Below are 57,671 nucleotides of genomic sequence, written 5' to 3' on the forward strand. Positions count from 1 at the left end.
GAAGATCGGCGGCCAGATGGCGACGCCTTCCGGCAAGCAGGCGAGTGCTGGCGAACTGACCCCGGAAGGAGCCCGGTTCTACATCGGCAACTACAACAATCCCGCGTCGGCCGACATGCCCAACTGGATCGACGTTCCCGATTACGACCATTTGGCCCCGGAACTGGCCGAACGCAGTTTCGTCGTCACCGGCGCCACCCGGAACACGCAGATCCGGTTCCTCGCCGGCAATACGCTGGGAACGGTGAGTTCCCCCAACCGGATCGGCTTCGACAACGTCCTGATCGCCGTCCTGAAATAGTATTCCAAAACATCCCGACATGAAAACAAGCAAGAAAATATACGGAATGTGCCTCGCCCTGACGGCGTGCGCGGCAGTCCTTGTCTCCTGCAGCGAAGAGAACGACGCCTTTCTGAACATCGATCCGCAGCAGACCATCGCCCTGCCGGCTGCAGGCGGTTCCACGACCGTGGCATTGGAAACCAACGTCGGCGACTGGACCTTCCGGTTCGAGTACGGGGAGTGGCTCACCGCAAAGGTCGTCGACAACACGATCGTCATCGCCGCTGCCCCCAACGACAACCTGAACAGCCGCGGCGCCATGCTGGCGGTCACCTCCTCGTCCCATCCGGAGGTCAACAAGCGTATCGGCATCCGGCAGGACGCCCTCTCCCTTACGCTGGAACCCGGTCAGCTCGCGATGTTCCCGACCGAAGGCCAAACGGCGACCGTCGCCGTGAATGCGAATATCAGCAGCGACGACTGGGAAATCGCCGGCGACCCCGCCGCCGACTGGATCACGGCCGAAAAGACAGCCGGCGGAATCGCAATCACAGTAACGGCCAATCCCGAAATGCTACCCCGCTCGGGAACGGTAACGATCAGTTCCGAAAAGTTCCCCACGCTGGCGGCGGCGCTGCCCGTCAAGCAGTTCGGGACCGACAAGACCATCCGGGAGGTCATTCTCTACGAAACCTTCGACTGGCTGCTGGTTCCCGGCGCAGACAATATCTGGACCACCTCGGGCGAACAGCGCGTCGACAACTGGATCGCCAAGTACGGCGACCGCGCACAGGGATGGGGTTATACGATGGTGACCACCTCCAAGGGAAACAAGGAACCGCTGTCGTTCAGCCGCAACGGATTCGTGAAAATGGGTATCACGAACTACTCCGGGGACCTGATCACGCCGAAACTCGAAGCCATCGAAGGCGAACGGACCGTCGAAGTGATGTTCAAGGCCTGCGGTTATGTGGAGAACGGCGGAAGCACGTCGTACAGCGGCCGGAAAGACCCGATTCAGAACGGCAAGCATGTCGATGTGCCGAACGTGATGCAAATCGCCCTGATCGGCCCGGGAACGCTCAGCCACACCGAGTTCGAAATCGACAACTACCCCTACTCCTCGGGGACGTCCGACCATGCTCCCGGCTACATCTGGCAGAACGATACACAGGCGTCGCAGCGGAAATTCACGATAACGGGCGCAACGGCCGAAACCCGCGTACAGTTCATCGCCGGACCGCAACTTGGTGCCTCGGAGGAAAAGATCACCTACCGGCAGGGATTGGATGACATCCTGATCGTCATCCGGGAAGAATAAACCGATCATCAATACGGGTCCGGGAGGTCGGCCGCACTCGCTGCCGGTTCCCGGGCCCACAAAACCACCGAAAAATGAAAATCAAAAATCACTGGATACTGGTCCTGACTGCCCTGACAGCACCCTTGCTGCAACAGTGCGGTTCGGACGACGAGAACGGCAGAGACCCTGTCCCGACCGAATACAGCAACCCCGTCATCCGGGCCAATGTGCCCGACCCGACGGTGATCGAGGAAGACGGCTATTTCTACCTCTACTGCACCGAAGGAAGCCCGAAGAACATCCCGATCTACCGCTCCGCCAATCTCGTGGACTGGGACCTCGTGAGCACGGCCTTTTCCGACGCCACACGTCCCTCGTTCTTCCCCGGCGGCACGCTTTGGGCGCCGTGTATCAACCGCATCGACGGTCAGTACGTCATGTACTACGCCCTGTCGGAATGGGGCGGCTACGAAACGTGCGGTATCGGGTGCGCCGTCTCCGACCAACCTTCGGGTCCGTTCACCGACATGGGTGCCATGCTCCGGAGCAACATCATCGGGGTCCGCAACTCGATCGACCCCTGCTACATAGAGGACGAGGGCCGGAAATATATGTTCTTCGGCAGCTTCTTCGGCATCTACGGCGTCGAGCTGACCGACGACGGACTGAAAGTCAGGGAGGGCAGCCAGCCCAGACAGATTGCAGGCACGGCCTATGAAGGAACCTACATCCTCAAACGGAACGGCTATTACTACCTGTTCGCATCCATCGGACGGTGCTGCGACGGCCTGAACAGCACCTACACGGCAGTCGTGGGACGCGCCGAGTCGCTCTGGGGCCCCTACATGAACAAGGCCGGAGAGCGAATGATGGACAATGCCCACGAAATCTTCATCACCAAGAACGACACGTTCTTCGGCGTCGGCCACGATTCGGAGATCGTGCAGGACAAAGCCGGGAACGACTGGATCCTGTACCACGGCTACGAGGTGATGCAGCCCACGGGACGCCGCCTGCTGCTGGACCGGGTCGAGTGGGAGGACGGCTGGCCCCGAGTGAAGGGCGCATCGCCGTCGATCACGGCCGAACGGCCCGTATTCTGAAAACATTCATACCATCGGCACAGATGAGACATCCGAACATACTGCTGCTGCTGTTTTGCAGCGCGCTTCCGCTGTTCGCAGGGGCGCAGCACCGGGCCGACCAACAATCGCTGTCGGACGACAAGTCCTTCTCGATGATCCTGCTGGGCGATCCGCAGGGATATGTCAAATATGCCGTCAACCAGCCGATCCTCGAACTTTGCACCGCATGGATCGCCGACAACGTCGACAACCTGCACATCCGGGCCGTGCTGTGTACGGGTGATCTTGTGGAGCAGAACGAGAACGCCGTTCCCGACCGCAGGATGCTCGACCAAACGAGCCGGGAGATGTGGCAGGCCAGTTCGCGGGCGTTCGAACGCCTCGACGACCGGGTTCCGTACATCGTCTCGTGCGGCAACCACGACTACGGGTACAAGCGGTCGGAAAACGGCATCACGAACTTTCCCGACTACTTCCCGGTCGAACGCAACTCCGTCTGGCGCGGATGCTGTGTCGCCGCCTTCCCCAACCGCAACCACCGGGCATCGCTCGAAAATGCAGCGTTCGAGTTCCGCGACCCCAACTGGGGCGGGCTGCTCATCGTCACAACGGAATTCCATCCCCGCGACGAGGTGCTCGACTGGGCCGGAAAGCTGATCGCCGGCAAGGAATATGCCGGCCACCGGGTGATCTTCATGACCCATGGTTACCTGACCGCTGGTCAGGAGGCCCGCCATATCGCCGAAGACCGTTATGACATCACTCCCGGAAATGCCGGGGCCGAAATATGGCGGAAGCTGGTCAAACCTTCGGCCAACATCGATCTGGTGATCTGCGGCCATACGGCCAACGGCAACGGCGAATTCGCCGACAACGTCTCCTACCGCGCCGACCGCAACGACGCAGGCAGAAAGGTTCACCAGATGATGTTCAACGTCCAGACCCTCGGCGGAGGCTGGGAGGGCAACGGCGGCGACGGCTGGCTGCGCATCCTCGAATTCCTGCCCGACGGAAAGACCATCCGGGTTAGGACCTATTCCCCGCTGTTCGGCATCTCCCCGTCGACAAGGCATCTGGCCCACCGCACGGAGCCGTTCGACCGGTTCGACATCGTGCTGGAATAACCCCGACATACACTCAAACCAACGAAAAACATCCATGAAAAGAACAATCATCACCCTCTTCCTCCTGCTGCAGGCGGCATGCCTGTTTTCCCAGATCCCGCGTCCGGAATACCCCCGTCCGCAATTCGAACGGGCAGACTGGATCAACCTGAACGGCGAATGGACTTACACGTTCGATTTCGGCGCAAGCGGTCTGGAACGCGGATATGCCGACTCGAAGGGATTCGACGGCAAAATCATCGTACCGTTCGCCCCGGAAAGCAAGCTCTCGGGCGTCGGTCACACGGACTTCATCAACTGCATCTGGTACCAGCGGACCGTCGAGATTCCTTCCGCATGGTCCGCACGCCGGGTAATGCTCAACTTCGGAGCCGTATATTACACCTCCGAAGTGTACATCGACGGCCGTTTCGTGGGCCGCCATTTCGGGGGCAGCTCGTCGTTCTCCTACGACATCAGTGCATTCGTGAAACCGGGCGGCTGCCACAGTCTGGTCGTCCTCGCATCGAGCGACCTGCGCAGCGGCAAGCAAACTGCCGGAAAGCAATCACTGCAATACGCGTCGCACAGTTGCGACTACACCCGCACGACGGGCATCTGGCAAACGGTATGGATGGAGGCGGTGGCGCCCGAAGCCCTCGCAAGCGTTCAGGTAACGACCGACATCGACCAGCAGCAGTTGGTCGTCGTCCCGCAGTTCCTCCGGGAGAGTCCGAACTCGCTCCGGGTAACCCTTCGGGACGGCAATAAGGTCATCGGCACACAGCAGGTCCGGGCGTCGAACAACAGCGTCGTCGTCATCCCGGTCAAAAAGGCCAAACTCTGGAGTCCCGAAACCCCGTTCCTCTACGATCTGACCTACGAGGTGATCGCTCCCGACGGGAAGGTGCTCGACGCAGTAAAATCCTACGCCGGAATGCGCAAGGTCCATATCGAAGGCAACAAAGTATACCTCAACAACGAACCCTATTACCAGCGGTTGGTGCTCGATCAGGGCTACTACCCCGACGGCATCTGGACTGCACCGTCGGACGATGCCCTGCGCCGCGACATCGAACTGGGGCTGGCCGCCGGATTCAACGGCGCACGCCTGCACCAGAAGGTTTTCGAAGAGCGTTACTATTACTGGGCCGACAAGCTCGGCTACATCACCTGGGGCGAAAGCCCCAGTTGGGGAATGGACGCCAACGATGTGGAAACGGCACGCAACTTTCTCACCGAATGGGCCGAGTGTGTGGTCCGCGACCGGAACCACCCCTCGTTGCTGACTTGGACACCGATGAACGAGGAGTGGTGGCCCGACAACACGCAGTACCCGCGCTTCGCCGCCGATGTTTACGACCTGACCAAGCATCTCGACCCGACGCGTCCCGTCAACACCGCCAGCGGCGGTTCCGTCGTCAAGACCGACATCTGGGCCGTCCACAACTACGAGCAGGACCCCGCCAAACTGAAGGAGAAGATCTACAACGAGGGCACGTTCTTCCATCCCCGCCTGCGGACCACCAAGGATCAGACGCGCAACATCGGGTTCAACGATGTGAAAGCGACCGCGAACTTCGCTTGGCCGCAGTACGACGGTTCGCGCCCCTACCTGCTCGACGAATTCGGCGGCATCAAGTGGGTGAAGGATCAGGAGAAGCAGGCCAGCGACTCCCGGACCGAGTCGTGGGGTTACGGACAGGCGCCCCACACGCTCGAAGAGTTCTACACCCGGCTCGAAGGACAGGTGGATGCTCTTCTCGAGCTGTCGGGGCAGGTCTGGGGCTATTGCTACACCCAGCTCACAGACGTGGAACAGGAGCAGAACGGCATCTATTTCTACGACCGCTCGGCCAAATTCGATATGGACCGGATCAAAGCGATTTTCAGCAAACGGCCGGAAAATGCCGGACGCTAAAAAGATCACCCTCCAAAAACAAACGGGACGTACTTAAGGTACGTCCCGTTTGCATGTTGAAGCGATGTGCGGCATCTGCGCCGCAATCACCGTAATCAGAATCCGCTCTCGATGTTCCAGACAAACGCCCTCGACCCCTGCATCTTGGTCGCGGCGTCCAATGCGCGGAAAGCGTCCATCAGCGGGGCGACCTTCTCGTCGTCGACGATGGCCAGAATCGAAGCGTTCATCGAGGGCCATGCGTGGGTGCCATAGTGGGGTTCGCCGTCGACCGATCCGCGGCCCTCGGTCAGCGCCCATTTGGTGAAGCCGCGGATGCCCTGCTCTTCGAGGATGGCGTTCACCCGGTCGGTCAGCGCTTGATTGTATGACAAAAATACTGCTTTCATGGTTGTTTTTCCTTATTAATGTGTACTTGCCTGATGCTGGGCCGAGAGCTGGGCCAGTTTCTCCTTCTCCTTGCGCTGCGAACGGTTCACGAGGATCGAGTAGAGCACCGGAACGATGAACAGCGTGAGGATCGTCGAGAACGTCAGACCGCCGATCACGGCGATACCCATCGGCTGCCAAGTCTCCGAACCGGCTCCCGTGCCGATAGCCAGCGGAAGCATACCCAGAATGGTTGTGAACGAGGTCATCAGCACCGGACGCAGACGGCTCTTGCCGCCGGCGATCACCGCGTCGAAGACGCCCGAACCGCGCTCGACCAAAAGGTTCATGTAGTCCACCATCACGATACCGTTCTTCGTCACGATACCCACGAGCATGATGGCCCCGATCAGGGCGATGAGCGACAGCGGCGTGGAGGTCATCCACAGCGCGAGGAACACGCCCGTGAAGGCGAACGGAATGGTGAACATGATGATGAACGGGAACTTGAGCGACTCGAACTGCGTGGCCATTACGATATACACCAGAATGACGATCAGGATGAGCAGCGTCCCCAAGTCGCCGAAAGCGTCGCCCTGATCCTCGACCGTACCGCCGACCTCGAGGTCCACGCCGTCGGGCGTGGGATATTCAGCGATCAGCTTGTCGACCTCGGCCACCACGTCGCCCAGCGCCACGCCGGCGCCGAGGGTCGACTGCACCGAAATGACACGCTGGCGGTTCTCGCGCTCGATCATCGGCGCGGCGTACTCCTCCTCGACGGTGCCCACCTCCTTGAGCTTCACGGGGCGGCCCTGCGCGTTGTAGAGCGTGATGTTCTCCACATCCTCGATGCGGTTGCGGAACGGCTCGGCATAACGCACGATGATGTCGTACTCGTCGCCGTCCTCGCGGTATTTCGAGGCCACGAGGCCGTCGATGCGGTTGCGCACGGCCTGCGACGCCGTGGCGCTGCTGATGCCGTAATAGGACAGGCGGTCGCGGTCGAAGACGACGTTGTACTCGGGACGCAGGTCGTCGCGCGAGAGTTTCACGTCGCGCACACCCTCCAGATGACGCATCTTCTCCTTGAGGTCGTTGGCGATGGCGTTCGTCACGTCCATGTCATAGCCGAAGACTTTGACGTTGACCGTCGCCGAACCGCTCATGCTGCCCGACATGCCGCCCGGGGTCACCGTGTACTGGCGCACCTCGGGAATGTTGTCGAGGTCCTCGCGCAGCAGGTCGGAGACGACATAGATCGAGCGGTCGCGCTCCTCCACGTCGGTCAGGCGCATGTTGTAGTTGATGATGTGCGAACCGGTGGTCTGCATCGCCGCAAAGGCGTTGTCCGACGAGTTGGCGCCGGCCGAGGCCGATACGAGCACGATCTCGGGATATTTCGCATACATGATGCTGTCGATCTGCCGGGCGATGCGCGCCGTATAGTCGACGCCGATGTTCTGCTCCAGCTCGATCATGGCCGAGATACGGCTGTTGTCCGAAGGCGGGAAGAACTCGGTCGGGACGCGCGTCAGCAGCCCCAGCGACACCACGAAGATCGACATCATCGAGAAGAAGGTGATCCGGCGGTGGCGCACCACCCAGTTGAGCGAACGGGCATAGGCTGCGTCGAGCCATGCGAGGGCCCGGTCGATGGGTTTGTAGATCACGCCGAGGCCCTTGTAGTCGTGTTCGCCGCCATCGAGCTTCAGCAGGTAGGCCGACATCATCGGGGTCAGCGAAATGGCCGCCGCCGTCGAGACGCAGACCACGATGGTCACGATCCAGCCCAGCTCGCGGAACAGGATACCCGCCATGCCCGGAACCATCGTCAGCGGCAGGAACACCGCGACGACCACCAATGTCGTGGCGATAACCGACAACCACACCTCGTTGGTGGCGTAAATGGCCGCCTCCTTGGGATTCGAACCCCGCTCGATGTGGGTCGTGATATTCTCCAGCACCACGATGGCATCGTCGACCACCATACCGATGGCGATGGAGAGCGACGAGAGCGAGATGATGTTGAGCGTGGAGCCCGTAGCGAAGAGGTAGATGAACGAACAGATCAGCGACACGGGGATGGTCATACAGATAATCAGCGTCGCACGCCATCGCCCGAGGAAGATCATCACCACCAGCACCACGAAGATGAAGGCGTAGAGGATGGTCTCCGAGAGCGACCCGATGGCGTCGGTAATCTCCTGCGAGCCCTCGAAGATCAGCTCCATCTTGACGTCTTTCGGGAGGGTCTTCTGAATCTCCGGCAGACGCGACTGGATTTCGTGGACGATGTTCACGGTGTTGGCGCCCGACTGCTTCTGGAACATCACGCGCACACCGCGCTGGCCGTTGACACGCTCGTCCATCGTAGCCTTTTCGAGCGTATCGCGGATTTCGGCCACATCGGAGAGTTTCACCGTGCGGCCCCCGGCATTCGACACCACGACCTTGCGCAGCTCGTCCGAGAGTTTGAACTCGCCGTCGGCCTTGATGTTGAAGGTGTTGTTGCCGATGTCGATCGTGCCGCTGGGGATGTTGACGTTCTCCGAGGCGATGATCTGGCCCAGTTGCTCGACCGTGAGGTTGTAAGCCTCGAGCTTGGCGGGGTCGACGTTGACCTGCACCTCGCGCTCGGGAGCTCCGACCACCGACACGGCACCCACGCCGTCGACGCGGTTGAGCACGTTGACCAGCTTGTCGTCGAGAATCTTGTTCAGGGCCGGATAGCTCTCCTCGGCCGTGACGGCGATCATCATCACGGGAATCATCGAGGTCGAGAACTTGAAGATCGTCGGGTAGTCGATGTCGTCCGGCAGCATCGACTGCACGCGCGACACCACGTCGCGGATCTCGTTGGCCCCCTCGTTGAGGTCGGAGCCGTATTCGAACTCGACGGTAATCATCGAGACATTATCCTGCGACTTGGAAGTCAGCTTCTTGAGGTTGCTCACCGTGTTGAGGTTGTCCTCCAGCACACGGGTGATGTTGGTCTCGATGTCGGCGGCGTTGGCGCCCGGGTACATCGTGATGACCGAAATCTGGGGTATCTCGATCTCGGGATACTGGTCCACGGCCAGATTCATCAGCGAGAAGAGTCCCATGACCATCACGCCGACGAACAGCAGGATCGTCGAAATCGGTTTGCGGACCGCGCTTTCGTAAATTTTCATTGGAAAGGGGTTGTTTTAGTCTTTTTTAACATCCACGGCAGCTCCGTCGAAGAGTTTCGACAGCGCCGTAACGGCCACCTGCTCGCCCGGCTCGACGCCCGACAGGATGTCCACGCGGTCGCCGACCTGACGGCCCACCTTGATCGAACGGCGCTCGGCGACCGAGTCGCCCTCGATGACGTAGAGGTAGCGCTCGGCCGAGCCCACCTGCTTCTGCACGGCGACGTCGGGAACCATCACGCCCTCCTTGCTGCCCATGTCGAACGTCGTGCGGGCGTACATGCCCGGACGCAGCGTGCGCTTGGCGTTGGGAACCTTGACCTCGACCTTGAAGGTGCGGGTCGTGGGGTCCAGCGCCGGGTAGATCAGCGACACCGTGCCCGTGAACTCCTCGTCGGGGAAGATGTCGACGGTCAGTTTCACCGGCATACCCACCTTCACATTGGAGAAATACTGCTCCGAGATGTTGGCGATGACCTTCAGCGGATCGATCTGCATGATGTGCAGGATCGGCTGCTGGGCGAACAGGTCGCCCGACTCGTAGTTGCGGGCCGTCACTACGCCCGAAATCGGCGAACGCACCTCGATGTTCTTCTTCAGGTTGGCCACCACCTCGCGCTGGACGTCCAGTTGGGCCTTGGCCTGCTCGATCTGCTGGGCCGAGATACCGCCGGCTTCGTAGACGGGCAGCAGGCGGTTGTAGTCGTCCTCGACGGTCTTCAACTGCACCAACTGCTGGGTGTACTGCGTGGGGTCGAGCGTGACGATCAACTGGCCCTCGCGCACCGGATCGCCCACCTCGACATAGATTTTGTCGATGTGCACGCCCGAAGCCGCCGGAGTGATGTCGTTCTCCTTATAGGGTTCGATCTCGGAGGTGAACTCTTCGGTGAGACGCACCGTGGCCGCCGTGGCCCGGGCGGTTTTGGTCAGCACGCCCTTCTCTTCGGTGACGGCAGCGGTTTTCTTTCCGGTGCAACCGGCCAGCAAAGCGACTGCAAATCCTAAAATTACGATTCTTTTCATAGGTTTTATCTTGTTTTTCATTACTTACTGGTTTTCGCGTCCCACGATGCGGTCGTACTCGGCCTTGGCCGAAAGGTAGTCGTAGATCGCCTGCGAGAAATTGAGCTGGGCCTGCGTCTGCGACAACTGGGCGCTGTTCAGTTCGAGGATCGTGCCCGCACCCGCGCGGTAACGGGTGTCGGAAATCTTATACGCCTTGCGGGCCTGCTCGACCGTGAGTTCCTGAGCGTACATCGTCTCACGGGCTGTCAGCAGGTCGTTCAGCGCCGAGCGCACCTGCACGTCGATCTGCTGGCGGGCATAGTCGCGCTGCAGCGAGAGCTGCGAGAGCTGGTTCTTCAGTTCGCGCGACTTGTTCATCTTCGTCAGGCCCGAGAAGATCGGCACCGACAGTTGCAGGCCGACCGAGATCGGATGGGTCCAGAAATATTTGGAATCGTCCGTCGTGGTGGCTCCGCCGAAATTGAAGGGCTCCATGTCGTTACCCGTGTAGGAGACCGTTCCGAAGGCTGCGAGCGTCGGCATGCGCCCGGCGTTGGCCGCCTTGAGCGAACGCCGCAGCACCTCCTCCTGCAGTTCGAGCGAACGCAGGTCGGTATTCTCCGATACGTCGGTCGTCAGGTCGTCGGTACCCGCCAGCACGTCGTCGCGCAGGGCGTCCAGTTCGCCGACCACGTCGATCTCCACGTCCTCGGGAATCGAAAGGTACATCTTCAACATCAGCTTGGCCAGCTTGATCGAATTCTCGGTCTGGAGGATCGTGGGCTTCAGGTTGCTCAACTGCACCTGAGCCGTCAGCAGGTCGTACTCCGACATCAGGCCGTTGTCGTACTGCACCTTCGTGTCGTCCACCGTGCGCTGCACCGTGGCCTCCGATTCGCGGAGCACCGCAAGCGACTGCTCGGCCAGCAGGATGTTGTAGAAAGCCTTCTTCACCTCGGCCGTCAGGTCGATGCGCGAGGCGCGTGCAGCCTCGACAGCCGTGGCCATCTGCGCTTCGTTCATCTTCAGCGTGCGGTAGACCGACGGCGCGAACAGCGGCAGCGACAGGTCGCCCTGCACGGCAAAGGTGTTGTCGGCACCGAACGAAAGGCCGCCGCGCATCTCGGATTTCACGATCGAACGCGTGTAGCTGCCCGACGCCGAGAGCTGCGGCAGCAGGTTACCCCACGTCTGGCGCTTCACATAGTCGTAACGCTGCACCTCCATTTCGGCGACCTTGACGGTCGGGTTCTCGCTCAGGGCGAGATCGAGGGCCTCGGGAAGCGTCAGCCGCATCTGCGCCGAAGCGCCTGCGATGCCGGCGGCCCAAAAGCCGAAGATCAGAAAAAGTCGTTTCATCATTATTCGGAAAATTATATTGTCGTTGTCAATTATGCAGACGATCTGCACGGGTATCTATTTTACGGACGGTTACCGTCGCCGCCTACCGCCGTTTGTTTTCGGTCTTGGCCGGTTCGTAGCGCTTCACATAATCGTCGACCAACTGAAGCCCCTTGGCCGTGGAGATGCCGCGGAAGAAATTGCTGACGATCTGCACGAAAGCCTCGCGCTCGGGCATCCCCTCGGGCAGCATCAGATCCTTGCGCACGGTGATGGCCGAGGCCGTGTAGTAAAGCAGCGAGATGGCCAGTTCGAGGTTGAACGTCTCGACGAACAGTCCGTCGGCGATCCCCAGTTCGAGCATCTCCTTCAAATCGCGGCGGCTCTTGGCGGCTCCTTCGCTCGCCATCTTCTGGTAGACGGCCGGATAGAACTTGCGCAGGTTGTTCATCAGGCGCTGGATGACCTCGGCGTTGTCCATGACGCCTCCCAGCACCATGAACATCGCTTCGAGCACGTTGCGGGCATCGGCACACGAAGCCGAACGCTCGAGACGCGTCTTTTCGAAATAGCGGTCCATCGCCAGATAGAGCAGCCCCTCCTTGTCGCCGAACAACTCGTAAAGCGTCCGCTTCGAGACGCCCAACTGCTGCGCGATGTCGTCCATGCGCACCGATTTGATGCCTTGGGTGACGAACATCTGCATAGCCTGTTCAATAATACGTTCTTTCTGGTCCATGATCTGATCCGATTGATACGGATGCAAATATAGGCAAGAAAACTTATGAAACAATAAAAGTTTTTTGTTTTTGATGGTTTTTTAACGAATACGACAAAAAAGGAGCAGTCCCGGACTGTTCCATGCAAGATCCCATACGGAAAATCAGGCTTCTTCGGGCAGATCGAAAGGAACTTCGAAGATCATCCGGCATCCTTCGGTGTAAGCCGGATCGATCCGCAGACTTCCGCCCATCTTGGCGGCGATGAGCCGGCAGACGGGCAGTCCGAGGCCCGTGCCCTGAGCAAAGGTGTCGAGTTTGACGAAACGTTCGAAAACCGCCTCCTGCTCCTCCGCGGGAATGCCCGGGCCGGTGTCGGAAACGGTGAAGAGCATCGTCCGCTCGGGAATCCGGCATGTATAGGTCAGGATGATCTCACCCCTGACGGTGAATTTCGCGGCATTGTGCAGCAAATGCTGGAGCACCTGCACGATTCGCTTGGAGTTGGTATGCAGCACGGGGTCCTCGGCCGAAGGCTCGAAGATCATCGTAACGCCGGCCTTGAGCTGCGAGAGCGCCTTGGCCACGCACTCGTGGCAGCGGTCGTTGATCGAGCAGTAGTCCGTGCGGGGCAGCACCTCGGTCTGGTCGAGGTAGGCGAGGTCGAGCACGTCGTCGACCATCCGCAGCAGGCTGAGGCTGCTGGCCTCGATGATCGAGACATACTCCTCGACCGTCGGGTCGTCGCGGAATTTCGAAACCAAGACCTGCGAGAAGCCCATGATCGAGTTGAGCGGCGTGCGCACCTCGTGCGACATGCTCTGGATGAAGTTGCTCTTCATCTGGCTCGCCTGCTCGGCGCGCTCCTTGGCCGTGCGGAGCTCCTCCCCCACGGCCATCAGGTCGCGGTTCTGCGCCTTCACGACCTCCTCGGAGGCTTTCAGGCGGCGGTTGAGCCGCATCTGGCGCGCAAATCCCAGTCCGCCGAGGGCCAGTACGCCGCCCAGCAGCGCGATGATCAGGTAGGTGTTGCGCAGCCGTTTCTGCTGCAGAGCCAACTGCAGTTCCCGGGTCTCGGTCTGCAGGCGGGCGATCTCGAGGATGCCCGAAAAGTCATCCGTGGCGCTGCGGATCTCCGCACTGCGCACCGAATCGGACTTCTGGATATATTCGCGGTAATTCTCCGCAGCGCGGCGCATGTCGCCCATCAGCCAATAGATGTTGCCCTGCTCGCGCAGCAGCGAATGGTGGACATAGCCCTCGGCGCGCTGCACCGAGTCGGCGAGCGCCTCCCGCACCACCTCCAGCGCCCTGCCGTACTGCCCAGTAGTGCGGTAATACTCGGTTCTCAGGTAGCGCAGCCCCGGAAGATAGGCTATCATCGAGGGGTTGTCGCGGAAGCGCATCTCGGCGGAATCGATATACTTCCGGGCCATGTCGTAATTCTTCCGGTGGAGGTAATAGAGGGTCGTGGCCTTGTCCAGCGTGAACTGCTGGTAGGGATATTTCGAATGCAGGGCCCGCCCTTTGCGCAGGGCCAGCAGGGCCGAATCGGGCATGTCGAGCTCGAGGGCGCACTGGGCCATCGAGGCGTACTGCGTCGGCAGGTTGATGTCCTCGATCCCGTTGCTCTCCAGCACGTCGATCTGGCGCCGGAAATTCTCATAGGCCCGGTCGAACGTGTTTTGCACGAGGTAGAGGTTGGCCAGCAGGCGGTAACAGGTGGCCACGCCCAACTGGTAATTGTCGGCCTCGGCTTCGGCGAGCATCCGGCGGGTCTCGTACACCGCCACGTTGAACTGGTTCTGCTTGGTGTAGTAGGTCACCAGCCGGTTGCCCCAAGCAAAATAATAGAAATAGGCCAGCTCGTCCTGCTTGCCGTGCTCGAGGCAGAACTCCTTCACGCGCTTCACCCCCTCGAGAATACCCTCGCGGTCGTTCCGGAAATAGTAGTGGTCCATCTTGAGGCTGAGGGCGACGGCCTGCATGTGCAGCCATCCGCTCGCCGCGGCGCGCTCGAAAAGGGTGTCGCACATCAGCAGCCCCTCGGGGGTGTTCAACTGCGCCTTGATTTGCCGGCAGTAGACTTTCAGCAGGCTGTCCGCCACGGAATCTCCGCGTCCCGGCTCGGCATGCACCGTCGGGGCACATGCGAAAAAGGCGAGGATAAGGAGGACCAACAGGCGGGAACAGGCGGGACGGGACATGAGGAAATTCGTTTATTTGACAAATATAGCACTAATCCCGCTGAAAATCAAATTTCGGAGCGGCAAGTGAACAAAAAAGGCCGCCGCGGAAACCGCAGCGGCCGTATGGAAAATCGTCCGGATTATTTGGTGACCCGTTCGAGCCAGCGTACCATCGAGAGCATGACGAGCATCGACAGGCCGCAGGCGGCGACGAACACGGCCCATGTAGCCCACATCGGGGTGTGGAGGTAGAGCCATCCGCCGACGAACAGCAGGGCGTTGCCCACGGCCGTGGCTGCCAGCCAGAAGCCCTGCATCAGACCCTGCATGTGGGGAGGCGCCACCTTCGACACGAAGGCGAGGCCCAGCGGCGAGATGAAGAGCTCGGCGACGGTGAGGATGAAGTAGAGCCCCACCATCACCCACGGGGTGACGAGGATCGACTGCACCTCCTCGGCGCGCATGCCGGCCAGCGCGGTTTTTGTCGGCAGGGCCAGCGAGAAGAGCATCAGGAAGACATAGGCCGCCGCCGCGATGCCCATGCCGATGGCGATCTTCATCGGGGTCGAGACCTCGATGTTGCGCTTGCGCAGCCAGCCGAAGAACCACATGATGATCGGCGTGAGGAAGACGACGAAGAAGGGATTGACGCTCTGGAATATCTCCGCGCCCTTGATGGTCGTGAAGCCCAGATCGATGTTGATGACGTCGAGGTTCACATAGTCACGGGCGAAATAGGTCAGCGAATAACCGTTCTGGTGGAACGACACCCAGAAGAAGATCACCACGCCGAAGACAGCGAACAGGGCGTAGATGCGCTGGCGAATCTCCTGTGCGGACATCTTGATCTCCTCGGCCGAAGCTTTGGCGCCCGGGGCGGCCTTCTTCGAAGGATCGGGGAACTGCTTGCGGTTGGCCATGTAGATCGCCAGCGAGATGAGCATCATCACGATGGCCGCGATGAAGGCGTAGTGGAAACCGCGGTTGAAGACGTCGAGGTAGGTGTTGCAGAAAGCCCCGAGGTCGCTCACGGGCGTGCCGTCGAGGTGCGCCGCCGAAGCGTAGGAGTTGAGGTTGGCAAGCCCTTCGCCCACCATGTCCTCGCCTTTGGCCAGATATTCGTGGCACAGCGCGGGGAGTTTGGCGTTGTAGTCGAAATTGTTGACCTTCAGCCACCAGTTACGCACGCCGATGGCGACGAACGGGGCGAAGAAACCACCGATGTTGATGAACATGTAGAAAATCTGGAAACCCGATTCACGCTTGGGGCCGAACTCGGCGTTGTCGTACATCTGCCCCACGAGCGCCTGAAGGTTGCCCTTGAAAAGACCGTTACCGAAGGCGATCACCAGCAGTCCCAGACAGGTGAGCGTCAGATAGAGCCCCAGATTCGGCACGGGCGTCGGCGTCGGGATGGCGATGAGCAGGTACCCCACGCTCATCACGATCAGACCCCACATGATCGTGGCCTTGTAGTTCTTGGTCTTGTCGGCAATGATACCGCCGACCAGCGCCAGCAGGTAGATCGAAGCGTAGAAGCCCGAATAAATATACCCTGCCGTCGCCTCGTCCAAACCGAACTTGGCCGAGATGAACAGGGTCAGGATAGCCATCATGATATAGAAACCGAAGCGTTCGCCCATGTTGGCGAGGGCCGCCGCGATCAATCCTTTGGGTTGTCCTTTCATAAGATTTTTAGAGTATTAGTAAAGTGTTAGTAATAAGGATTCATTCCAGTTCGCTGACAAAGATAAAAAAATTTTCAGTATATTCAGTTTTCAACGATACTTTTATCAGTCGGAAAGTTTTGCCGCACCGCACGGCGATTCGGTTTTGAACTCTTCCGATTTTTTCCTATATTTGTCAATAATCAGAAATTTCAGCCATGGAAAAACCGACCCGAAGGCTGCCCGTCGTCGAACGCGACGCATGGCTGCAGCCCGTCGAAGAACATATCAACCGCCGTCACGCACAATACGAGCGGCAGATGGAGCGGATCGCCGGTTCGTCGGGGTCGATCGTGGACTACGCCAACGGCTACCGCTATTTCGGCTGGCAGCGCGACGAGGCGCTCGACGGCTGGTGGCTGCGCGAGTGGCTGCCGGGGGCGCACGACGTCTACGTCTTCGGCGATTTCAACAACTGGCAGCGCACCGAAATCCGCATGCACCGGGACTCCGCAGGGGTCTGGAGCGCCTTTTTCCCCACGGCGATGTACCGCGACCGGCTGGTCCACGGCTCGCTCTACAAACTCCACGTCCACGGCGACAACGGCTGGCTGGACCGCATTCCGGCCTACGCCACACGCGTGGTGCAGGACGAGACGACCAAAGACTACACGGCGCAGTTCTGGGCCCCCGCCGAGCCGTTCGACTGGCGGGGCGACGCGTTCGACGCCTCGAAAATCGGCAGCCTATTGATATATGAAGCCCATGTGGGCATGGCTCAGGAGCGCGAGGGCGTGGGCACCTACCGCGAATTCACCGAAAAGATACTCCCCACCATCAAGAAAGACGGCTACAACGCCGTGCAACTGATGGCCGTGGCCGAACACCCCTACTACGGCTCGTTCGGCTACCATGTGTCGAGCTTCTTCGCCCCGTCGTCGCGCTGCGGCACCCCCGAGGAGCTGAAGGAGCTGATCCGCCGGGCCCATGAACTCGGACTGGCCGTCATCATGGACTTGGTGCACGCCCACTATGTGAAGAACCTCAACGAGGGGATCAACGAGCTCGACGGCACCGACCACCTCTACTCGCCGGCGGGCGAGGCGGGCTACCAGCCCTACTGGGATTCGAAGCTCTTCGACTACGGCAAGGAGGAGGTGCGGCATTTCCTGCTGTCGAACGTCAAATACTGGCTCGACGAGTTCCATTTCGACGGCTACCGCTTCGACGGCGTGACCTCGATGATCTACCACCACCACGGCTATGTGACATTCGACTCGCGCGACCGCTTCTTCGACCCGGGAGTCAACGAGGAGGCGCTCCTGTACCTCACCCTCGCCAACCGCCTCGCGCACGACTTCCGGCCGTCGGCGGTGACCATCGCCGAGGACGTGAGCGGCATGCCGGGCATGTGCATCCCGATCGCCGACGGCGGCGTCGGCTTCGACTACCGCCTCGGGATGGCCATTCCCGACTTCTGGATCAAGCAACTGAAAGAGGTCCCCGACGAGGAGTGGAACATCTGGGAGATGTGGTCCGTCCTGACCGACCGCCTGCCCGAAGTGAAGACCGTGGCCTATGCCGAATCGCACGATCAGGCGCTGGTGGGCGACAAGACGCTGGCTTTCCGGCTGATGGACAAGGAGATGTATTTCCACATGGACCGCGCTTCGGAGAGCGTCGTGATCGACCGCGGCATGGCCCTGCACAAGATGATCCGCCTGATGACCATCTCCACGGGCGGGCAGGCCTACCTCAACTTCATGGGCAACGAGTTCGGGCATCCCGAGTGGATCGACTTTCCGCGCGAGGGCAACGGATGGAGCTACGCCCACGCCCGGCGGCAGTGGTCGCTGGCCAAAAACGGATTTCTGCGCTATGCGTGGCTGGGGGATTTCGACCGGGCGATGATCCGGCTGGTAAAGAAATACAAGGTGCTCGAAGACGGCTACGCATGGAACCTGCTGATGGACGAGCACAACAAAACGATGGTCTTTTCACACGGCCGCCTGCTGTTCGTATTCAACTGGCACCCCACGGCCTCGATCCCCGACTACGAACTTCCGGTGCAGGGCCCGGGCAAATACGTCCCGGTGCTTTCGACCGACGAACGGCGGTTCGGCGGGCAGGAGCGGCAGTCGATGAAGGCCGAACATTTTTCGTTTCCCGCCAAGGGCGACGACGGGAAGGACTGCGCCCGTATCCGCATTTACAACACCTCGCGCACGGCAACGGTCTACCTGCGGAAAAAGTAGTCGCCCAAACTTATTTTATTCATCATAAAAACTTATTATGCCTATGCTAAATGCAAGCAACAGCAACGAAGTGTCTTTAAAGGAGTTGAGAGAAGGATTCTACAAATGCCGGTCTTTCGAGGTTCTGAACCTGTGGCGGCGATCGTTCCTTCTCTCCGTTTTTCAGTTCCTCTGTTTCACCCTCTACGGAGTACTGGCGTCCAGACTGCTGACCGCCGGTCCCGGAGCGGCCAACCCACTGGTCGTGAACGAAATCGCCTGCGCAATAGCGCTGCTCGGGATGTCGTTCGCCCTCATCTGGATCATGATGGCCAAGGGGTCGAAAGCATGGTATGAGGTTTACGAACGCTACATCTTCGAGATCGAGCGCGAGGAGACCGACGGACTGAGAATCCCGGAGCGCTATCGGCTGGGTGCCTTGTGCCGTCCTTGGGAGATGAACAGCAACCTGTTTTCGAAGAAAGCGGGCCGCTACTCCCCCTCACGGCTCAACATTACGATCGGAACGGTGCTGATGACAGCGTGGTTCGTCATCTTCCTCCTCCACTATATCGCCGGCATCGTCTGCTATATCGACGGCACAGCCAACCTTTGGCAGTCGGCGATCCTCGCGCTCATCCCGGCCGCTTTCCTCGCCATCGCCGTATCGGCGCTGTACAACAAGTGGGGACGCAGCCGGTCGCTGACGGAGACTATCTGAAACACAACACCTTAAAAAAGGAGCGAATCTTACGATTCGCTCCTTTTTTTGTCTCCGGCCCGGCCTACTTCGCCAGTTCGCGCACGAAGGCCAGCGCCTTCTCGTAGTCGGGTTCGTTGGTGATCTCGGGCACATACTCCACATAGCGCACCACGTCGTCCTTGTCCACGACCACCACACCGCGGGCCAGCAGGCGCAGTTCGTCGATCACGAAGCCGTATTTGATGCCGAAATCCAGCTCCTTGTAGTCCGAGAAGACATGCACGCGGTCGATGCCTTCGGCGGCGCAGAAACGCTTCTGCGCAAAGGGCAGGTCCACCGACAGCGCCACGACGACCACGTCGTCGCCCAGCTTCGACGCCTCGCGGTTGAAACGGATGTTCTGCAACGAGCAGACCGGGGTGTCCACCGACGGAAAGACGCTGAAAATGCGCACCTTGCCGCGGAAAACGTCCGACGAAACGGGCTGCAGTCCCGCATCGATAACCGTAAATACGGGGGCCATCTCGCCCACCTTGCAGCGATTGCCGACAAGCGTCACGGGCTTGCCGCCGAAAGTTACTTTGTGATCCATAATGCGTTTGTTTTTGAATGAATTTTACAATTCCGATGCCACCCCGGCTAAGAGCCGGGATTTAGGAACGATGCACCATACAGCGCGAATCCGCTCCTGTCAACTTTTAGCCTTGATCCGCGCCACGGCCTCGGCCACCCCGCGGTAGAGCTCCGGCAGGTCGACACCCGCGATGCGGCGGTTCTCGACGACGATCCGTCCGCCGACCACGACCGTCTCGACATCCGACGCCTTGCCGCAGTAAACCACATTCGACACGACGTTGTGAACGGGCTGCAAATGGGGTTTCTGCATATCCACGACGATCACGTCGGCCAGCGCACCCTCGCGGATCACCCCCAGCTCACCGTCGGCACAGCCCATCGCCCGGGCGCCGTTGGCCGTCGCCAGCCGCAGGGTCTCGTAAGCCGGAAGCGCCACGGGATCGCCCGTCGCGGATTTTTGCAGGAAAGCCGCCGTGCGGAGCTCCTCGAACATGTCGAGGTCGTTGTTCGAGCAGGTTCCGTCGGTGCCGATCGTCACGAGCGCACCCGCGGCCCGCAACTTCTCGACGGGAGCCACGCCGCTCGATATCTTCATGTTGCTCTGCGGATTGTGCGACACGGTGACGCCCCGCGCGGCGAGGGTCTCGATGTCGCTGTCGGTCACATGGACGCAGTGGGCGCCGATCGTCTTCGGGCCCAGCAGTCCCAACTGGTCAAGGTGTTCGACGGAGGTCTGTCCGTATTTCTCGCGCACGATGCGCACCTCGTCCTGCGTCTCCGAAATGTGGGTCATCAGGTGCAGGCCGTGTTTGTCGGCCAGCTCCTTGCCGCGCAGGAGGTTTTCGGGCGAGACGGTATAGGGCGAATGGGGCGCCACGGCGATCCGCACCCGGCCGGAACCGGCGGCGGCCAGCCGCACGGCCTCCTCGGCCTGCGGCAGCACCTCGTCGATGTTCGTATCGAAATAGTTGCAGCCCAGCAGGGCCCGGATGCCCAGCCGTTCGGCCACCTCCACGCAGCGGTTCTCGAAATAGTACATGTCGACGAACGAAGTCACGCCGCCCAACAGCATTTCGACGATGCCCAGCGTCATGCCCAGCTTCACGTCGTCCGGGGTCTGGTGCGCCTCGAAAGGCCAGATATAGTCGTGGAGCCACGCCATCAGCGAAATGTCGTCGGCATAGCTGCGCTGCAGGGTCATGGCCGCGTGGCAGTGGGTGTTCACCAGCCCCGGCATGAGGAGTTTGCCCCGGCAGTCGATCTCCCGGAGCCCGGGATGCGCCGCGCGGAACGCCGCAGCATCCGCCTCCGAGGCTGTCACCAGCGCGATGCGGTCGCCGTCTATGCCCACCGCACCCGTAAAGGTCCGGGATTCGTCGCCGGAAGCCGTCATCGGCAGCACCGTCGCGTTTGAAAAGAGTATAGCCATATTTCGGTCCATTATGTCATCCGGCCCTGAATTGCTCCCTTGTTTCAAGTCCCCGCCAAGGCGGGGGTTTGGGGGTGGGTCAAACCTGCAAACGACGCCGGAGGCGGCGAAAACGGCGGTCGACAGCGTTTCAGGATATCAATGACTCGTTACATTCTTACTTGTATTTCACCTTCACCTTATCGGTCTTGATCTTGCCGCGCTGGGGCTTGTCGATGGAGTTGCCCTGCACGGTAATCACGTCGCGGCCGTCCACCGAGTTGGAATAGACCTGAATCACCTTGTTGAAGGCTCCCGGCTCGCTCTTGTGGGGTTCGTACACAATGCGGATCACCCCCGAATCGGCGGGCGCGACGGGGCGCTTCGAGAACGACGCGCCGAGACACGAGCACGAGGTGATGACACGCACGATGACCAGCGGTGCCGTACCGTCGTTGACGAACTTGAATTCGTGCACCAGATCGCCGCCCTTGCGCGGCACGTCGCCGAAATCGTAGGTCGGGTTGTCCATCTTCAGGTGCGCCCCTTTTGCAGGCTTTCCGGCGTGTGCCGCTCCGAAAAGCAGGCAGGCCGAAAGAATTAACAGGATATATCGCATAGCCAAAATTTGTATTTATCCAATATCATACCAAGCGTCCGAAACGCCGGCTCTTAACCGGGCGGGGAACCGGGTAAAAAACGAACACTGCCCAAGACGCCCTTAAAACGGGCTTCTTAAGCCCGCTATTCCATGCGGAAAATATACGTTATCGTGCCGCCCTGCACCGTCGCGCGGCTCTCGGTGAAACGCGCCTTGCGGGCCGCGGCTTTCGCCGCCTCGATCAGCTCGGCGGCATCCGTCGTGGAGCCTTTCGGCTCGTAGGAGGCGCCCGTCACCCGCCCCGCGGCATCGACCGTCACACGGATAACGACCTTGCCGCCCTTCTCGCCGGGATACGACGGTTTGGGCAGGTTGCCCACCAGTCCGCGCCCTTTCAACCCCTGATCCAACTGGTCCAGCCCGTCGGGGTTGAGCCCCGGCCCGGTGCCGCTGGCCTTGTCCTCGCCCTCGGGAGCGCGGGGATTGCCCGCATTGTCGGGTTCGTCCGCCCCGCCCTTGTTCATCTTGAACAGCGCCTTGGGGTTGGGCGTCTGGGTTACCTCGTCCTTGCCGGCGACCTGCGACGTCTGCTCCACGGGAGCGGCGACGTCGTGCACGCGCGGCTCGTTGGCGACCTTCACGGGCGGCTTCGGCGGCTCGGGAACGGGCGGCTCGGTGAAGTCGACGAGGATCGTGTCGCCGGGTTTCTCCACCACCCGCGAAACGTCGAACGACACCAGCACGAACGAGCCGGCCAGCAGCACGCAGTAGACTGCCGCCGCGATCATCGCCCATCGTCGGGGATTTTTATTATCGGGATCGTAATAATACATAACAGAATCTTACCTAAATTATCGACCGCATGTTCGGCTCGGATGCTCCTTCCCACGGCGTTCCGCCGTGTTTACAAATCTGACCCCACCCCAAACCCCTCCCTCGGGAGGGGCTTGTCGCACGCGGCGGCAAGTACGCCCTAATTCGGCGTGGTCGCCAGTATCAACTTATAATTATTGTCCTTGGCGATGTTCATGACCTTGACCACCTCGTCCACCGCAACCGTCTTGTCGCAGTGGAGCGACACCGTGGCGTCCTTCTGGCCGTCGAGGCGCGCCTTCAGCGCCCGCTCCACACCCTCGATGCCCTGCACCTTCTGCAACTCGACGTAGTAGTTGTACGACGGGCCGCTCTGCTGGATCGACACCGTGGTCATCGCCTTGTCCTTCAACTGGTTCGAACTCTTCGGAAGCATCAGTTTCAGGGCGTTGGGGTTGATGAGTGTCGTAGCGATCAGCAGGAACAGCAGCAGCAGGAACATCAGGTCGGTCATCGACGAGGCCGAGAACGATTTATCGACTTTCGATCCGTGTTTGATTGCCATAATGCGTTATTTTTGAACGGGTTGATTCAGGATGTCCATGAATGCGATCGAGTTGGCCTCCATCTGGAACACCAGCTTCTCGATGCGCGCCACGAGGTAGTTGTAGCCGAAATAGGCCGGGATGCCGACGATCAGACCCATCACGGTGGTCACCATCGCCACATACATACCGCTCGACAGCAGTCCCAGATCGACCGTACCGCCCGCGGCGGACATGTCCATGAAGGTCTGCACCATACCCAACACCGTGCCGAGGAAACCGATCATCGGGGCGCCGCCGGCGATCGTGGCCAGAAACGGCAGGCCGTTCTCCAATTTCGAGACCTCGAGGTTGGCGACGTTCTCGATGGCGGTCTGCACGTCGCTCATCGGGCGTCCGATGCGCTCGATACCCTTCTCGATCATGCGTGCGATCGGCGTGTCGGTCTTTTTGCAGAGGTTCACGGCCGTCGATATCTTGCCGTCGGAGATGTAGTCGCGGATGCGGTTCATGAAGTTCATGTCCAGCACCGACGCCCTGCGGATGGCCATGAAGCGCTCCACGAAGATGAAGATCGTCACGCCGCCCAGCGCCAGCAGCGGCCACATCAGCCAGCCGCCTTTGGTAAACAGGGTCCACAAGCCCATGCGGGTCTCCTCACTAACGGCCACCGCCTCGGCGGCCTGCAAAAAAGTTGTCATAGTTTCTAAACGTTTATTTAAAATTTGTTGTCTGTCTCGTTGCTTCGACCGCTCAATTCCCGCGGCGTACCGCCGCGTTTACAAATTGGACCCACCCCCAAACCCCCGCCTTGGCGGGGGCTTGTCGCATCGCGACCGGGATTTTGTCCGAAATTATGCCCGATTTTTAATTTTTCATCCTTAATTACAAATTCACAATTCATTCATCCTCTTTACCTTTAACGTATCCGAACGGCGAAAGCGTATCCGCGGGCTCCTGCCGGCGGTTCTTTTCCGCCTCTTCGGCCGCTTTTTCAGCCGCGCGGGTCGTGCGGCGCGCCATGCGCCGGGCCTTGCGTTTCTTGTTGGTGAAACGCTCCCGGATGCGGTCGCGCAGGTCGCGCAGGTTGTTGAAGTCCTCCTTGAAGTAGACGCCGATGCCGGTCTCCTGCAAGCCCTGATTTTCGTCGAAACGGTCGATGGTCTGCGTAAAGGCTTTCAGTTTGAGCGTCCCGGCGCGGTCGATCAGGTAGGTGATGTAGGCCTCGCCCATGAAGTTGGACATCGAATTGTTGTTCACAGCCGCCTGCTTGTTGTCGATCAGGTAGTTGCCCTCGACCTCGACGAACAGGCGGTTGTTGATCAGGCTCTTCGAAAGCCCGAAGTCCACCTCGTCGCTCGTCAGCTCCGACTTGGGCCGGTAGCGGATCACCACGTTGTAGTCCGACGACGAGAGCCAGTTGCTCACCATGTTCGACACGAACTCCAGTCCCGTGGCCGCCGACACCGAACTGCCGATGTTGGCGTTGGCCTGCGAGGAGTTCTCGGACATGAAACTGTTGAACAGCAGGAGGTAGAGGAACTGCGTGTCGACCGTCTCGGGGGTCGAGAGGGCGTTGGTGACCAGCGTCTGGGTCTCGGGATCGGAGCCGGGCACCCGCACGTCGAAGCCGATCGAGGGGTTCGACAGCCGGTCGCCGAGGTGGATGATACACTCCACGGGCACCGAGCGGTCGCCGCCGAGGTTTTCCGACGTGCCCTGCAGCAACGGTTGCAGCGAGGCCTTGAGCTTGTAGACGGCGTCGATGTCCAGCAGGGCGTTCATCGGCGACCCGGTCCACTGGATCGACGAGCCGCTCTCGATGGTGAAGCGTTTGTTGATGATCTGTTGCAGCGAGAGCATGAAACTGCCCTCGGAGATGGTGTAGTCGCCGTAAATCTCGAAGATGTTCGCCCGGGGGTTGATCGCGAGGTTCAGGGTCCCCTCGCCGCGCCCCTTCACCGTGTTGCCCGCCACGTCGATCTCGACCTCGGCATCGGGCCGTACGTCGAGCGCCATGGTGATGTTCATCTGGTTCGAAGCGTCGGCACGCTGGCGGTGTTTGCGTTCGAAGAGGAGTTTTTTGCGCGCCACGTTGTCGAGCGTGTCGGTCTTCTCAGGCTGGACGAAGACCACGAAATCGGCATTCGAAATATTCGACTTGCTCGACAGCGGCAGCACGAACGACGAATTGCCGTCGGTCGAGGCCGCGATGTCCATCTTAACGGCCCTCTTGTCGCCCGAGATGCGGGCCGAACCCGTGGCGTAGACCTTCCCGTAGAAAGCGTCGTTGTCGTCGGCGTCGGTATCCAGCACGAGCATCTGCTGCGGGGCCACCCGCACGTCGTAGGAGATGTTCGACAGGTGCTGAAGGCTCATGTCGAAGTCGAAGCGCCCGCGGTGACCCTGAGGGTCGAACACCGCGACGTTCGAAGCCTTGAAACGGTTGTTCTTCACCGACAGCACCGCTTCGGGCATCGAGTAGGCAACCTGCGTGAAATCGACCTTGGTCCTGAGCCCCGAAACATGTATCTCGCCCGCGAGTTCGGCTTCGCGGCGCTGTCCCTGCAGGACGAGGTCGGCCGACGCGACGCCCTCGGTCGAGGAGATCACCCCCGTCAGGATCGGGTCGAGCAGCCCCATGTCGAGGCTGTCGATGTCCACCCGGGCGTAGTAGCGCATCTGGTCCGGGGCGTAGAAGCCGCGCACGAGCGTGTCGCGCTTGAGGCGGTCGACCACCGTCACGCCGGCCCGGTTGCGGGCGAAGTCCCAGCGCGACGCCAGACGCATCGGCGGCGCGGGGATGTCGTTGACCTCGACGCTGTCGAAGAGGATGTCGGCCGAAATCTCGCCGCCCCGCAGCACCGACTTCATCTGCGCCGAGCCGTTCGTGCGGCCCTCGATGACGTAACCCATGCGTTCGGCGACCTGCGTGAAGGGCGACAGGTCGAAATTGCGCAGCGAGAGGGTCACCGAATCGGCACGGCTGCGCGAGGCGATGCCGTTGAGCAGCAGCTCCTGTTCGCGGTTCATCACGAAGAACTTGTCGATGACGATCCGCGCCGTGTCGATCAGTATCTTATGGGCGTATATCTGCCACGTCTTGTCGCCGCGGGTGATGTGCGAAGGAAGGATGCGCAGGTCCACCACGCGACCGTTGGGGCCGTGTTCGTCGACCACCGCGGAGCGGAATCCCACGAGTCCCGAAACCCGGCGCATCGTGTCGTTGAAACCCGCCGAGAGCTGCACGCGGCCCTGCCGGGCGCCGCCCGTCAGCGAGAGGCGCGGCAGATGCAGCACCCCGGCATAGAGGTCCTCGGCCGAGGCGTAGACCGCCAGCGAGTCGCCGCGGTTCGAGGCGTTGACCGAGAGGCGCGTGGCCAGCATCCGCCGGCGTTCGATATACTCCGACGAGGCTTTGAGCGAGAGCTGGTCGCTGGCCGGGTTGAACAGCAGTTGGAGCGACGATCCGTCGGCCACCTGCAAACCCGCAGAAACGGCGTCGGCCACGGGGTTGAAATTGCGGATATTGACCGAGAGCAGCGAGAAATCGTTCGCCACGGCGGCCTTGCGCTCCGAAGGCCCCGCTTCGGGCGGGGCTTCGCGCAGCATCGGGAGGTATTTCCACGCGCTGCGGCGCAGGTATTCGAACACCGTGCGGTAGCTGGTCTTCGACCGGAACGTGGCGTCGGCGAAATCCGAGCGCAGTTCCACCAGCTTGCTCCGCTCGGAGTTCTCGCCCGTGACGGTCATGTTCGAAGCCTCGATCTCCTTGTCGTTGTATCTGTAACGGGCGCCGGTCACCTGAATGCGGCCGTTCAGGTCGTCGAGCGAACGCCCTCCGGCGTTGGCCACGATGTGGGCCGACAACTGCGACACCGAGTCGCGGCGGTTGATGTGCAGCCGCGCCAGATCGGCATGCCGCAAATCCATCGTGAAGTCGTAGCGCGGCACCGAGTCGTTGAAATCCACCAGCCCGAAGAAATCGAAATCGAGGTTGGGGTCGCGGGCCGTGACACGGCCGTCGAACTCCCGGTTGCGCAGGCGGCCGTCCAGCCGCAGCGAGTCGTAGACATAGCCGTTGAAGCCCAACTGGGTGACGTTGCCCGCGATATTGGCGTCGGCGACACCCTTGCCGATCACGCCGTCGACATAGGCCGTGAGCGTGGCGTTGCCCAGCAGGTCGCGGCGGTCCAACAGCTCGCCCAGCCGCAGGTTGCGCGTCTCGACATCGCCCCGCACGCTGCTCAGGCCCTTTTTCAGCGGCGACATCCGCAGGTTGCAGGCGATGTCGCCCACCTCGGTGGCGGCGCCCAACTGCATGTCGAACGACGCGAGTTTTCCCTTGAAGCGGGCATTGAGGTCGACGCTGCCCGAGTTGCCGAGTATCCCGACCAGCTTGTCCGAGAGTTTGCGCCCGGCGATGCCGAGAGCCAGCCCGTCGACCGCCTCGGCCGAGGAGTGCAGGCGAGGCACCGAGAGGTCGAACCATGTGTCGCGGATGTCCGGCAAACCCTTCACCACGGCGTCGGCCACGAGCGTCGTGCCCTCGCCGACGTGCATGCTCCGGACCTTGGCCGTGAAATCCGACACCACACCCGCGACCTCGACGTCGATGTTGCTGAAATCCACATGCCAGTCGCGCAGCTTGGGGGCGAACCAAGCGATGTCGTCGGTCGAGACCGACGTGTTGCGCAGCGCGGCCTCGATGCGCACCTGCCCGAGGAAATCCTTGTACTCGGCCCACGAGTTGCCCACGAGCGAGATGTAGGGAATCCGGATGTTCGAACGCGCGGTGACGATCGAGGCGTCCTCGAAACCCAGACACCCCTGCGTCATGTAGAACCGCCCCGCGAGGTGGTCCAGCACGAAGCCGCTGCGCTCACGGGCCGTCAGGGCCGCAATGGTGGTGTAGATGGCCGACCCGTCGATGACGAAGTCGTCCACGCGGGCCGTCAGGCCGTAGAGGTGCATGTGCGAGAAGTCGATGCCGTAGTCGGGGGCGACGCTGTCGATCCGCTCGAGACAGAGGTCCATGTTCTCGATCGAGGCCCGTTTGAGCGAGAGCCTGAAGTTGCCCTTTTTGGGTTTGTCGGGGTCGGATATGCGGCTGACGATCTGCTTGATGTTCATCTCCCCGTCGGGCATCTGCCGCAGGTAGAGCTTGGCGTCGGCGATCTCGCCGCGGCTGAACGCCAGTCCCCCGCCGAAGATGCCGAAACCCGTGACATAGGCATCCAGCTTCCCGACGTAGAGCAGCGTGTCGCGCCCGTAATCCTCGACATAGAAGCCCTTGACCTTGATTTTCGAAAAGATGCCGATGTCCACGCGGTCGATCGACACGGTGGTCTCCAGCTTGCGCGAAACGACCTCCGCGGCCTTGTGGACCACGAAGTTCTGCACGGCGGGAATGTCGAGCAGCAGCGAGAGGAAAACGGGAAGAATTATCAGCAACAAAACCGCCGCCGAGAACACCTTTCCCAATATTTTTATACCTTTGCGCATCGGGACATCGTTATAACCTGCAAATTTAGCGAAAATAGTTAAAAAACAATTATAAATCCGGATGGATATTACAATTCTCGGCATCGAATCTTCGTGCGACGACACCTCGGCGGCCGTGCTGCGCAACAACGTGCTGCTGTCGAACGTCATCGCCTCCCAAGCCGTGCATGTCAAATACGGCGGCGTGATCCCCGAACTGGCCTCACGGGCCCATCAGCAGAACATCATCCCCGTCGTGGACACGGCGCTCCGGGAGGCCGGGATCGACGCTTCGCAACTGGACGCCATCGCCTTCACGCGCGGCCCCGGACTGGTCGGTTCGCTGCTGGTGGGCGTGTCGTTCACCAAGGGGCTTTCGCTGGCCCGCAACATCCCGATGGTCGAGGTCAACCACCTGCAGGGACACATCCTCTCGCACTTCATCGACCTGCCCGACCGCGCACTGCCCCACCCCGCGTTCCCGTTCCTGTGCCTGCTGGTCAGCGGCGGCCACACGCAGATCGTGCGCGTGGACTCCCCCTTGGAAATGGAGATCATCGGCACGACGATCGACGACGCCGCGGGCGAAGCTTTCGACAAGTGCGCCAAGGTGATGGGGCTCCCCTACCCGGGCGGCCCGGTGATCGACCGTCTGGCCAAGGAGGGCGACCCCAAGGCGTTCCGCTTCGCACGTCCCCGCGTCGAGGGCTACGACTATTCGTTCTCGGGGTTGAAAACCTCGTTCCTCTACACGCTGCGCGACGCCGTGGCCGCGGACCCCGATTTCATCGAGCGGCACAAGGCCGACCTCTGCGCCTCGCTGCAATCCACCATCGTCGAGATCCTGCTGGACAAGCTCGTCCGCGCCTCGAAGGAGACCGGCATCCGCGACATCGCCATTGCAGGCGGCGTCTCGGCCAATTCGGGCCTCCGCAACGGCGTCGCCGAAGCGGGCCGCCGCCGGGGTTGGCGAACCTTCATCCCGGAGTTCAAGTTCACGACCGACAACGCCGCGATGATCGCCATGGCGGGGTACTACCGCTACCGCGAGAACGAATTCGCCGCCCTCGACGTCTCGCCCGTGGCGCGGCTCGAGGAGCTCTGACGCTCAAACCACCCGCCGTTTCAGCGCGGATAAACAGTAGTCCGCGTTCATTTGCGAAAGAGCCTTTTTTATCCCCCAAAACGTCCGGATGCGCAGGCATTCGGATTTTTTTGTCTATATTTGCATTACGTCCGCAATAGCGGGCCGCTTGACAGTGTTGGAAATCTGGTAAATTTTATTGACCCTGTTAAGCACATATTCCTGCTGTTACGGCGCGCCTGCGCCGGGACTGGCATGGGATATGATCCTACGTCACAACGGCGCGGGCTATATGTGCTTATTTTGGTCAAGGGTTTACCAGAACCTCCAACGGAAATAATGCAACAGTAGTCCGCGTTCGTTTTCGGGTATCATCGGACGGGCGCGGAGGGAATATGACCGCAAAATCGACACGACGCCATGAGCATGACAAAGGAACCCACCCGCGAACGCAACCTCGAAGACTGGAAACGCCTCGAACAGATCATCGACGAATCGGGGCTTTCGGTCAACGCCTTCGCCCGCCGTATCGGACTGCCGCGGGGCGAGAACCTCTACCAGATCCGGCGCGGCAACAACGGCATCAGCCGCGACTTGGCCCTGCGTATCCACGCCTGTTTTCCGCAATACGGCATCGGCTGGATAATCACCGGGGAGAAGGACACGCCGCCCGTCCTCCACGCGCCCTACCCCGGCTGGCTATGAAAAACCCTCCCGGCCATGGGGTCGGGAGGGTTTTTCGTTTCGTTTCGGCAGTGACTATTTCACACCGAATAGTTTGTCTTTCAAGGAGAATGCTTCATATTCGGCCCGCAGCGAGGCCATCAGGTCCCGCACCGACTGGATCTTATCGGCCCGCCAAGCGTTCGCACCGCAGAAGGCGTAGCCGTTGCGGAGCTTGCCCTTGAAAGCGTTGTAGAGCGCCAGCATGATGCAATAGGGGCTGTGCGTCACGTCGCAGGTCTTGATGCAGTCGAACGGGCAGTTCTTCGGGCGTTTCAGCCCCTCTTTCACCCGGTCGAGGAACGAGTTGTGGATGGCCCGGCCCGGCATGCCGACGGGGCTCTGGATGATCTCGATATCCTCCTCGTGAGCCTCGATGTAGCTCTGCTTGAAAGCCGGATCGGCATCGCACTCCTCGGTGGTGACGAAGCGCGTACCCATCTGGACGCCGTCGGCGCCCAGCTCCATGATGCGATAGATGTCCTCGCCCGTGTAGATGCCGCCGCCGGCGATCACCGGAATGCGGCAGTCGTGCTCACGCTCGAAAGCGCGGACCTCGGCGACGATCTCCGGGACGAGCGTCTCGAGCGAGTAGTGCTCGTCGGTGATCTGGTCGGCCTTGTAACCCAAGTGGCCGCCCGCCTTGGGGCCCTCGACGACGATGGCGTCGGGAATATACTTGTACTCCGCGAACCATTTCTGGCACAGCACCTTCGCGGCGCGTGCCGACGAAACGATCGGGGCCAGCTTGGTCTTGGCCCCCTCGGTCAGGAACGACGGCAGGTTGAGCGGCAGCCCGGCGCCCGAGAAGATGATGTCGGCTTTCTCGGCGATGGCGGTCTTCACCATGTCGGCGAAGTTCGACATGGCGACCATGACGTTGACGCCGATGATGCCGCGCGTGGCTTCGCGGGCCTTGCGGAGCTCCTCTTTCAGCCCCCAGACCGAGGCCGCGCGGTAGTCCTTCGAATAGTTGTTATAGATCACCCCGAGGCCCGCCGACGAGATAACGCCGACGCCGCCCTGATTGGCCACGGCCGAAGCCAGACCCGCGAGGGATACGCCTACGCCCATGCCGCCCTGAACGACGGGCATCGAGGCGCATAAATTTCCGATTTTCAGTGATTTCATTCCGTTTATTGTCAAAATTCGGTTATATAACCGGGGAACAAGGTACGGAAAATCGGGTCGGTTGGTTCCGCACGGGAACATATTTAACGCAGGCTTAACGCAGGACGGGGTCCGGACGGCATCGGTTCGCCCCCGCGCTTCCCATCCGGCGGGGCGCCCCGCCGTCTGCCGCTCACAGAAACCGCACGCCCCGGACCCGCTTTTGGCCCCGGCCCGCGGCCTCGCGTTCGACGATGCCCGTCACCACGTCGGCGGCGTCGTGCCAGCGGTTGGCGCGGAATTTCCGGCGGTAGGTCGTCAGGTGAGCGTACAGCTCGGGCCAGCGGAGGTTCCAGCCCCGGGGCCAGCGCACGAGGTGCAGGGCCGTGGCCGAGTTGGAGAGGATGCGGGCCTCCTTGTTGGCGCTCTGGTGAAACCACTCGATCCTCACGCCCGGCGCCAGCGCCTGCACCGCCCGGGCGAAGCCGCGGCCGCCGTTGTTGCTCTCGATGGCCGCCTGCCGCGTGTCGGAGCGCACGAGCATATCCCCCACCAGCGGTTCGGTCGTCTCCATCGGTTCGCGCGAGTAGACCGCATCGGTGACATAGATCACCCCGTCGGCGTCGACGGCATAGCAGAGCGAGCAGAGGTAGTCGTCGCCCGTGTCGGCCGTATCGGTGTAGTTGGCGCGGCGGACGATCTCGCGGGGCAGGTCGTCGTACTCGGCGAAATTCAGCCCGTACAGCAGTCCTTCGCGGGACGAGGGATGCCCCTGATACATCGCCTCGAACTGCAGAGGGTCCAGCCGCCGCTTGGCGGCCAGCAGCGAAGCGCCGTGCTGCTCCTCCCACAGCGCCTCGCCGGGCTGCCGGGGATCGACCTCCGTAGGCGGGCCGTTTTTCAGGGCCTCGAAATTGAGGTGCAGCCACCTGTCGGCGGACAGACACTCCAACTGCGACCACGCGCGCAGCTCCTCGACCGGTTCGCGGGCCGCGAGGGTGCCGATGAGGTCCTCCTCGTGCCAGCGGGTGAAGACGATCAGTTCACGCGAGGCGTTGTGCATACGAGTCCTCACGACGGAGGTGTACCACTCCCAGCAGTTGCCGCGGATCAGGGGCGAATTGGCCTCAAGCGCGTCTTTATATAAATCGTCCAAAACGAAGCAGTCCACGCGGTTGCCCGTCAGCGACCCCTCGCGCCCGACGGAGAGCAGTCCGCCCCGGCGGCCGATGATCTCGACCTCGTCGGCGGTGCGGATATAGCCCGGAGGTTTGGCCCCCTGCTTGATGGAGGTGTCGGGGAAAAAGGCGGCGTACTCCTGCGATTCGAGGATGCGCTGCACGCGGCGGTTGAACTTCGAGGCCAGCGACCCCGAATAGGAGGCGATGGCGACCCGCAGGTCGGGATCGAGCCCCAGCACATAGGCCGGGAGCAGGGTCGTGGCCCCGACGCTCTTGCCGTGCTGGGGCGGCATGGTGACGATCAGCCGCCGGATGCGTCCTGCGGCAAAGGCCTCCAGCACACGGTAATAGGCCCGGTGGAAGGGTTGCAGTTCGAGAAAGGGATAGACCCCGAGGGCGAAGTCGGCAAAGGCAGGCGGCGCGGCGGCAGGCGGCTTTTCGGAATACGGCACCTCCTCCGGAGACGCCGGCCCGCAGGTCATAAAAACCTCTGCGGAAGGCATTTCCGCAGAGGCAGGTTCGGTTGTTTTAACCATTGTGTAAAATAGTTGGTGAAAGAAAAACCCATGCGCGGCGCCGCGGCGGGCAGGTTTTTTGCGGGTAGCGCTCCGGCGGCAGCGCCGTGCCGGGAAAGGAGGGCCGGAGCGCGGCGGAGCGTCAGAGATACGCCCGCAGCTCGGAGAACGAGAAGTCGTTGAGCACCTCGCCGCCGTCGTCCGTGGTGTGGAACTCCCACCACACGGGCACCAGATCGGCGATCGTGTCCCGGTCGCCTTCGGGCAGGCGCTCGCGCCGCCGGTAGACGATCACCGAGGCCGTCAGCCGGCACTCCGTGTCGCCGAAGGGAAACGTGAGCGAACCCGAAAAGTAACTTCCGCCCCCGACGGCCTCCGCAAGACGCGCGGCCACTTCAAGGTAAAGTTCCGATGAAACCGAATAGATCATTGATTATGAACCGATTTTTTGCAAAAGAATTTGCAGATGAAAATAAATTGTTTAACTTTGCAGCACAAAGATAAGTTCAAATATTGAATCTACAATACAAAAGTACAAATATTTGATATCAATAATTCCAATAAGAAAGCCATGAACGGACGGGTGAAACTGATACGCAAACAACTCGAGATGACGCAAGAACAGCTGGCACAGCGACTTGGCATCGGGAAAGCGGCGCTCTCGATGATCGAGACCGGCAAGGCGGGACTCTCGACCCGCAACCGCAACATACTGGTTCAGGAATTGAACGTCAATCCCGAGTGGCTCGAAACCGGGAAAGGCAACATGTTCAACGCCGAACCCGACCTGACGGCCTACATGCACCGCACGGACAATTCGCTGCCGCTGCAGAGCGTGCCCCTCTACTCGATCGAGGGCACGGCGGGGCTGGTGCCGCTGTTCTCGGACCGGGTGCAGACCAAACCCGTCAATTTCATCCACATCCCCAACCTCCCGAAATGCGACGGGGCCATTTATATCGTCGGGGACTCGATGTACCCGCTGCTGAAAAGCGGCGACATCGTGCTTTACAAACAGTTGCACGACATCGACGACATCTTCTGGGGGGACATGTACCTGCTGTCGATCGACATCGACGGCGAAGAGTATGTGACGGTGAAATACATCCAGAAATCCGACCGCGAGGGCTATGTGAAGCTCGTGAGCCAGAACGTCCACCACGCCGACAAAGAGGTGGAGATCGCACGCATCCGCGCCATCGCGCTCGTAAAGGCAAGTATCAGGATGAACTCCATAAGGTAAGGTACAAGCAAAAGAACGAATAAGTGCCATCGGCACACGACTGAAAAGCAGGAACATGCGTGCAAGCACGGCAATGTTCCTGCTTTTCGGTTGTCCCGCCCGCGGTGTTCGTCCTTTTGCCGCCGCCCGCATGGAAAAGGCGAAGCGGCGCGAAACGAATGTGGAGCGGAGCGAGCCAATTCAACGCGATTTTTTACTGCCGCCGCCGGGATGGAGTCGCCGAAGCGACACGCAATGAAATGAAGCGAAGCGAGGCAATTCCCAAACAACTCCCCCTCTATCCCTCTCCGACCGCCATACTCCCCTCCCGGACAATTATTTCCGATTTTGGTGAACCAATTCCGGATTTTTTCACTATCTTTGCAAGGATGGAATTGGCGAACCAATTTCGAAAATTGAAGCCAAATCCAGCCGGAAAGACCACAATAAACTAAAATTTAGCGACTTATATGAAGACCAATTACGAAATCCGCTATGCGGCACATCCCGAGGATGCGAAAAGCTACGACACGGCGCGCCTGCGCCGCGATTTCCTGATCGAAAAAGTATTCACGGCCGACGAGGTCAACATGGTCTACTCGATGTACGACCGCATGATCGTCGGCGGCGCGATGCCCGTCGCCGAGACACTCAAGCTCGAGGTCATCGACCCGCTGAAGGCTCCGTTCTTCCTGACCCGCCGCGAGATGGGCATTTTCAACGTCGGAGGCCCCGGCGTGGTGAAGGCCGGCGACGCCGTATTCGAACTCGACTACAAGGAGGCCCTCTACCTCGGTTCGGGCGACCGCGAGGTGACGTTCGAAAGCAAGGACGCCAAGAATCCCGCGAAATTCTATTTCAACTCCACGACGGCCCACCGCAACTACCCCGACAAGAAGGTCACGAAGGCCGACGCCGTGGTGGCCCACATGGGTTCGCTCGAGGGTTCGAACGACCGCAACATCAACAAGATGATCGTCAATCAGGTGCTGCCGACCTGCCAGTTGCAGATGGGCATGACCGAGCTGCTGCCCGGCAGCGTGTGGAACACGATGCCCGCGCATGTGCACTCGCGCCGCATGGAGGCCTATTTCTATTTCGAGGTGCCCGAAGAGCACGCCGTATGCCACCTGATGGGCGAGGTCGACGAGACGCGCCATATCTGGATGAAGGGCGATCAGGCCGTGCTGTCGCCCGAATGGTCGATCCACAGCGCCGCCGCGACCCACAACTACACGTTCATCTGGGGCATGGGCGGCGAGAACCTCGACTACGGCGACCAAGATTTTTCGAAAATTACGGATTTAAAGTAACAAATTCAATAAGACAATGGTAAATTTTTCACTGGAAGGTAAGGTAGCGCTCGTGACGGGCGCCTCTTACGGCATCGGATTCGCGCTGGCGACGGCTTTCGCACGTCAGGGCGCAAAGATCGTTTTCAACGACATCAAACAGGAATTGGTAGACAAGGGTCTGGCCGCTTACAAGGCCGAGGGCATCGAGGCCAAAGGCTACGTCTGCGACGTGACCAACGAGGAGCAGGTGAACGCCATGGTGGCGCAGATCGAAAAGGAGGTCGGCGTGGTGGACATCCTCGTCAACAACGCCGGAATCATCAAGCGCATCCCGATGGTCGAAATGACCGCCGCGGAGTTCCGTCAGGTGATCGACATCGACCTCAACGGTCCCTTCATCGTGTCGAAAGCCGTCATCCCCTCGATGATCAAAAAGGGCAAGGGCAAGATCATCAACATCTGCTCGATGATGTCCGAACTGGGCCGCGAGACCGTGTCGGCATACGCCGCAGCCAAGGGCGGCCTGAAGATGCTGACCCGCAACATCGCTTCGGAGTACGGCGAATACAACATCCAGTGCAACGGCATCGGCCCGGGCTACATCGCAACGCCCCAGACCGCGCCGCTGCGCGAGCGTCAGGCCGACGGTTCGCGCCATCCGTTCGACTCGTTCATCGTGGCCAAAACCCCCGCGGCACGCTGGGGAACGCCCGAAGACCTGATGGGTCCCGCCGTATTCCTTGCGTCGGACGCCTCGGATTTCGTCAACGGCCACATTCTCTATGTGGACGGCGGTATTCTGGCCTACATCGGCAAGCAGCCGCAGTAAAAGAACACCCGTATATAAAGAATGCCCCTGCTCGGTGAGCAGGGGCATTTTCGTTTTCGATGCGGAGACTATGCCCACAGCGCCTCGAGACGCTGGGCGACGATCTCGTCCGTGATGTAATCGTCGTATTCCATATAGCGGTCGACCATGCCGTTGGGCGTGAGTTCGATGATGCGGTTGGCGACCGTATTGACAAATTCGTGGTCGTGGGAACTCAGCAGCACATTGCCCTTGAAGTTGATCAGCGAGTTGTTGAACGCCTGAATCGATTCGAGGTCTAGGTGGTTGGTCGGAGAGTCCAGCACGAGCGTATTGGGCTGCTGGATCATCATCTTCGACACCATGCAGCGCACCTTCTCGCCTCCCGAAAGCACGCTGACCTTTTTGTAAATCTCCTCGCCGCTGAAGAGCATCTTGCCCAGATAACCCCGCAGGTACATCTCCGAGGTGTCGGACGAGAACTGCGCCAGCCAGTCGACGATCGAGAGCTGGCTCTCGAAATAGGGGGCGTTATTGAGCGGCAGGTAAGCGTAGTTAATCGTCGTACCCCACTCCACAACGCCCGAATCGGCCTTGTCGTCGCCGACCAGAATGTCGAACAGCGCCGAAACAGCACGCGGGTCGCGTGCGAGGAACGCGATCTTGTCGCCCTTCTCGACCGTGAAGCTGACGTTGCTGAACAGCCGTTCGCCGTTGACGGTCTTGCACAGTTCGTCGACCCCGAGGATCTTCGTGCCGGCCTCGCGTTCGGGCTGGAAGATGATGCCCGGATATTTGCGCATCGAGGGCTTGATCTCCTCGATATTGAGCCGCTCGAGCATCTTCTTGCGCGAGGTCGTCTGCTTCGATTTGGCGACGTTGGCGCTGAACCGCTGGATGAACTCCAACAACTCCTTTTTCTTCTCCTCGGCCTTCTTGTTCTGGTTCTGCTGCTGGCGCAGGGCGAGCTGACTCGACTCGTACCAGAAACTGTAGTTACCCGAGAAAAGGTTGATATCGTTGTAGTCGATGTCGACGGTATGCGTACACACCGAGTCGAGGAAGTGGCGGTCGTGCGAAACGACGAGCACCGTATTTTCGTAATTCGACAGGTAGTTTTCGAGCCATGCGATCGTCGTCCGGTCGAGGTCGTTGGTCGGCTCGTCGAGCAGCAGGTTGTCGGGTTTGCCGAACAGCGCCTGCGCCAGCAGCACGCGCACTTTCTCCTTGGCACTCAGGTCGCTCATCAACTGGTAGTGCAGCGCCTCCTTGACCCCGAGGCTGCTCAGGAGGTTGGCGGCGTCGCTCTCGGCGTTCCAGCCCTGCATCTCCGCAAACTTCTCCTCCAGCTCCCCGGCCCGCAGCCCGTCCTGCTCCGAAAAATCGGGCTTGGCATACAACTCCTCCTTTTCCTTCATCGTGTTCCACAGGGGCTGGTGTCCCATCAGCACCGTGTCGAGGACCGTATATGCGTCGTACTCGAAGTGGTCCTGTTTGAGAACCGACAACCGTTCGCCCGAGCCGAACGCCACGCTGCCCCGCGACGGGGTCACCTCGCCGCTGAGCACTTTGAGGAACGTGGACTTGCCCGCTCCGTTGGCTCCGATCACACCGTAGCAGTTGCCCGGGGTGAATTTGAGGTTGATATCCTTGAAAAGAACCCGTTTTCCGTATTGCACCTCTAAATTTGAAACTGTAATCATCCTTAATAACTGAATTTGACGGCACAAAAGTAGTCCAAAAGAACGAGTATACCGCACCGAAATGAAAAAATCGGCCGGATCGTCGCTTTTCGGCACCAGATACCGGCATCGCATCCGGTCCCGGCATCCCGCATTCGAAGCGTCCGGGCCCGGATCTCGGAAGGCCGGTTTGCGAAAAATTTTAATAACGCATCCGGTTTCAGATACTCCGCCGGACTGGGATTTTCAATAACACCCGGGTGGAAAAGTTTTTATTTGAATTACAAACTGTTAGCATTTCGGGACGGCGCAATTCGACAGTCGGGCGTCAGGGGACCTAAAAAATCGGCCGAAAAAGACCATTTTGACAATTTATTTAATATATTTGCATAATATAGGATGCGGTTGGGCATCGACTGCGAACAAGTTCGCCGCTTTGTCCCCACCTTTCACTATATTATTTATGAAATCGTTGTATTAACCCCTAATCTGAAATCAAAATCATGGAACAAACAAAAGTGCGGGAGTTGCAGGATGTCGTGATACGCTTCTCGGGCGATTCGGGCGACGGAATGCAGCTTACGGGCACGCTCTTTTCCGACACTTCGGCGCTGCTGGGGAACGGCATCTCGACCTTCCCCGACTACCCGGCCGAAATCCGCGCCCCGCAGGGAACCGTGGCGGGCGTCTCGGGATTCCAGGTACATTTCGGCGACCACCGTGAGCTCAACCCCGGCGATTACTGCGACGTGCTGGTGGCCATGAACCCCGCGGCGCTCAAGGCCAACCGCAAGTGGCTCAAGGCCGGTGCCACGGTCATCCTCGACGGAGACTCGCTCACCGAGGAGCATCTCAAAAAGGCGGGGTTCGCAACGCTGGACCCGCTGGAGGAGCTCAAGCTCGACGAGTACAACGTCGTGATCCCCGACATTACGTCCATGACACGCGAGGCGCTCAAAGAGACCGGACTCGACAACAAGGCGGTGGTCAAGTGCAAGAACATGTTCGCACTGGGCATCTGCTTCTGGCTGTTCGACCGTCCGGAAGATTACGCCCTCAAATACCTCGACGGCAAGTTCGCCAAGAAGAACCCCGCCGTGGCCGAGGCCAACAAACTGGCCATCGCCGCAGGTTATAACTACGCGGCCAACACCCACCAGTTCGCCAACAACTACACCGTGGCCCCGGCTCCCCGCGAAAAGGGCACCTACCGCTCGATCAACGGCAACGTCGCCACGGCATGGGGACTGTGCGCCGCCGCCGAGAAGGCCGGACTGCCGCTCTTCTGCGGTTCGTACCCCATCACCCCGGCGACGGTGATCCTCGAGGAGCTGGCCAAGCGCAAGGACCTCGGCGTGAAGACCGTGCAGGCCGAGGACGAGATCGCGGGCATCTGCACCGCCATCGGAGCCGCCTTTGCGGGTAACTTCGCCGTGACGACCACCTCGGGACCGGGCCTGTCGCTCAAGAGCGAGGCGCTGGGTCTGGCCGTGATGACCGAACTGCCGCTCGTGGTGGTGGACGTACAGCGCGGAGGACCCTCGACGGGACTCCCGACCAAGACCGAACAGAGTGACTTGGCGCAGGCGCTCTACGGCCGCAACGGCGAATGCCCGGTGATCGTCGTGGCCGCATCGTCGCCCAGCGACTGCTTCCACTACGCATTCGAGGCCGGACGCCTCGCCATGGAGCACATGACGCCCGTCATCCTGCTCACCGACGGATTCATCGCCAACGGTTCGGAGCCGTGGCGCATCCCGCAGATGAAGGACTACCCCGCCATCCAGCCCCCGATCGTCGACAAAGCTCCCGAAGGCGGATTCATGCCTTATGTGCGCAACGAGAAACTGGCCCGCGGCTGGGCGTTCCCCGGCAAGGTGGGACTGGAGCACCGCGTGGGCGGACTGGAGAAGGACTGCGTGAAGGGCTGTATCTCGCACGACCCGGCCAACCACCAGAAGATGACGCACGCACGCGCCGAGAAGGTGGCCAAAGCCGCCGAGGACATTCCGGCCCAGACCGTTTACGGCGAGGCCGAGGGCGACCTGCTGGTCGTAGGCTGGGGCGGCACGCGCGGCCATCTGCAAAATGCCGTGGACGAGATGCGCAAAGAGGGCAAGAAGGTTTCGCTGTGCCATTTCAACTACATCAACCCGCTGCCGAAGGGCGTGCGCGGGATTTTTGCGAAATTCCGGAAGATCGTCGTCTGCGAGCTGAACGAAGGCCAGTTCGCCAACTACCTGCGCCAGAACTTCCAAGAGTTCCCCTACGACCAGTACAACAAGTGCGAGGGACTGCCCTTCACGGTTGTAGAGCTTAAAAAGAAATTCGAATCCTTACTGAAGTAACCATGGCAGACTACAAATACACCCCTGCGGATTTCAAGAGCGACCAAGAGGTACGCTGGTGCCCCGGATGCGGCGACCACGCCATTCTGAACGCCGTACAGCGCGCGCTGCCCGAGATTGCCGACGCGCTCGACACCCCACACAACCTGTTCACGTTCGTCTCGGGCATCGGCTGCTCGTCGCGTTTCATCTACTACATGAAGACCTACGGATTCCACTCCGTGCACGGACGCGCCAACGCCGTGGCGACGGGCGTCAAGACCGCCAACCCGCGCCTCTCGGTGTGGGTCACCACAGGCGACGGCGACTCGCTGGCCATCGGCGGCAACCACTTCATCCACGCCATCCGCCGCAATGTGGACCTGAACGTCATCCTGTTCAACAACGAGATCTACGGCCTCACCAAAGGCCAGTACTCCCCCACCTCGAAGCTGGGCAAGATCACCAAGACCTCGCCTTACGGCACGGTCGAGAAGCCGTTCAACCCCGGCGAACTGGTGATCGGCGCCAAAGGCACGTTCTTCGCCCGTTCGATCGACATGGAGGTCCAACTTTCGAAGGAATGCATGGTCGCCGCCGCCAAGCACAAGGGCATGTCGGTGATCGAGGTCTTGCAGAACTGCGTGATCTTCAACGACAAGACCCACTACGACTTCGCCGCCGACAAGGCCACGCGCGCCGAGCGCACCGTAACGCTGCGCCACGGCGAGAAGATGCTCTTCGGCGCCAACCGGGAGAAGGGCATCGTGTTCGAGAACATGAAGTTGAAGGTGGTGACCGTGGGTCAGGACGGCTATACGCTGGACGACGTGCTGACGCACGACGCCCACGAACGCGACACGACGCTGCACTCGATGCTGGCAGCCATGAAGTACCCCGACTATCCGGTCGCCGTAGGTGTGATCCGCGAGGTCGAGGACGACTCGGTCTACGACCTCGCGGTGGAGCGTCAGGTCGAGGAGGTGAAAGCCGCGAGCAAGATTCACTGTGTGGACGACCTGCTGCGTTCGGGCTCCACATGGGAGGTGGAATAATCTGTTTTTCCACAGCTGAAACACCTCGGGACGCTGAAAAATATTTTTCAGCGTCTCTTTTTTTGCTCCGGATTTTGCAGAATAAAAAAATCCGATTATCTTTGCAACCGCAATGGGGGATTAGCTCAGTTGGCTAGAGCGCTTGCATGGCATGCAAGAGGTCACGAGTTCGACTCTCGTATTCTCCACAAAAAGAGACCGTCACGATGTGACGGTCTCTTTTTTCGGTTTTGGCGGTCACTCCGTAACCGGGATATTGCCGGCCGCAGATGCCCGCCCACGAAGCACAGGCGCTTGATGTTGCCGAGGTTGACACACCGCCCGGCATACCCGGCCAGCCGCCGGGCTAAAGTTCCCGGGCTCTCGGGGACCGCGTGTGCAACGCCGTGCTGAAAAAGAGCTCGACGTTCGCGGAAAATAAATCGGACGGCCCCGCGGCAGACGGATTATTTTCGTATATTTGGTGTCGTAACGACTCGTTCGGCTCGATGTCGAACCTGATAAATAGAGCTCCAAATACAGGCGTCACTTATCATGATACCGAAGAAAATTCATTGTTGCTGGCTGGGGGGGGGAATTATCCTCCCAAAATACAGGAGTGCATCGAATCTTGGCGGCGGGTGCTGCCCGATTACGAAATCATCGTCTGGGATACGAGCCGATTCGATGTCCGTTCGGTACCGTGGGTCCGGAGAGCTTTCAGGCTCAAGAAATATGCCTTTGCGGCCGACTATATCCGCCACTACGCGCTCTACACCGAAGGCGGTATCTATCTGGACATGGATATCGAGGTCCGCAAACCTTTCGACGAACTGCTCACCGCATCGCAGCTCTTTGCCGTGGTCGAGGTCAACGAAGAGGTGCTTGCCCGCAATATCGAGGACGGTCTGCTGGACCGGGAAGGACACCTGCTGACCAGAAAGCCCCGCTATAATCTGGGATTGGGAATCCAATCGGCAGCTTTCGGCAGCGAAGCCGGGCACCCCTATCTCCGCAAATGCCTCGACTGGTACGAAAGTCACCGCTTCCGGGACAACGACGGCCAATCCTACTACGGCAACGTAATCGCCCCCGACATCATGGCTTGGGCAGCCGTCCCCTACGGATTCCGCTACCGCGACGAGGAACAGTCGCTTGCCGACGGAATGCATGTATATCCCTCGCATTATGTGGCCGGATGGCCGGAACGCGCCTGCGACGGCAACTATGCCATACACCACTGTATCGGAAGCTGGCGGATAAAACGCAAAAAATGGTATTCCCGCTGGTGGAAAGGCATGATGCGCCGGTTCGGACTGCACAAATAACCTGCAAAACCATCCGCCGCAGCTCTTCGGTTGCGGCGGATGGTTCGTAACAGGGATTGCGTTACTCAACCTCGCCGAGACGCACTTCGTCTCGATTGCGGGACTTGGCTCGGGCTCTCGCCGAAATGTTTTTTGAAGACCGTGCTGAAATATTTGGCGTCGGAGAAGCCCGCCAGCACCGCCACCTCGGCCACGGAGTGGTCGGCAGACTGCAACAACTCGTAGGCCCGGCGCAGGCGGATGCCGCGGATGAAGTCGCTGGGCGACTGTCCGGCCAGCGCACGCAGTTTTTCGTACATCAGCGTCCGGCTGACAGCCATCTCGCGGCACAGGTCGTTGATCGAAAAGGCGCTGTCGGAGAGGTTCGCGGCCACGACCTCAATACTGCGGCGCAGGAAATCGTTGTCGATGCCGTTGATGGCCGGGGCGACCTCGGAAGCCTCTCCCGGAGATGCCATGCGCTCGACAACGGCATTGCCCTGCTCGCGGATGATGCGGCGGGTCTGCATCAGGTTGTTGAGCTTCATGTGCAGCACGTCGATGCTGAAAGGCTTGGTGATGTAGTCGTTGGCGCCCGATTCGAAACCGCTCAGGATGCTCTCCTGCCGGGTGCAGGCCGTGAGCAGGATGACGAACAGGTGCGACGTGGCGATGTCGCCCTTGAGACGCGCACAGAGTTCGATGCCGGAGATCCCGCCGCCCATCATGACGTCCGAGATCACGATGTCCACGCTGTGCCCGGCGAGGAAGGCCAGCGCCTCCTCGCCCGACGCCACGGCATAGACCTTATAATCCGACGAGAGCGAATAGGAAAGGTAGCTGCGCATGTCGGCGTTGTCCTCGACGACCAGCACGCGGTCCATGCCCTCGCAAAGCTCCTCGCCGCCACCGGGCTCCCCCTCCGGCACCGGGTCCGGGCCTTTCGGAACGGCCACTGCGGCCTCGGCCGGGGCCTCGACGCAGGGCAGCGTCAGCCGGAAGACGGTGCCCTCGCCCTCGCGGCTGTCGAAGGCCAGCGTACCTTTCATGCGGCCCACCAGCCGGCGGGTGATGACCAGCCCCACCCCGCTGCCGATCTCTCCGGTCTGCACGGCGTTCTGCGAACGGTAGAACTTGCGGAAAATATGCTTGCGGTCGCCTTCGGCGATGCCGATGCCCGTGTCGCAGACTTCGAAAACGAGTTTTTTGCCGCTGCGCGACAGCCGCACGGTGACCCGGCCGCCGCGGGGCGTATACTTCACGGCATTCGACAGAAGGTTGTCGAGCACATGGTTGAATTTGTCGAAATCGACCATGACGACGACCCCGTCCGTTCCGTCCTCCAGACAGAGCGTCACCCCCTTGCGGGCGGCCATCGGTTCGAACTCGTCGCATTTCCGGCGCAGGAGCTTCCCGGGGCAGACTGCCGAAGGCACGACCGCCGAGGCCGCGATCTCCATCTTGTGAATATCCAGCAATCCCTGCACCATCGAGAAGAGTTTTTCGCAGTTCTGCCGGGCCAGATCGAGGCAGTAGGCGCCCTGCTCGCTCAGCGTCTCGCGGCTCAGGTCGCGCAGGGGTGCGATCACGAGCGACAGCGGCGTGCGGATGTCGTGGGCGATGTCGATGAACAGCGAGAGTTTCTCGTCCATGTGCCGGCGCTCCTGCCGGCGCTGCCACCAGCGGGCCGCGGCACAGAGCAATGCCAACAGCGCCAGCAGGTAGACGGCCATCGCCGTGCCCGTGGCCCACCACGGCGGCAGGACCCGGAGTCCGATCGCCCGCTCCACCAGCACGGCGCGGCTCTCCTTGTCGATACACCGCACGCGGAAACGATATTCCCCCGGAGGAATGTTCGTGTACTCCGCCCCGCTGTAACTGCCCGCCGGGAGCCACTTCCCGTCGAAGCCCTCGAGGCGATAGGTATAAAGGTATTTGTCCGAATGGTAGAGGTCCAGCGCCGTGAATCCGAACGAGAAGGTGTTCTGGCGGTGGCGCAGGCGGATGTGCTCCACCCGGTCGATCGGAGCCGTCAGCACGCCGGGGGCCGACTGCGCCGTGACGGGTTCGTAGAAGAGCCTAAACTCCGTGAAGCGGAACTCCACCTTCGGGGAGGCCGGGCGGATGACCTGCGGGTCGAAGAGCAGGCATCCGGCGATGCTGCCGAAGGCAATGCGGCCGTCGCGCAGCGTACAGCCCGACGAAAAGACGAACTGGCTGACGGGCGGCTGCCCGATGTTGAACAGCAGACGCCGTTCGCGCGGATCGAAACAGCAGATGCCGCCGTCGGTGCTGATCCAGAGGTTCCCGGCGCGGTCCTGCTGGATGCTGAAGATGAAATTCGACGGCAGGCCGTCCTCCATCGTGAAGTTGCGCACCGTCCCGTCGCCGAGGTCGAAGAGGTTCAGTCCTCCGCCCGAAGTTCCGAACCAGAGTTCGTCGCCGAGCGCGATGCTGTTGTAGATAAAGCTGTTGGAACGCACGCCGTAGTCGTCCGGATCGGCGAACAGGCGGCGGAAAGTGCCGTTGCGGCGGTTCAGCAGGCAGAAGCCCCGTGTGGTGTTGACCATGAGCCGGTCGGCATCGACCCGCACGACGGAGTTGACGCCCCGGATGTCGTAAGCGGTCTGCCCGCCGCCGTGCAGACACGTCAGGCGGTTGTTCAGGCCCCCGAACCAGACATTGCCGTCGTCGTCGACCAGCGAGGCGTAGATGCAGTCGGCCCGGGAGCCGCCCCCGAGCGAACGGACCGACCGCACGACGCGACCGCCCCCGCGTTTGTCGAGCAGATGGACGCCCGTGCTGTATCCGCCGCACCAGACCCGCCCGTCGGTCGTCTCGCAGAGTGTCAGGTAGGTGTTGTCGTCGCGGATGAGCTGGCTCCAGCGGTTCTCGCGCACCCGCCACAGGCTCACGCCGTGGTTGGTGGCAAACCACATGTCGCCGTCGCGGTCCTCCAGCACGGCGTTGACATGATTGTCGCCCAGCGACTGCCCGGGGTCGCCGAAAGGCGTCCGGGAGATCAGGCAGAATTTGTCCGAAACATCGACCAGCGAGATGCCGCCCGTATAGGTGGCCACCCAGACGTGTTCGCCGTCGGGCAGCAGGTCGTAGACGCCGTTGCCCCTGAGCTGGCCGCCGAACTCCTCGTTCTCCGAGAGGTAGCGCGCCGCACGCCGGGCCTGCAGGTCGAGCAGGTAGACGCCGCCGCCGTCGATCCCCGCCAGCAGTTTGTCGCCGCCCATCGGCCGGATCACGCGGATCGGGCTGGCGGGAATGTGCCGCAGCCACGGAGCCCCGGCCTCGCGCCCTGCCGTGAGGTCCCACAACCGCAGTCCCGAACCGAAAGTCCCCGCCCAGAGCAAGCCGCTCCGGCTATCGTAATAGATCGACGTCACGTTGTGCTCCGCCAGTATGCGCTCACCGTCGGAAAGGGGTGTGCCGCCCGACAGCAGGGAAATGCCCTCATTCGTCCCGACGGCCAGATTGTCGTCGGCGAGGGGCACGATGCAGTTGACGTTGTGTCCTGCCAGACGGAGGGAGGTATGTTCCCGGTCGGGCGAGAAGGTCCGGGCGTCGGCTTCGAGAAGCCCCGCGGTCGTGCCGAGCCACAGCCGGCCGGCGGCATCGAAGAAGATGTCGTTGAGCAGCACCCCGGGATCGTAGTCCGGCAGGTTGAGCCGCTGTTCGAAGGAGTCGGACCAAGGGTTGTAGCAGAAGAGTTTGCCGCTGTCGGTAAAGACCCACAGACGCCCCTCGCGGTCGATGCGCAGGGCCGTCTGGTGGCCGTCGCCGTCGGTCAGCAGTTCGGAGCCGACCAGCGGGTAATAGCGTACCGAACGGCCGTCGAAACGGCTCGCACCCGTGCGGGTGACCATCCACACATAGCCGTCGGCGTCTTTGGCCACGTTGAACACGGCCCGCCCGTCGAGCGAACGCAGCGGAGCGGGCGTCGTGCCCCTCGGGACATCGGCGGGAGCCGCGGAAAGCCCCGGAACGAGGCACCCCAGCAGCAGCGCCAACAGCAGGTATCTGAGTCTCTTCATCCGGATTTACGGTCGGAACGGAGCGTCGTTCCGACCGGACAAAGATAGCGCGAATCGGCCGGAAAAGCAAACCGGACTCCCGGAGGAAGGCGTCACTTCACCGTAAAGACGGCACGCCGGAGGTCCTTGTCGCGCGACGAGGAGCCGATCATCACCTCGAAATCGCCCGGCTCCACGCCGTAGTGCATCTTGGCGTCGTAATAGGCCAGTTTGTCGGGGGTCAGCGTGAACTCCACGCGGGTGCTCTCGCCCGGGGCCAAGGTCACGCGGCGGAAATCCCTGAGCTCCTTGACGGGACGCGTCGCCGAGCTGACCTTGTCGCGCAGGTAGAGCTGCACGACCTCCGTTCCGGCCGTGCTGCCCGTATTGGTCAGCGTGACCGAGGCCGTGAGCTGTCCGTCGGGGGCCATCGTGCCGGCCGAAAGCTCCACATCGCCGTATCCGAACGTCGTATAGCTCAGTCCGTAACCGAACTCGTAGAGCGGCGAGCTCTTGCCCGTGGCATAGGGGAACCAGTGGTGGGTGAACTTATGGTTGTAGTAGACGGGAATCTGCCCCGAGTGGCGCGGCACGGAGATGGGCATTTTGCCCGAAGGGTTCACCTTGCCGTAGAGAACCTCGGCGACGGCCTGACCGCCCAGCGATCCGGGTTCCCACGCCTCGATGAGCGCAGCGACGTTCTCCGAAACCCACTCCGTCGAGAGCGGGCGGCCGTTGGTCATCACCACCACGACCGGGATGCCCGTGGCGTGAAGCGCCCGGATGAGCGGCTCCTGCTCGCCGTAGAGCGAGATGTCGTAGCGGTCGCTGTTCTCGCCGCAGGTCTTCTCTTTCCAGTGGTAGCGCAGCGAGTTCTCGCCGACGACCACGATGGCGAGGTCCTTGCCCGCGGCCTGACGCACGGCGCCGCGCACCTGTTCGGGAGTTATGTTCCGGACGTTCCAACCCAAGTCGCAAAGCGTGAACTGCGTTTCGGGGCTCACGGCCTGCAAACCCTCCCAGACGGTCGTGACATTTTCCTCGGGCTGTCTGAAAGCCCAGTCGCCCAGTTGCACCTGATTGTCGGCAAAAGGCCCCGTCACCAGCACACGGCGGTATTTGGCCGGGTCGAGCGGCAGGATGCCGTCGTTCTCCAGCAGCACGATCGACTCGCGTGCGGCATCGAGCGCCGTTGCGCGGTGCTCCTCGCAGAAAAGCGTGCCGCGGGTCTTCTCCTCTCCGACATAGGGGTTTTCGAAGAGCCCCAGCCGGAATTTGGCCGCGAGGATGGGACGCACCGAAGCCTCGATGCGCGACTCCGGAATGACGCCGTCCCGGACCATTTCCAGCACTTCGTAATAGAAATCGGGACCGTGCATGTGCATGTCCATCCCGGCGTCGAGCGTCTGCGAATAGACGTCGCGCAGGGTCGCCCCCGTCGTGTGGTAGTCCTGCATGCGCTCGATATCCATCCAATCGCTCACCACGAAGCCGTCGAAGCCCCATTCGCCGCGCAGGATGTCGGTCAGCAGAAAACGGCTGCCGTGGCAGGGAATGCCGTCGTACTCGTTGTGGGCGGCCATCACCGTATAGATACCCGCCTCGACACACTTTTCGAACGGCGGCAGGAACACCTCGCGCAGCGTGCGCTCCGACATGTCGTTCGGCGCACCGTTGATGCCGTTCACCGGCTGGCTGCCGCCCGCCATGTGCTTGGCGCAGGCGATGACGTAATCCTCACCCGTGAAATCGGCCCCCTGCAATCCCTTCACGGCCGCCACGCCCAACTGCGTCACCAGATAGGGGTCTTCGCCGAACGTGTCGCCGACACGCCCCCAGCGGGCGTCGCGCGCCACCTCGATATTCGGGCCGAAGGTCCACTGCGAACCCGAAGCCCGCATTTCGAGGGCCGTTTCCCGGCCGATTTTCTCGACCAGCGCGGGGTTGAAAGAGGCGGCCTGCCCGATCTCGGTGGGATAGACCGTCGCCCCGCGGACCAGCCCCGTGCCGTGCATGGCGTCGATGCCGATCAGCACCGGGATCGCCAGCCGGCTCCGGAGCGCCAGCGACTGGATGTAGTTGGCCTCCTCGACCGACGTCACATGCAGGAACGAACCGGTGATACCCTCGCGGATCATCTCCTCGATCCGCTCGGGCGGACAGTCGGCATAGAAGCCCATGGCGTGGCTTTTCTTCATCTCGGCCTCGGAGAGCACCACGGCAGTCTGTCGCATGTGATTGAGGCCGACGTACTGGCACATCTGCCCGACCTTCTCCTCGAGGGTCATGCGGGAGAGGAGGTCGTCGACGCGCCGTTCGACGCTCTGCGAAGCATCCTTGTAGACCGGGTCGGCGTTGTCGCTGCAACCCGGAGCCGCGATCGCGGCAGCCGCAAAGAAGAAAGTCCAGTGACGAAGTTTCGTTTTCATAAGTGCTGAATTTGGATTTGTCTTTTGCCGCAAATTTAACACGAATCATCCGCCCGGGAGTTTGCATGCTATCGGAATCGGGTTTGCCAGCTATCATTTCGTCCGTCCCGGACGATCGTACTACTGTCAGGGCACCGGCATGGAGCAACCCTGCGGGATTCCGGATCAAAGAAACCGCCTTCGGGCAGGGTCCCGGCCGGGAGCGCGGACGGAAGCGGAGCCCCCGAAAATTAGTTAGCGTAAAAAATACCCCAAACAGCCGGTCGGCAAAAGGTGAAGATACGTCATGCCCTTAGCACCAAAAATACGGTATCAGGGCCCTTTAGAAACATTTCAGGCCGGTTTTTACAGACCGGAGAACGATCGCCGGACTATTTGTGTTATGGGTTTGGAACCGGGCGTGTGTGCGCACACACATATACTTTTTACCAAAAAAGTTATATAACTTTGCGTAGGACCCGTTTCCCGGAAGCGAGTCGGAAGCGGGCTCCGGGGTTCATATACATAGTATAAATAGCTGCTGACCAACACGCCACAATACAATCACCACATAAAACCAACTAACTAATTACAATCATGAAGAAACTATTGACGAAAGTTCATTGGCTGTGTGCCGTCTTAGTGGCGGTAATGCTGCTGCAATCGGGACTTGCCGTCGCCCAGAAAGGTGGGGGGGGGAAATTCACCCTCTCAGGCACAGTCAAAGGTGACGGCCAGCCCCTCGTCGGCGCGACCGTAGTCGAGCCGGGCACGTCGAACGGCACGGTGACCGGTGCAGACGGTAAATTCTCGCTTTCGCTCTCGAAACGCGGGGCGTCCATTCAGGTATCCTTCATCGGATATGTGACCAAAACGCTCACCGCGAATGCCGATCATCTGGATATTTCGCTCGACTCCGACGCCCAGAAAATCGACGAAGTGATGGTCGTGGCCTACGGCACGATGCGCAAGCGCGACGTGACGGGCGCCATCACCTCGATCTCGTCGGACGCCATCGAGCGCAGAACCCCCGCGAACGTCTTCGAGGCCCTGCAGGGACAGGTTGCCGGCGTGCAGATCTCCGCAGGCTCGGGACAGCCGGGTGAAAGTTCGCAGATCAACATCCGCGGTATCTCGACCTTCTCGGCCGAGGGCGTGAAGCCGCTCTATGTGGTAGACGGTATTCCGATGGAGGACATCGACGGCATCAACCCCGGCGACATCACCTCGATCGAAATTCTCAAGGACGCCGCATCGGCCGCCATGTACGGATCGCGTTCGGCCAACGGCGTCATCCTCATCACCACCAAGGGCGGTCAGGAGGGAGCTCCCCGCATCGACGTGAAATACCTCCACACATGGGGCAAACTTTCGCACAAACTCGCGCAGGCCACGCGCGCCGACCGCCGCAAGTACGACCTGCTGCGCCGCAAATATTTCCAAGACAACTCGATCGGTTCGCCCGACGAGAGTTTCATGATTATTCAGGACTCGCTGAACGCCGCGTTCAACGTCGACAACGACTATCAGGACATTCTCTTCCAGTGGGCTCAGAAAGATCAGGTAGACCTGAGCGTCTCGGGCGGCACGAAGAAGATGAAGTATTACGGTTCGACCGGCTACTACAACGAGCGCGGTATCGTCCCCAACACCAATTTCCAGCGTCTGACGGCCCGCATCAACGCCGACTACACGGCTGCCGACTGGCTGACGCTCCACAGCCGCGTCTCGCTGGGCTACTCCCAGAAGAACGGCATCAACGAGGGCCAACTGATGACCGCGATGCTCTCGCGCCGTCCCTATTTCAACCTTTACTATCCCGACGGCACGCTGGCCGGCGTATTCCAAGGTCAGAAGAGTCCGCTGGCACAGGTGAAATACACCACCGACCGCACGGAATACTATCAGGGCAACCTTTATCAGGGCTTCGAGATCAAACTCGCCAAGGGCCTGAAATTCCAGACGAGCATCAACGCCAACCTCTACCTCAACAAGCGCCAGCGCGTCTACCCGAGTATGATTACCGACGAGTGGCAGAAGAGCAACAGCGGTTACGCCGCCGACAACCTCAACTGGAACTGGCTCAACGAGAACGTCCTGACCTATAAGAACAAGTGGGGCAACCACAATTTCGAAGCACTTCTGGGCTTCAGCGAGCAGCAGTGGCGCACCGACCAGACCATCCTCTCGGGTATCAACTCCTCGACGGACTTCATCCCCACGATGAACGCCTTCGCCGCCAACCTCACCCTGAGCGAGACGGGAACTTGGCAAACCAACCACTCGATGGCGTCGTTCTTCGCCCGCGTTGGCTACGACTTCAAGTCGAAATACCTGATTCAGGCCACCTTCCGCCGGGACGGTTCGTCGCGCTTCTCGAAGAACAACCGCTGGGGCAACTTCCCCTCGGTATCGGCCGCATGGCGCCTCTCGGACGAAGGCTTCATGAGCTTCGCCCGCCGTGCGCTCGACGACGCCAAGATCCGCGTCAGTTGGGGTATCACCGGTAACGAGCAGATCGGCAACTACGACTACCTCTATTCCTATGCCACGGGCGATATCTACGACGGCGTGGGCGGCGTCTATCCCGCACGCCTCGCGGTGGACAACCTGCGCTGGGAGGAGACCCGTCAGGTGGACGTGGGTCTCGACCTGAGCTTCTTCAACAGCCGGCTCACCATCACGGCCGACTACTACGACAAGTACACCGACGGCCTGCTGGCCAACCGCGAGCTCCCGAAAGAGTCGGGTTTCTCGACCATGCGCACGAACGTCGGCGAGGTCAGCAACCGCGGTTTCGAGTTCACGATCGCCGGCGACCTCGTCCGCACGAAGGATTTCCGCTGGAACGCATCGTTCAACATCTCGCGCAACTGGAACACCATCGAGAAGCTCGCCGAGGGTGAGCCTTACCTCGAGAACGACCTCTGGTGGATGGCCGAAGGCGGTTCGATCGGCGATTTCTACGGCTACAAGCAGATCAACATCTTCCCCTACGACGAGTCGAACGCCTTCACGCCCGATTCATGGCAGCAGCTCACGCCCGTCTTCGAGAACGGCTCGTTCAGCCACTACACCCTCAACGGGCAGGTTTACAACGGCAGCTACGTCCAGAAGAAACTGCCCAACGGCAAGGTCTTCCGCGGCGGCGACGTCAACTGGGAGGAGTCCGCAGGCTCGCGCGACGGCATCATCGACGAGAGCGACCGCATGATTATCGGCAACGCCCTGCCCACCTACACCGGCGGTCTGAGCACCTCCTTCACCTACAAGAACATCGGACTGTTCGTATCGTTCTACTACTCGTTCGGCGGACAGATCTACAACTACGCCGAGCACCAGCGCAACATGTTCCTCTACAGCTCGACGACCCCCTCGGGCCATGTAATCAACAACATCTGGACCCAGCAGGGCGATCAGGCGCTCTACCCGCGCCCCTACAACGACGAGTACAACAACGCCCGTTACGCCAACTCGTTCTACGTCGAGGATGCCGACTACATCCGCCTGTCGAACATCCGCCTGTCGTACGACCTGCCCGAACGCTGGCTCAAGGCGCTGCGCATCAAGGCGCTGCAGGTCTACATCTTCGGCAACAACCTGATGACGTGGACCTCCTACAGCGGCTACGACCCCGAATTCTCGTCGTCGAACCCCCTGCAGATCGGCCGGGACACCTACCGTTACCCCATGAAACGTGAATTCGGCGTGGGTGCAAACATCAAATTCTAAAGGCTTACAACACCATGAAAAAGATACAATACATACTTGCCGCCGTCCTGCTGGTTTCGGGAGCCTCCTCCTGCGAGTCGTTCCTCGACGAACAGCCCGTCAGCGAAATTCCCGCCGACCAGATGTGGACCTCCTCGCGCGACGCCAAAGCCGGCGTAAGCCAGATGTACAACTATTTCCGCTCGGCCATGCGCGAAAACTACTTCTACTGGGGCGAGTTCCGCTCGGACGACTTCGAACCCGGAGCTTCGACGGCAGCCACCCAGCAGCGCGTCATCGACAACCAGTTGACCACCGACCTCAACTGCGCCAAGTGGACGGGACTTTATAAGGTCATCAACCAAGCCAATCTCTGCATCAAGTACCTCCCGGGCGTCGACATGCCGTCGGTATCGGACCGCAACGACCTGCTGGGACAGGCTTACGGCATGCGTGCGCTGGCTTACCTCTACGCCGTGCGCGTCTGGGGCGACGTGCCCCTGTTCACCGAGCCCAACGAGGAGTACAGCCCGGACATCTACCGCGAACGCACCGATAAGGAGTACATCCTGCGCGAAGTGATCCTCGAGGACGCCAAGAAAGCCGAATCGCTGCTCGACCGCACGAAGAACAAGGAGCGCAAGCGCATCTCGCCTTACGGCGCGTGGGCGATCATGGCCGACACCTACATGTGGCTCAAGGAGTACAGCCTCGCCGACCAGACCATCGAGAAGATGAAGAACAACACGACGTTCATGGCTTTCGAGCCGAGCATCGACACATGGAAGAAGATGTTCGCCGAGGAGCTAAACAACAAGGCCAGCGACAACACCCCCGAGAACGACGAGTACAGCACCAAGGAGTTCATCTTCGTCGTGCATTTCAACATGGACGAGGTGGGCACCAACGGTTACAGCTACATGTACCAGTGGTTCACCGGTTCGGGCAACCGCGCCGCCGTGGTTTCCGAAGTCCTGCGCAACAAGTACGATCAGGAAAAGGACCTGCGCTTCCCGATCGTGACGAAGAACTACCAGTCGGGCTGGGAGCTGCGCAAATACATCGCGGGAGACATCTCGTCGACGCTCAACAAGACCTGCGAGGTCGCCTACCCCATCTACCGCTATTCGGACATGCTGCTGCTTCAGGCCGAGGCTCAAGCCCGCCAGAGCAAGTGGGAGGAGGCTCTCGATCTGGTGAAGCCGATCCGCACGCGCGCCGGACTCGAGACCCCTTCGGCCGCCGATTTCGCCGACGAGGAGTCGCTCGTGGACTTCATCCTCGACGAGCGCCAGCGGGAGCTGGTCGGCGAAGGCCGCCGCTGGTTCGACCTCGTGCGCACGGGCCGCTGGAAGAGCGTCATGGGGCCCATCAACGGCTGCAAGGACGACGGCAACGAGCTCTTCCCGATCCATTTTTCCCATCTGGACCAGAACAAGAAACTGGTGCAGAACAGCTACTATGCAACGAGTAAATAATCCCTTAATCCGACTGTACCATGTGTAAACATATATTTAAGAAACTGGCGTTGCTTCTGGCGGTCGCACTGACCGCCGCCTGCGGCGACATGAAGCTGCAAACCGACGCCGACTACGACGGTTCGGTGCTCGACCCCCACATTCCGATGACGGCATGGGAGTATTTCGAAACCCGTTCGGACATCTTCAGCGAGTTCATGGCGGCCATCGAATACGCCGGCATGAAGGAGTACTACACCCAGACCGGCCACGAATACACGTTCTTGGCGCTGACCAACACGGCCGTCAAGAATTTCATCTCCGACCAGAACCACTCGTCATTGACGGAGTGTCCGGTCGAAGCGGTCCGCAACCTGCTGCGCTACCACATCGTCGACGGTTTCTACAGCGGCTATGGGGAACTTCCCGTCGAGGCGATCTTCGTGCTGACGCTGCGTCGCGGCGAAGAGGGCCTGATGACCATGCTCACCCGCAAAAACCCATGGATGGCCGACGCCGGAGCGATCATCGTGAACGACACTGGCACGAACGGCAACTCGCCCATGCGGAAGGCGATCAGCTCGAACATCATGCCCACCAACGGCGTGGTTCACGTCTTCGACTCCTACTGCTATTACAAGAAATAGGACATGACGAACTTTAAAACACCGAAAACCATGAATAAGAGACTATTCACCATACTGGCCGGGATTTTCGCCGTTGTGTCGTTCGCAGCCTGCAACGACGACGACGGCATCGACCCCTCGAGCGCCAAACCGACCATCACCTACGCTTACGACACGCTCGAAGCCGACCTCAACGTGGTCGACAACCTGCCGATCGTGGCCGTCGTCAAGTCGGAAGCCGGTCTTCAGAGCGTATCGCTCGACATTCTCACCTCGGACGACGAACGGGTTCCCGTGACCACCGTCACCGATTTCTTCAACCGCAAGAGCTACAGCCTTTCGGAAAAAGTGAATTGGGAGGCCGATTACACCCAAGCCGTCGTCACGGCCGTCGACCTGCTGGGCCGCACCGTCACCGAGTCGATCCCCGTGTCGATCATCGACGTCGTGGCTCCTCCCACGATCGTCTTCACGCCTGAGAGCTGGTCGTACGACGAGACCGTCGGCGGCGACAAGGAGCGCACGCATTTCGTCGTGACGAGCGCCAGCGCCCTCAAGAGCATTGAAATGTACCGGGTGACGACCGAAGGACAGACCCAGTACGGCGGAACCGTTACGGGCGGAGACACCGACCCGTGGACGACCTATACGTTCGACGAGATGATTCAGTACGGAGAGACGGACAAGGGATTCAAGGTCAAGGCCACGGACATCTACGATCAGGTGCGCATCGCTTCGATGACGGTCTCCTACAAGACCGTGCCGCCCCCGACCGTCACATTCGCCGATGCAATGATCTTCGCCGACAAGGACGAGAAGAAGGCCGTCAACATCGCGATCGAGTCGCTGGCCGGCGTCGTGAAGGTCGAGTTGTTCCGTCTGGAGGGCAAGACCGAGGTAGCATTACCCGTCAAGACCTACGACAAACTCCACACGGTGAACTATGCCGAAGAGATGGTGTTCACGAACGCCACATCGGGTGTCAAGGTGATCGTTACGGACAACGTGGGCCGCACGACCACGGCGACGACCAAGGCCATGGTCAACATGGATTATCTGGAGAGCGTGGAAATCGGCGCTATCGGCTATACGAGCGCCAAGGTTTCCAGACCGGATGTCTATGCGCTCTTCTCGCTCAAATACATGAAGACGCTGCCGATGCTGGATGTGCTCGACGCTGCTGAAACGAACGGTGTCGCCGACGTGGACATCTGTTACTACAACATGAGCAACGTGACCCACCGCATCTACTCGCCCGACGGAGAAAAGGCCGGGGAATACAAGGCTCCTGACGGCCGGACACTGAAAGATCTGGCGGCAAAGCCCATGACCCGCTACCAAGTGCTCACGAACGTCGATTTCGAGAGCGCAACGGCGGCCTCGATAGCGAACGATGTCGTTGCGAGCCAGATCACGCTCTCGCGTATCGACTCCAAAGTCGGCGATGTCATCGCATTCAAGACGGGCAGCAAATCGTCCGCCGGAGGGGCCCGGATCGGCCTTATGAAGATCCTTTCGATTTACGAGGAGACCACCGAAACCGGGAAACCGAAGAACACGAACCTGTCGACCGTGACGGTTTCGATCAAGTTCCCCAAGGAGTAACTACATTTTTGGAATCGGAAATTCCTCCGGAGCAATTCTCCGGAGGGGTTTCCGTTCCTTGATAAATAAAACCGATTGAAACGATGACCCCGTTACGCATTTTACCCGCGGCGGCGGCGCTGCTCCTGCTCACGACGGCAGCCCCGGCGCAAAACGGCAAGAAAATCTATGCCGACTACCACGGCGTGCGCTATACGCGCGCCCACGACGGCAAACTGGGCCGCTGGGAGATGCACGCCGAAACCGCCAAGTCGAAGACCGGCCGGAAGAGGCTTTGCTACAACGCCGACTTCACGGACGCTGAGGGACGCCACGACATCGCCGCCGTGGCCTATCCGCAGGTGGGCATGCAGTCGAACCTCGACCCCGATTACATCGAATACCAGATTCTCTCGGCCAAGGCCGCGGGCATCGACGGATTCTTCATCGAATGGGGTTTCATGGACCACGAGAACGACAAACTGCTGAAGGCCATGCAGCCCGTGGCCGCGAAATACGGCTTCGAAATCGGCGTCAACTGGTGCGACGGCTGGCTCTACTACGACTGGATCACCCGCATGCACCCCGAGATCGACACCCGCGAGGCCAAGACCGAGCATTATGCCCGCTGTTACCAGTATCTGGTGGACAACGTACTGTCGGGCCCGACGGCCCCGACCGTCGGCGGACGCCCGGTCTTCTACCTCTTCGGCCCGGGCGCCAAACCCGCCGAATATGCCTATGCCGCATCGAAGGTCCGCCTGCCCGAAGGGATGCAGCAGCCCGCCGTGCTGCGCCGCTGGGCCGAATGGGGCACGCTCGAGGAGAACCGCTACGTTCCCGTGCGCTGGAGCCCCGAGATCGAGTCGTGGAAAGAGCTGGGGATGATCCCCACGGCATGGCTGCCGGCCCGCGTGCGTCCGATGGACGCCGCACACCCCTACTGGGACAATTACGCCGAACCGGACGACCTCATTGAGTTCATGAAGCCGTTCCGCGACTCGGTGTGGATGAGCCCCGACCCGGCCTACACCGTTAAATCGG

Annotated in this window: 40 protein-coding genes and 1 tRNA gene (2 of these 41 cut by a window edge); 21 read left to right on the forward strand and 20 right to left on the reverse strand. The window is 60.7% G+C overall.

Features of this window, described 5'->3' with window-relative positions:
* The 5 genes from BN5935_RS14460 to BN5935_RS14480 all read left to right on the forward strand — a co-directional run.
* Window positions 1-301, forward strand: partial view of a BACON domain-containing protein gene (locus BN5935_RS14460; protein WP_064976721.1) — the final stretch only. 989 nt of this gene lie to the left of the window's left edge; 301 of the gene's 1,290 nt are visible here — the last part of the coding sequence; its start codon lies beyond the left edge, outside the window; it ends in the stop codon at window positions 299-301.
* 19 nt (window positions 302-320) lie between these two features.
* Window positions 321-1,604, forward strand: coding sequence for a BACON domain-containing protein (locus tag BN5935_RS14465; protein ID WP_082944166.1), 1,284 nt, complete (start codon window positions 321-323; stop codon window positions 1,602-1,604).
* 74 nt (window positions 1,605-1,678) lie between these two features.
* Window positions 1,679-2,689, forward strand: a complete 1,011-nt coding sequence (locus BN5935_RS14470) for a family 43 glycosylhydrolase (protein WP_064976723.1) — start codon at window positions 1,679-1,681, stop codon at window positions 2,687-2,689.
* Between the two features lie 23 nt (window positions 2,690-2,712).
* The gene (locus BN5935_RS14475) at window positions 2,713-3,795 is read left to right on the forward strand and encodes a metallophosphoesterase (protein ID WP_064976724.1); all 1,083 of its coding nucleotides are present in this window, start codon (window positions 2,713-2,715) and stop codon (window positions 3,793-3,795) included.
* 34 nt (window positions 3,796-3,829) lie between these two features.
* Window positions 3,830-5,695, forward strand: coding sequence for a glycoside hydrolase family 2 protein (locus BN5935_RS14480; RefSeq protein WP_064976725.1), 1,866 nt, complete (start codon window positions 3,830-3,832; stop codon window positions 5,693-5,695).
* A gap of 95 nt (window positions 5,696-5,790) precedes the next feature.
* Here the strand turns inward: BN5935_RS14480 and BN5935_RS14485 are convergent, their stop codons facing one another.
* The 7 genes from BN5935_RS14485 to BN5935_RS14515 all read right to left on the reverse strand — a co-directional run bounded on the left by BN5935_RS14485 (window position 5,791) and on the right by BN5935_RS14515 (window position 16,185).
* Window positions 5,791-6,084, reverse strand: a complete 294-nt coding sequence (locus tag BN5935_RS14485; RefSeq protein ID WP_064976726.1) for a PG0541 family transporter-associated protein — start codon at window positions 6,082-6,084, stop codon at window positions 5,791-5,793.
* Window positions 6,085-6,099: 15 nt separating this feature from the next.
* On the reverse strand, window positions 6,100-9,240 hold the full coding sequence (locus BN5935_RS14490; RefSeq protein ID WP_064976727.1) for an efflux RND transporter permease subunit: 3,141 nt from the start codon (window positions 9,238-9,240) through the stop codon (window positions 6,100-6,102).
* A 15-nt stretch (window positions 9,241-9,255) separates the two neighbouring features.
* Complete coding sequence (locus BN5935_RS14495; protein WP_064976987.1) at window positions 9,256-10,266, reverse strand: efflux RND transporter periplasmic adaptor subunit; 1,011 nt, start codon at window positions 10,264-10,266, stop codon at window positions 9,256-9,258.
* A gap of 24 nt (window positions 10,267-10,290) precedes the next feature.
* A complete protein-coding gene (locus BN5935_RS14500) occupies window positions 10,291-11,610 on the reverse strand; it encodes a TolC family protein (protein ID WP_204244923.1) in 1,320 nt (439 codons plus the stop codon).
* An 82-nt stretch (window positions 11,611-11,692) separates the two neighbouring features.
* On the reverse strand, window positions 11,693-12,328 hold the full coding sequence (locus tag BN5935_RS14505; RefSeq protein WP_064976988.1) for a TetR/AcrR family transcriptional regulator: 636 nt from the start codon (window positions 12,326-12,328) through the stop codon (window positions 11,693-11,695).
* Window positions 12,329-12,472: 144 nt separating this feature from the next.
* The gene (locus tag BN5935_RS15605) at window positions 12,473-14,515 is read right to left on the reverse strand and encodes a sensor histidine kinase (protein WP_235821128.1); all 2,043 of its coding nucleotides are present in this window, start codon (window positions 14,513-14,515) and stop codon (window positions 12,473-12,475) included.
* Between the two features lie 122 nt (window positions 14,516-14,637).
* Window positions 14,638-16,185 carry a peptide MFS transporter gene (locus tag BN5935_RS14515; RefSeq protein ID WP_064976729.1) on the reverse strand — a complete coding sequence of 516 codons (1,548 nt, stop codon included), beginning with the start codon at window positions 16,183-16,185 and terminating at the stop codon, window positions 14,638-14,640.
* A 197-nt stretch (window positions 16,186-16,382) separates the two neighbouring features.
* Here BN5935_RS14515 and BN5935_RS14520 point away from each other — a divergent pair, with 197 nt between their 5' ends.
* Both BN5935_RS14520 and BN5935_RS14525 read left to right on the forward strand, forming a co-directional pair.
* Window positions 16,383-18,419 (forward strand): alpha-amylase family glycosyl hydrolase, encoded by a 2,037-nt coding sequence (locus tag BN5935_RS14520; RefSeq protein WP_064976730.1) that lies wholly within the window; start codon window positions 16,383-16,385, stop codon window positions 18,417-18,419.
* 43 nt (window positions 18,420-18,462) lie between these two features.
* Window positions 18,463-19,119, forward strand: a complete 657-nt coding sequence (locus tag BN5935_RS14525) for a RipA family octameric membrane protein (RefSeq protein ID WP_082944167.1) — start codon at window positions 18,463-18,465, stop codon at window positions 19,117-19,119.
* A gap of 64 nt (window positions 19,120-19,183) precedes the next feature.
* Here the strand turns inward: BN5935_RS14525 and tpx are convergent, their stop codons facing one another.
* From tpx to BN5935_RS14560, 7 genes are all read right to left on the reverse strand, one after another.
* Window positions 19,184-19,693: a thiol peroxidase gene (gene tpx, locus BN5935_RS14530; protein ID WP_064976732.1), complete on the reverse strand. Its 510-nt coding sequence runs from the start codon at window positions 19,691-19,693 to the stop codon at window positions 19,184-19,186.
* A gap of 99 nt (window positions 19,694-19,792) precedes the next feature.
* On the reverse strand, window positions 19,793-21,106 hold the full coding sequence (locus tag BN5935_RS14535) for an amidohydrolase (RefSeq protein WP_064976990.1): 1,314 nt from the start codon (window positions 21,104-21,106) through the stop codon (window positions 19,793-19,795).
* 157 nt (window positions 21,107-21,263) lie between these two features.
* Window positions 21,264-21,704 carry a DUF1573 domain-containing protein gene (locus BN5935_RS14540; protein ID WP_064976733.1) on the reverse strand — a complete coding sequence of 147 codons (441 nt, stop codon included), beginning with the start codon at window positions 21,702-21,704 and terminating at the stop codon, window positions 21,264-21,266.
* A 125-nt stretch (window positions 21,705-21,829) separates the two neighbouring features.
* The gene (locus BN5935_RS14545) at window positions 21,830-22,474 is read right to left on the reverse strand and encodes a TonB family protein (RefSeq protein WP_064976734.1); all 645 of its coding nucleotides are present in this window, start codon (window positions 22,472-22,474) and stop codon (window positions 21,830-21,832) included.
* Between the two features lie 185 nt (window positions 22,475-22,659).
* A complete protein-coding gene (locus BN5935_RS14550) occupies window positions 22,660-23,064 on the reverse strand; it encodes an ExbD/TolR family protein (RefSeq protein ID WP_064976735.1) in 405 nt (134 codons plus the stop codon).
* A 6-nt stretch (window positions 23,065-23,070) separates the two neighbouring features.
* Window positions 23,071-23,745 (reverse strand): MotA/TolQ/ExbB proton channel family protein, encoded by a 675-nt coding sequence (locus tag BN5935_RS14555; protein WP_064976736.1) that lies wholly within the window; start codon window positions 23,743-23,745, stop codon window positions 23,071-23,073.
* Between the two features lie 199 nt (window positions 23,746-23,944).
* On the reverse strand, window positions 23,945-28,549 hold the full coding sequence (locus BN5935_RS14560) for a translocation/assembly module TamB domain-containing protein (protein ID WP_064976737.1): 4,605 nt from the start codon (window positions 28,547-28,549) through the stop codon (window positions 23,945-23,947).
* A gap of 61 nt (window positions 28,550-28,610) precedes the next feature.
* Here BN5935_RS14560 and tsaD point away from each other — a divergent pair, with 61 nt between their 5' ends.
* A complete protein-coding gene (tsaD, locus tag BN5935_RS14565; RefSeq protein WP_064976738.1) occupies window positions 28,611-29,633 on the forward strand; it encodes a tRNA (adenosine(37)-N6)-threonylcarbamoyltransferase complex transferase subunit TsaD in 1,023 nt (340 codons plus the stop codon).
* Between the two features lie 399 nt (window positions 29,634-30,032).
* Window positions 30,033-30,317, forward strand: a complete 285-nt coding sequence (locus BN5935_RS14570) for a helix-turn-helix transcriptional regulator (protein WP_082944168.1) — start codon at window positions 30,033-30,035, stop codon at window positions 30,315-30,317.
* A 54-nt stretch (window positions 30,318-30,371) separates the two neighbouring features.
* Here the strand turns inward: BN5935_RS14570 and BN5935_RS14575 are convergent, their stop codons facing one another.
* From BN5935_RS14575 to BN5935_RS14585, 3 genes are all read right to left on the reverse strand, one after another.
* Complete coding sequence (locus BN5935_RS14575) at window positions 30,372-31,466, reverse strand: NAD(P)H-dependent flavin oxidoreductase (RefSeq protein WP_064976739.1); 1,095 nt, start codon at window positions 31,464-31,466, stop codon at window positions 30,372-30,374.
* A gap of 172 nt (window positions 31,467-31,638) precedes the next feature.
* Window positions 31,639-33,078, reverse strand: a complete 1,440-nt coding sequence (gene terL, locus BN5935_RS14580) for a phage terminase large subunit (RefSeq protein ID WP_064976992.1) — start codon at window positions 33,076-33,078, stop codon at window positions 31,639-31,641.
* Window positions 33,079-33,283: 205 nt separating this feature from the next.
* Entirely contained in the window at window positions 33,284-33,571 is a 288-nt protein-coding gene (locus BN5935_RS14585) for a hypothetical protein (RefSeq protein ID WP_064976740.1), read from the reverse strand.
* A 141-nt stretch (window positions 33,572-33,712) separates the two neighbouring features.
* Between BN5935_RS14585 and BN5935_RS14590 the strand changes: the two genes are divergently transcribed.
* The 3 genes from BN5935_RS14590 to BN5935_RS14605 all read left to right on the forward strand — a co-directional run bounded on the left by BN5935_RS14590 (window position 33,713) and on the right by BN5935_RS14605 (window position 36,487).
* A complete protein-coding gene (locus BN5935_RS14590) occupies window positions 33,713-34,384 on the forward strand; it encodes an XRE family transcriptional regulator (RefSeq protein ID WP_064976741.1) in 672 nt (223 codons plus the stop codon).
* Window positions 34,385-34,833: 449 nt separating this feature from the next.
* Window positions 34,834-35,676, forward strand: coding sequence for a 5-dehydro-4-deoxy-D-glucuronate isomerase (kduI, locus tag BN5935_RS14600; RefSeq protein WP_064976743.1), 843 nt, complete (start codon window positions 34,834-34,836; stop codon window positions 35,674-35,676).
* A 16-nt stretch (window positions 35,677-35,692) separates the two neighbouring features.
* The gene (locus BN5935_RS14605; RefSeq protein ID WP_064976744.1) at window positions 35,693-36,487 is read left to right on the forward strand and encodes a gluconate 5-dehydrogenase; all 795 of its coding nucleotides are present in this window, start codon (window positions 35,693-35,695) and stop codon (window positions 36,485-36,487) included.
* Window positions 36,488-36,555: 68 nt separating this feature from the next.
* On the opposite strand, the gene BN5935_RS14610 is transcribed toward BN5935_RS14605, so the two are convergent.
* On the reverse strand, window positions 36,556-38,169 hold the full coding sequence (locus BN5935_RS14610; RefSeq protein ID WP_064976745.1) for an ABC-F family ATP-binding cassette domain-containing protein: 1,614 nt from the start codon (window positions 38,167-38,169) through the stop codon (window positions 36,556-36,558).
* Window positions 38,170-38,651: 482 nt separating this feature from the next.
* On the opposite strand from BN5935_RS14610, the gene BN5935_RS14615 reads away from it, so the two are divergent.
* The 4 genes from BN5935_RS14615 to BN5935_RS14630 all read left to right on the forward strand — a co-directional run bounded on the left by BN5935_RS14615 (window position 38,652) and on the right by BN5935_RS14630 (window position 42,837).
* Complete coding sequence (locus tag BN5935_RS14615; protein WP_064976746.1) at window positions 38,652-40,496, forward strand: 2-oxoacid:acceptor oxidoreductase subunit alpha; 1,845 nt, start codon at window positions 38,652-38,654, stop codon at window positions 40,494-40,496.
* Between the two features lie 2 nt (window positions 40,497-40,498).
* Entirely contained in the window at window positions 40,499-41,530 is a 1,032-nt protein-coding gene (locus BN5935_RS14620) for a 2-oxoacid:ferredoxin oxidoreductase subunit beta (RefSeq protein ID WP_064976747.1), read from the forward strand.
* A gap of 114 nt (window positions 41,531-41,644) precedes the next feature.
* A tRNA-Ala gene (locus tag BN5935_RS14625) sits at window positions 41,645-41,718 on the forward strand.
* 300 nt (window positions 41,719-42,018) lie between these two features.
* Window positions 42,019-42,837: a glycosyltransferase family 32 protein gene (locus BN5935_RS14630; protein WP_147625848.1), complete on the forward strand. Its 819-nt coding sequence runs from the start codon at window positions 42,019-42,021 to the stop codon at window positions 42,835-42,837.
* Window positions 42,838-42,902: 65 nt separating this feature from the next.
* On the opposite strand, the gene BN5935_RS14635 is transcribed toward BN5935_RS14630, so the two are convergent.
* Together BN5935_RS14635 and BN5935_RS14640 are read right to left on the reverse strand one after the other, a co-directional pair.
* On the reverse strand, window positions 42,903-46,862 hold the full coding sequence (locus BN5935_RS14635) for a hybrid sensor histidine kinase/response regulator transcription factor (protein WP_082944170.1): 3,960 nt from the start codon (window positions 46,860-46,862) through the stop codon (window positions 42,903-42,905).
* Between the two features lie 92 nt (window positions 46,863-46,954).
* On the reverse strand, window positions 46,955-49,270 hold the full coding sequence (locus BN5935_RS14640; RefSeq protein WP_064976749.1) for a glycoside hydrolase family 3 N-terminal domain-containing protein: 2,316 nt from the start codon (window positions 49,268-49,270) through the stop codon (window positions 46,955-46,957).
* Window positions 49,271-49,846: 576 nt separating this feature from the next.
* Between BN5935_RS14640 and BN5935_RS14645 the strand changes: the two genes are divergently transcribed.
* The 5 genes from BN5935_RS14645 to BN5935_RS14665 all read left to right on the forward strand — a co-directional run.
* The gene (locus BN5935_RS14645; RefSeq protein WP_064976750.1) at window positions 49,847-52,981 is read left to right on the forward strand and encodes a SusC/RagA family TonB-linked outer membrane protein; all 3,135 of its coding nucleotides are present in this window, start codon (window positions 49,847-49,849) and stop codon (window positions 52,979-52,981) included.
* 14 nt (window positions 52,982-52,995) lie between these two features.
* Window positions 52,996-54,438 (forward strand): RagB/SusD family nutrient uptake outer membrane protein, encoded by a 1,443-nt coding sequence (locus BN5935_RS14650; RefSeq protein ID WP_064976751.1) that lies wholly within the window; start codon window positions 52,996-52,998, stop codon window positions 54,436-54,438.
* A gap of 20 nt (window positions 54,439-54,458) precedes the next feature.
* On the forward strand, window positions 54,459-55,064 hold the full coding sequence (locus tag BN5935_RS14655; protein WP_064976752.1) for a fasciclin domain-containing protein: 606 nt from the start codon (window positions 54,459-54,461) through the stop codon (window positions 55,062-55,064).
* A 30-nt stretch (window positions 55,065-55,094) separates the two neighbouring features.
* Window positions 55,095-56,648, forward strand: a complete 1,554-nt coding sequence (locus BN5935_RS14660; protein ID WP_064976753.1) for a hypothetical protein — start codon at window positions 55,095-55,097, stop codon at window positions 56,646-56,648.
* Window positions 56,649-56,731: 83 nt separating this feature from the next.
* A protein-coding gene (locus tag BN5935_RS14665) for a glycoside hydrolase family 99 protein (protein WP_064976754.1) crosses the window boundary here: on the forward strand, window positions 56,732-57,671 show its 5' portion. 872 nt of this gene lie beyond the right edge of the window; 940 of the gene's 1,812 nt are visible here — the first part of the coding sequence; it begins with the start codon at window positions 56,732-56,734; its stop codon lies off the right edge, out of view.

The sequence above is a fragment of the Alistipes provencensis genome (genome assembly GCF_900083545.1).
Classification (GTDB): domain Bacteria; phylum Bacteroidota; class Bacteroidia; order Bacteroidales; family Rikenellaceae; genus Alistipes; species Alistipes provencensis.

Excerpts from the sequence above, each read along its gene's own strand:
- BN5935_RS14465 (WP_082944166.1), top strand. The coding sequence starts at position 321 with ATGAAAACAAGCAAGAAAATATACGGAATGTGCCTCGCCCTGACGGCG.
- BN5935_RS14470 (WP_064976723.1), top strand. The coding sequence starts at position 1,679 with ATGAAAATCAAAAATCACTGGATACTGGTCCTGACTGCCCTGACAGCA.
- BN5935_RS14475 (WP_064976724.1), top strand. The coding sequence starts at position 2,713 with ATGAGACATCCGAACATACTGCTGCTGCTGTTTTGCAGCGCGCTTCCG.
- BN5935_RS14480 (WP_064976725.1), top strand. The coding sequence starts at position 3,830 with ATGAAAAGAACAATCATCACCCTCTTCCTCCTGCTGCAGGCGGCATGC.
- BN5935_RS14485 (WP_064976726.1), bottom strand. The coding sequence starts at position 6,084 with ATGAAAGCAGTATTTTTGTCATACAATCAAGCGCTGACCGACCGGGTG.
- BN5935_RS14490 (WP_064976727.1), bottom strand. The coding sequence starts at position 9,240 with ATGAAAATTTACGAAAGCGCGGTCCGCAAACCGATTTCGACGATCCTG.
- BN5935_RS14495 (WP_064976987.1), bottom strand. The coding sequence starts at position 10,266 with ATGAAAAGAATCGTAATTTTAGGATTTGCAGTCGCTTTGCTGGCCGGT.
- BN5935_RS14500 (WP_204244923.1), bottom strand. The coding sequence starts at position 11,610 with ATGATGAAACGACTTTTTCTGATCTTCGGCTTTTGGGCCGCCGGCATC.
- BN5935_RS14505 (WP_064976988.1), bottom strand. The coding sequence starts at position 12,328 with ATGGACCAGAAAGAACGTATTATTGAACAGGCTATGCAGATGTTCGTC.
- BN5935_RS15605 (WP_235821128.1), bottom strand. The coding sequence starts at position 14,515 with ATGTCCCGTCCCGCCTGTTCCCGCCTGTTGGTCCTCCTTATCCTCGCC.
- BN5935_RS14515 (WP_064976729.1), bottom strand. The coding sequence starts at position 16,185 with ATGAAAGGACAACCCAAAGGATTGATCGCGGCGGCCCTCGCCAACATG.
- BN5935_RS14520 (WP_064976730.1), top strand. The coding sequence starts at position 16,383 with ATGGAAAAACCGACCCGAAGGCTGCCCGTCGTCGAACGCGACGCATGG.
- BN5935_RS14525 (WP_082944167.1), top strand. The coding sequence starts at position 18,463 with ATGCTAAATGCAAGCAACAGCAACGAAGTGTCTTTAAAGGAGTTGAGA.
- tpx (WP_064976732.1), bottom strand. The coding sequence starts at position 19,693 with ATGGATCACAAAGTAACTTTCGGCGGCAAGCCCGTGACGCTTGTCGGC.
- BN5935_RS14535 (WP_064976990.1), bottom strand. The coding sequence starts at position 21,106 with ATGGCTATACTCTTTTCAAACGCGACGGTGCTGCCGATGACGGCTTCC.
- BN5935_RS14540 (WP_064976733.1), bottom strand. The coding sequence starts at position 21,704 with ATGCGATATATCCTGTTAATTCTTTCGGCCTGCCTGCTTTTCGGAGCG.
- BN5935_RS14545 (WP_064976734.1), bottom strand. The coding sequence starts at position 22,474 with ATGATCGCGGCGGCAGTCTACTGCGTGCTGCTGGCCGGCTCGTTCGTG.
- BN5935_RS14550 (WP_064976735.1), bottom strand. The coding sequence starts at position 23,064 with ATGGCAATCAAACACGGATCGAAAGTCGATAAATCGTTCTCGGCCTCG.
- BN5935_RS14555 (WP_064976736.1), bottom strand. The coding sequence starts at position 23,745 with ATGACAACTTTTTTGCAGGCCGCCGAGGCGGTGGCCGTTAGTGAGGAG.
- BN5935_RS14560 (WP_064976737.1), bottom strand. The coding sequence starts at position 28,549 with ATGCGCAAAGGTATAAAAATATTGGGAAAGGTGTTCTCGGCGGCGGTT.
- tsaD (WP_064976738.1), top strand. The coding sequence starts at position 28,611 with ATGGATATTACAATTCTCGGCATCGAATCTTCGTGCGACGACACCTCG.
- BN5935_RS14570 (WP_082944168.1), top strand. The coding sequence starts at position 30,033 with ATGAGCATGACAAAGGAACCCACCCGCGAACGCAACCTCGAAGACTGG.
- BN5935_RS14575 (WP_064976739.1), bottom strand. The coding sequence starts at position 31,466 with ATGAAATCACTGAAAATCGGAAATTTATGCGCCTCGATGCCCGTCGTT.
- BN5935_RS14585 (WP_064976740.1), bottom strand. The coding sequence starts at position 33,571 with ATGATCTATTCGGTTTCATCGGAACTTTACCTTGAAGTGGCCGCGCGT.
- BN5935_RS14590 (WP_064976741.1), top strand. The coding sequence starts at position 33,713 with ATGAACGGACGGGTGAAACTGATACGCAAACAACTCGAGATGACGCAA.
- kduI (WP_064976743.1), top strand. The coding sequence starts at position 34,834 with ATGAAGACCAATTACGAAATCCGCTATGCGGCACATCCCGAGGATGCG.
- BN5935_RS14605 (WP_064976744.1), top strand. The coding sequence starts at position 35,693 with ATGGTAAATTTTTCACTGGAAGGTAAGGTAGCGCTCGTGACGGGCGCC.
- BN5935_RS14610 (WP_064976745.1), bottom strand. The coding sequence starts at position 38,169 with ATGATTACAGTTTCAAATTTAGAGGTGCAATACGGAAAACGGGTTCTT.
- BN5935_RS14615 (WP_064976746.1), top strand. The coding sequence starts at position 38,652 with ATGGAACAAACAAAAGTGCGGGAGTTGCAGGATGTCGTGATACGCTTC.
- BN5935_RS14620 (WP_064976747.1), top strand. The coding sequence starts at position 40,499 with ATGGCAGACTACAAATACACCCCTGCGGATTTCAAGAGCGACCAAGAG.
- BN5935_RS14630 (WP_147625848.1), top strand. The coding sequence starts at position 42,019 with ATGTCGAACCTGATAAATAGAGCTCCAAATACAGGCGTCACTTATCAT.
- BN5935_RS14635 (WP_082944170.1), bottom strand. The coding sequence starts at position 46,862 with ATGAAGAGACTCAGATACCTGCTGTTGGCGCTGCTGCTGGGGTGCCTC.
- BN5935_RS14640 (WP_064976749.1), bottom strand. The coding sequence starts at position 49,270 with ATGAAAACGAAACTTCGTCACTGGACTTTCTTCTTTGCGGCTGCCGCG.
- BN5935_RS14645 (WP_064976750.1), top strand. The coding sequence starts at position 49,847 with ATGAAGAAACTATTGACGAAAGTTCATTGGCTGTGTGCCGTCTTAGTG.
- BN5935_RS14650 (WP_064976751.1), top strand. The coding sequence starts at position 52,996 with ATGAAAAAGATACAATACATACTTGCCGCCGTCCTGCTGGTTTCGGGA.
- BN5935_RS14655 (WP_064976752.1), top strand. The coding sequence starts at position 54,459 with ATGTGTAAACATATATTTAAGAAACTGGCGTTGCTTCTGGCGGTCGCA.
- BN5935_RS14660 (WP_064976753.1), top strand. The coding sequence starts at position 55,095 with ATGAATAAGAGACTATTCACCATACTGGCCGGGATTTTCGCCGTTGTG.